The sequence below is a fragment of the Methyloversatilis sp. XJ19-49 genome (assembly GCF_024580145.1).
In the GTDB taxonomy this organism is placed as follows: domain Bacteria; phylum Pseudomonadota; class Gammaproteobacteria; order Burkholderiales; family Rhodocyclaceae; genus Methyloversatilis.
Genome location: NZ_JANINI010000012.1, coordinates 1 through 44811, shown reverse-complemented (window position 1 = coordinate 44811; position 44811 = coordinate 1). Strand labels below are relative to the sequence as shown.

Here is a 44811-nt window from a genome sequence, read left to right as displayed (position 1 = left end):
CTGTGGGAGCGGCGGCCTCGCCGCGATACGCACTTTGCACAACGACGGTCGCGGCACTGATCGCGGCGAGGCCGCCGCTCCCACAGGGCCGGCGCCAATCGCGGCGAGGCCGCCGCTCCCACAGGGACCGCGCACAGGAACCGCGCTCCCCTGCGAGCCGCTCAGGGCTGGCGCGTCACGGCGGCGCGGATGTCGGTGAGCTTGGCGCGGACGCGTTCCGCGTTGGCTTCCCCCATGCGCAGCATGATCTTCTGCCCCTCCGACAGCTTTTCCAGTTCCGGGTCGGCAAACGTGAAGAGCACCTTGGGCTGTTTCAGGCGGATCGGTCTCTGCACGACCGGCGTGGCGAGCAGATGATCGATCACCTCGACCAGCCTGTTGTTGAAGTAGCCGTTCGGGTAGCCCAGCTCGACGTACTGCTGCTGGAACAGCGAATAGTGGCGAACGTACAGATCGACCAGCCGCGCCGTCGGCACCATTTCGGCCAGCTGCACATATACGTCATAGCGCGCACCGTTTGCGGCGTCGAGCGTCAGCGTGTCGCCGCTGCCTGCGGTAACCGGTGCGCCAGGTACCGGCTTGACCGGCATCAGCCGCCGCGTCACCTTTTCGCGCGGCAGGTTGTCGATGGTCACGACAATGCGGCGCACGATGTCGGTCGAACTGAAATACTTGTCGAACGAGGCGCCGAACAGACCGACCAGTCCGTCGCGCATCAGGGCGTCGCTGTCGACCGGGGCGGCATCGGGTGACGCCGGAGCGGCGTCGGGTGGCGTTGCGATCGGATAGTTCGGAACCTCGACCGGCGTTTCGGCCGGCGCAGGTTCTGCAGGCGGCGCGACCGCCATCGACGGAGCGTCGGCAGGCGGTGATTCCTTCTGCATATATGTATACAGCGCAGCCGCGCCGGCCAGTACCACGACGACCAGCGCACTCTTTGCCCATGTATTCATCCGGAGTCCTCCCGTTCTTGTTGGAATGTTGATGATTGACCCTGAATGCTGCGCTTGATTTCCCGCTGAAGCATGTCGGGATGTAACACGTTGACAGCTCAAGGGCCTTCCATCGGACCTACCATCCACCTTTGGACACTGCTTACGGAACACCGCCATGAACGACTGCCCGATCGAACTTGTCATCGCCGCGCGCCACGCCGACCTGGGCAACGGCCTCGTGGTGCGCCGCGTTTTGCCGTATTCGAAGCACCGCATGGTCGGCCCCTTCATCTTCCTCGACCACGCCGGGCCGCTGACCATCGCCGCCGACGCCGTGCGCGCCGCCGACGTGCGACCACATCCGCACATCGGCCTGTCGACGGTGAGCTATCTGCTCGGCGGCCAGATGACGCATCGCGACAGCCTGGGCGTCACGCAGGTGATCCGCCCGGGCGAGGTGAACTGGATGACGGCCGGGCGCGGCATTTCGCATTCGGAGCGCTTCGAGCACCCGGCGTCGTTCGCCGGCGGCGGCCTGGAACTGCTGCAGTCCTGGGTGGCGCTGCCGGAGGCCGACGAAGAGTGCGAACCGGCGTTCGACACCTATCCGGCCGACGCGCTGCCGGTGGCCGAGGAGAACGGCGTCTGGATGCGCCTCATCGCCGGCGAGGCGTACGGCTTGCGCAGCCCGGTCAGGACGCATTCGCCGCTGTTCTATGTGCATGCCACGCTGCAGCCGGGCGCGCGTCTGGCGCTGCCCGACGCGCACGCCGAACGGGCCCTCTATGTCGTGTCGGGCCGCATCGACATCGCCGGCCACACCTTCACCGCCGGCCAGATGGCCGTGATCGCGCGCGACGCCGACAGCACGCTGCAGGCGGTCGAGCCCTCGACCGTCATGCTGCTCGGCGGCGAGCCGGTCGGCCCGCGCCACATCTGGTGGAACTTCGTGTCATCGCGCAAGGAACGCATCGAACAGGCCAAGGCCGACTGGCAGGCCGGGCGCATCGCCTTGCCGCCGCACGACAATCAGGAGTGGATTCCGTTGCCGGGCTGACGCAGCCTCTGGAGCGCCCGCTTTGGCTGTGGGGTGCTGGCTTCGGCTGTGGGGTGCTGGCTTCGGCTGTGGGGTGCTGGCTTCGGCTGTGGAGTGCTGGCTTCGGCTGTGGGAGCGGCGGCCTCGCCGCGATCAGTGCAGCGATGGCCTCCGTGCAAAGTGAGCGATCAGTGCAAAGGTGACCATTGATCGACGACCGGATCGCGGCGAGGCCGCCGCTCCCACAGGGGCTGCGCTCCACTCCAACAGAAGCTGCTATTCCAAAGGGCTGCCCCACTCCAAAAGGGACAGCTCCCACAGGGCGACTCCTCACAGGTGCCGCCCCCACAGCAGATGGAACCGCTTCAGCCCGGTACCAGCTTCCGGTTGGCGGCGCCGGGCAGCATGCGCAGTGCGGGGCCGTTTGCGACGGTGTAGCTGCGGCTTTTCACGGTGCTCACGTAGCGCCATTCGGCGCGGCAGGCCTGCGCGGTGACGGTGACCAGCATGAAGCCGCGGCGGGCGGTGTCGGCATACTGCAGCGGGCCGATGATCTGGGTCAGGCCGGCGGCGACGGCGAGCGGGTTTTCGGCCGGAAAGTACTCTTCGAAGCCGGGCGAGGTGACCGACGACGTGGCGAATTCGACGCCGACGCGGTTGCCCGCGAAATCGGTCAGATCGCTGGCCCAGGCGTTGTGCGTGTCGCCGGCCAGCACGACCAGATTCTTGTCCAGCGCGCGGGCGGTGCCGAGCAGGGTTTCGCGGGCGATCGCGTAACCGTCCCAGGCGTCGAGGTTGTACGGGATCGCCGGCTGCGCGAGCACGAATTGCTCCTGCGGCGTCAGCGTGGCGGGCGCGGTCTGCGCCTTGAACAGCAGCGCGCTGTACTGCGTGAAGCTGACCTGGCCCAGCACCAGCGGCGCCGGAATGTTCATGCGGCCCATCAGCACCTGCTGGCCGAGCATGTCCCATGTGGTGTCCGACTGCGCCAGTTGCAGGCCCAGCCAGTCGTTCTGTTCGGCGCCGAGCAGCGTGCGGTTCGGGTCGGTCAGGTCGGCGGTGAAGCGCGCGGTGTCGAAGCCGCTGGCGCCGAAATAGTTCGCGTAATCCATCTGCTGGTCACGGCCGATGAGGCGCGTATCGAGCATGTGCAGTGACAGCAGGTTGCCGAAGCGGAAGCTGCGGTAGATGCGGTCCGGGCGCGCCGGATCCGGCAGGCGGGTCGGCATCCACTCGTGATACGCGCGGATGGCCGCGGCGCGACGATCGGCGAACGCACCCTCGACGCCTTCGGTGTGGTTTTCCGCGCCTTCGCGCCAGGTGTCGTTGGTGATTTCGTGGTCGTCCCACACGGCGATCACCGGCAGCGCGGCGTGCATGGCCTGCAGATCGACGTCGGTGCGGTACTGCGCGTGACGGGTGCGGTAGTCGTCCAGCGTGATGATTTCGTCGGCCGGCTCGGACACGCGGCCCAGCGCGGCGGCGTCCTGCGAGGCATAACCGCTGCGCGAGTATTCGTAGATGTAGTCGCCCAGATGCACCGCGGCGTGCAGATCGTTCAGCTTCGCGACTTCGGCATACACGTTGAAATAGCCGGCCGGGAAGTTGGAACAGGACAGCACAGCCAGCTTGATCTGTTCGATGGCGCCGGCCGGCAGCGTGCGCGTGCGCCCTGCGGGCGACAGCTGGCCGTCGGCGCGGAAGCGGTAGTGCAGGCGGGCATTCGCCGGCAGGCCGAGCACGTCGGCCTTCACCGTGTAGTCGGTATTGGCGCTGGCCAGCACGCGGCCGCGGCGGATGATGCGCGCGAAGGCGGCGTCGAGCGCCACTTCCCACAGCACGGCGACCGTGCCCGGGCGGGTCGGCGTGACGCGGGTCCAGATGATGACGCGGTCGGTCAGCGGATCACCGCTCGCCACACCGTGCTGGAACAGGCTGCCGGGTGCGGCCAGCGCACTCGCCGAGCGGACGACGGCCGAACCGGCGAGCGCGCCGGCACCGACGCCGCGCATGAAGTCGCGGCGGGAAAACATGTTGCTGGGCATGGGAGGCACTCCGGACGATGGACGATGAACGTCGTGAAGTTTGGTGAGTGCGGGTGACACACCGATGACGGATTGTTGACGACAGCTTCAGCCAGGCGACACGCCGCTGTCACACGCGCGCTCTATCTTCCGGGGCAATGTCGTCACCTTCCGGAACCTGCCCGATGAACAAAGTCCTGCTGGCGCTCTGCGCCGCCTTCTCGATCGCCCTGCCCGCCCACGCCGTCACGCTCGAAAGTGCCACGCTGAATGGCAATCTGCTTGACGCGTCGTTCAGCACGCCGTCACTCATCGCACTCGACATTTCGCTGCTGAACAACGATCCGCTGAGCTTCAGCTTCGTGCTCGACGCCGACGACATCACGGCCGGCGGCGTCGACGTGAACGCCATCCTGCGCGACGTCAGCGGCTTCGGCATCGGATCCTTCACGCTGACGACCGGTGGCGCACTGATCTCGGTGGTGACCGGTTCGCTGCTCGCCACCACGGTGAAGGGTGATCTGCTGTCCAGCGACTACTTCGCCGGCGCACCGGTAGTCGAGTTCTATTTCGGCAACCCCTTCTTCGAGGATGGCCTGGTCGACTGGCGCATCGGTTTTTCCGGCCTCTCCGCGGGTGACCGCTTCACGCTCGACCTCGCCACCACCCCTGCCGTGCCCGAGCCGCGCGAGTGGATGCTCATGCTCGCCGGCATCGGTCTGATCGGCGTCAGCGCCGCGCGCAAGCTGGGCCGCTGAATACCAGGGGGCGCAACGCCCCGTGAGAGAAGGTCTCTGTGGGAGCGGGGGCCTGTGGGAAAGGGGACCTGTGGAAAGGGGACCTGTGGGAGCGGCGGCCTCGCCGCGATCGTGCCGCGACCATCTCCGTGCAACGTGCGCATCGCGGCGAGGGCGGAGCGGGGGTTTCGGCGAGCACTGCTCGCCGCCCGCGGAGCCGGCCGGCCATGCAGGGCCGGCAGTGGATCGCCGCTCCCACAGGTCGCCCCTACCCCGTCGTCACCCGCGGCCGAGCCACTGTTTCAGCAGCGCCTTGGCCGGGGCGCTGACGCGGGGGGCGATGGCGATCTTCGCCTGATCGGCGGGGGGGGCGTCCAGGCGGACGCGAAATTTCATCAGTTCGTCGCGGCGAAAGGCGTTGATCTTGACCTCATCGCCGGGCTGGCGGCGCGTGAGCAGGTTATCCAGTGAGCTGGCGGTGATGCGCAGGTTGTCGAGCGCGACCAGCACGTCGCCGGCGGACAAGCCGGCGCGCTGGGCGGCGCCGTGGTCGAGCACCTGGGTGAGCTTCACGGTGTCGCCCTCGCTGGCGGTCTTCACACCCAGCACCGGCGCGGTGCCGGCGGCTTCGAAGGCGAGCTCGATGCCGACTGCGCGCAGCAGGTCGTCGAGTGGCAGGTCTTCGGTGCCTTCGGTCGCCTCGGCGAAAAACTTCTTCAGCTTGAGCCCGCTCACCGCTTCGGCGGCGCGGCGCACGCCGTCTTCCGGCACGCCGATACCGGTCTGGCCGTGTTCGAGCCACAGGCGGCGCATCACATCGTCGAGCGACACGGCGCCGCGCGTCTTGCTGCGCAGCGTGAGGTCGAGCGCCAGCGCAACCAGCGCGCCCTTGGTGTAGTAACTGACGATGGCATTGGGCGCGTTTTCGTCCTGCCGGTAGTACTTCACCCAGGCGTCGAACGACGAATCGGCCAGGCTCTGCTTGAGCCGGCCGCCGCCGCGCATCACCTGGGTGACGGTCTTGGCCAGCAGCTTGAAGTAGTCGTCCTGCGTGATGACGCCCGAGCGCACCAGCGCCAGATCGTCGTAGTACGACGTGAAGCCTTCGAAGGCCCACAGCAGGCGCGTGTAGTTTTCGCGCGAGAGGTCGTAGGGCTCGAACGCGGCCGGCTTGATGCGCTTGATGTTCCACGAGTGGAAATACTCGTGGCTGCACAGGCCGAGAAAGCCGCGATACGCGTCCGACATCGCACTGGCGCCGGGCGCCGGCAGGTCATTGCGCGAACACAGCAGCGCGGTGCTCGACCGGTGTTCCAGCCCGCCGTAGCCGTCGCCGACCGCCATGACCAGAAACACATAGCGCTCGAACGGCGCCGGCTCGCCGAACAGCCGGATCTGCCACTCGCAGATGCGGCGCAGGTCTTCGCACAGGCGCGCGGCGTCGATGTCGTGGTGGCCGGTGATCGCCACCTCGTGCGGCACGCCGCAGGCCTTGAAGGTGTGCAGCGCGAAGCTGCCCATTTCGACCGGGTGATCGATCAGCTCGTCGTAACCCGCCGCGCGGTACAGCCCGAAGCCGTGCCGCCTCGCACCTGCGCGCCCGCCTGCTTCGGGCAGCGTCGTCGCCACCCGCCATTCCTTGTAGGTACGCCCGGCCGGCGGACGGATGTCCACGTCGCACGGCTGCTGCTCGGCGCCGTGCACCATCAGGAACACGCTGGAGCCGTTGAAGAAGCCGTGTGTCGTATCGAGATGCGCAGCGCGCACCGACAGATCCCACGCATACACCTCGTAGCGCACGCGCAGCACACCCTCGCACGGCGCGGCCTGCCAGGTGTGCTTGTCGATCTTGGTCAGCGGCACCGCACGGATGCCGTCGCGCGCTTCGATGCGCACGATGTGGCGCGCGAACTCGCGAATCATGTAGCTGCCGGGAATCCAGGCCGGCAGCGACAATCGCTGGCCGTCGGGCGCCGGGTGGGCGATATCGATCTCGACCTCGAACAGGTGGGCTTCGGGATGGCTCGGTGTGATGCGGTAGCGGACGGCGCTCATGTCGGTTGGCTGACGTGGAAACAGCTGCGATTTGACCACAGCGCCGGCCTGCCGCGTCACCGCAGTGCAACCGGATCGGGTCCGCATCGTCCTACACGGTGTGTCGGCTGCACCGACAGGCAGCACTGCCCTGCCCGCCTACAGTGATGCCATGGCTGAAGCGCAAGCCTGAAGCCACCCTACCTACGCAAGGAGAACACGCATGAACACCCTCACCGACACCCCGCAACGCCGCACCCTGATGACACCGGCCTTCCGCCTCGCCAGCGCTGCCGCCCTCGCGCTGACGCTCGCCGCCTGCGGTCAGCCGGAACAGGACGCGACCATCGGCCAGAAGCTCGACACCGCCATCGCCGCCACCGAAAAGAAGGCCGACGAACTGGGCGAACGCGCCGAAGCCGCCGCCGACCGGGCGCAGGAGAAGGCCGGGGAGGTCGCGGGCGACGTGAAGGCGTCGGCCAACGAAACCGCCACCGAAATGGGCGAACGCATCGACGACGCCACCATCACCGCCGCCGTGTCGGCCCGCCTCGCCGGCGACCCGGATCTGAGCGCCATCAAGATCGACGTCGATACCCGCGACGGCAAGGTCACGCTGAGCGGCCCGGCTCCGACCGAAGCCGCCCGCGCCCGCGCCGCCGAACTGGCCATTTCGGTCAAGGGCGTGCTCGGCATCGACAACCAGCTGGTCGTGACCGCCGGCTGACAACGCGACAGATCGCCCCTCGCGCGCAGACCGGGCGGCACCGCCCCGGTCGCGGCCGAAACGACGTCCTGACTCATTTTCTTGCCCGAGGAGAGATGACATGCCGAACTTTCAGACCCGCGGCCAGGCTGCCGCCCCGCCCAACGCCACCTCAACCCTCGACGGCACCCGTGCTGCGCTCGCGCGCTGCACGGGTGCCGCGCTGCTGGGCCTGATGCTCAGCGCCTGCGGACCGAAGGAAGAACCGGTGGCGCTCAGCGAGCCCACGGTCGACAAGGAACTGGCGATCGTGCTGAACCAGACCGAACAGGTCGCCGAAGACGTCAAGGCACAAGCCGGGCGCGTCGCATACGAAGCCGACATCGACGCCGCGGCCGAACGCCGCGCCGCCATCCGGCGCGACGCACTACGTGCGCGTGCCGAAGCCGAACGCGAAGCTGCCGAAGCGGCACAGACGGGAGTGGCGACCGAGGTGCGGCCCGATTCGCGGTCCAACTCGCTGCCCGATTCACGACCCGACTCCCGCCCCTCTTCGCAGTCCCAATCACCCTCCGTGTCGACGTCAGACCCGCAAGCGGCCGCCATGGCCGCCGACGACCTGCCGCCGACCGCAGCCGGGCAACCCGCCGACGCCGCACCGCCGGTCGACGACGCCGTCATCACCGCACAGATCGAAGCATTGATCGAGAAAGACGCCGAACTGGCTGCGCTCGACATCGACGTCGCAACCCTGGACGGCAAGGTCATCCTCAGCGGCACCGCCCCCTCCGAAGCCCTGCGCGCCCGCGCCGCCGAACTGGCCGTGACGATAGACGGGGTGATCGGAATCCTGAATCAGGTCATCGTGAAACCGGCCTGACCGAGGGCCGATGCGCTGAACGGGGTGATTTAGTCGAAGACCGGACGTTGAATGAAGGCCCGCCCAGTGCGGGCCTTTTGCGTTCAGGTGTCCATGACCTGCTTCAACCAGGCGATGCAGCAGCGTTCAGGGCTGGTGAGCCGCTTGGCCACTCTTTGTTGAACAAGAGCGAAGCACCAGCGAAAGTGCTGGTGGTCGGAACAAGAGCCACGCTAGATCGCGTCATCTATCCCGATCACAATCGCGAACTGCTCCGGGACAGATCACAACCGGAGGATGTATGGACCGATCTGCAAGACAATCCTGCTTTCATTCCCTATGCGGATTAGACGTGCGTTTCGCGCCGACGCCTGCCTCCGCGGCCAGGGTTGCCTCGAGTGTTAGGCGTCATGAAGGAGTATTTATGGCGTTCGAGCCAGATGGCTACACCTCCGTTGCCCCGTACCTCACTGTGAATGGCGCACAGGGCACCATCGATTTCCTTATTTACGTGTTTGAGGCGCAGTCGCTGCGGATGATTCCTGGGAGCGAAGGGAAAATCGCTCACGGCGAGGTTCGCATCGACGATACGGTGGTGATGCTCACGGATGCAGTCGAGGGCTGGCCAGCGACTCCAAGCCACGTGCACATCTACGTAAAGGACGTGGACGCGATCTTTGAGCGCGCTCTTGCTCTGGGTGCCGCGATAGTGAAGCGACCTACTCAAGACGGTGATGCTGATAAGCGCGGTGGGTTTACGGATGCGGGTGGCACCACTTGGTGGGTCAGCACTCAAGTTGAATGAGGCCTGACAACCGGTTGCAGCGAAACCGGACTTTCAGACCGTATGATTCATGCTCGCAGCCGCACGCCAGAATCACGCCAAGCGCAGCCTGAATTCAATGCATTCCCCACGGTAGAAGCAATGATGAAAACGCCGATGAGCGCAGAGCCCAAACTCGCACTTCGCATCCTCAGGACACCGCCAGCGCGCGTACTGTTGCTCGGTTTCATCCTGTTACTGATGATGAGCCTGAACACTGATGCGATGACCAGCTACGCGGGAGAGCCCATCAAAGCCGTTCTGCACATCATCGCGTTGGCCATTTCCGGCTTCGCGGTCTATGTGGGTTATGCACTACTCATCGAGCAGCGTACCGTATCGGAACTCGCCTTGCGGGGTATGGGCCGGGAACTCGGCATCGGCTTGCTCATCGGCGCCGGCTTGTACGCCGCCTGCGAAGTGATCCTCATGGCTCTGGGCATCTACCGCATCGTTGGCTTGAACCCGTTGAGCTACATGGTGCCAACGATTGCCATGGCGTTGAGCTCCAGCGTCTACGAGGAACTGTTGTTCCGCGGCGTGCTGTACGGCTCGGTGGAACAGTGGTTTGGCAGTTGGGCAGCACTTGTGGTGTCTTCGCTCGTGTTCGGCTTGAGCCACCTGTTGAACCCGCAAGGCACACTTGAGGGCGCGCTGTTCATCGCCGTCGAAGCCGGCATCTTGCTGGCTGCAGCTTACATGCTGACGCGCCGGCTTTGGTTGAGCATTGGCTTCCACATGGCATGGAACTACACGCAGTCGGCCATTTTCTCGGACATTGTCTCCGGCAACGAGGCACAGCAAGGCTTGATCAGGTCCACCATGAACGGTCCCGACTGGCTGACGGGAGGCAACTTCGGTGTGGAATCGTCCGTACTTGCGCTGCTCCTGTGCACAACCACCGGAATCGTAATGTTGGTCATGGCGGTAAAGCGCGGAAAAATGATTGCACCTTTTTGGAAAGGTCCGGGACAACCTCGCAACGCGATCTAACTCGAACGTAGGAAATTGGGGACAGCCCTCGGTTTATTTTTGATGCATCTGATGACCCTGCCGTCTTCCTTCATCGAAAGTGCATTCTCTTCATGCAGCGTGCGCGCAGTTTCGGAGGCGTCGGCTCTGCGCCTGATTCCGCTTGCGCACAACTATTCAGGTCATCCAACGTCGACCAGCTCGAACGTCAGGCGCCCGAAAGATGCCGTCACTATTTCCATCGGATGAAGAGTTGCCCACGTGGCTGCACACTTTGTTGCTCATTCTTGTTGTTTTGCCATTCGCGGGTTTTCTGTTCTGGTTTGGCGTCAGCGCGATTGCGAGTGCGCAACTTGATCCCTTGAGTGGTCCCGAATTCGGACAGTTTTTTTTCGGATCTTCACCGCTTCAGGGAAAAGCTGCGCGAGTCGCCGGCTTTTCCTTGCTAGCCTTCGGCAGTTCGTTCATCGCGATTGCTTTCCGGTTTTCACGGCTGGCAGGCGAAAGTCATTTTTCGCGTCGGCTGCCCTGGATTCTGCTGGTGATATCGGTGATGTTGTCATGGTGCGTAAAGCTGATCACGTGAGGGCAGCCTGACCGATCAGTCCGGCGGACGCGTTGAGGCAATGTCGTGCGTTCCTGATCTCACGCGTAGGGCGTCATGAGACCCACAATTTCAGTCGGACGAGCGATCCTGGTAGGTCTGCTTGCAGTCAATGCCCCCGTCTTCTTCTTGATGATCGGACCGATCTGGCTGTTTGCGCAGCTCGTGGAACACGGGGCGATCTCCGGCGCATACAGTTGGATGAGCCCATTCGTATTCGCGGGCGGGTTTGCAGTGGCCTGGCTCTGGTGGGCGCTATCCGTACCTCGCTGGCGCGTCTGGTCGTATGAACGCGTCACGGATGTCGCGGCCCTGAAGACGCGAGCAATTGAAGTCGGGCTGACCTGGCCGGATGGCCATGTCTTCGCGAGGACCGAAATCAAGTCGAAAGAGCTGGCCAGACGCGAGCGCGATCTTGAAACAGGCCAGCAGTGTCGAACGCGTCATACGGCAGAATGAGGCAACCGCAACGGCGTCCCCAATCCGCTTCTGTTCCCAATTTCCTTCTGTTCCGCGCCTGTCACTCCAGCGACTTCTCCCCCGTCGGCACCGGTGCCGCCTCGTCCGGTGCCTTTGGCGTGTCCGAGTGGTGATGCACCTTGTGCGTCTTTTTCCCCGGCTGCGGCGTCTTGTCGGCGTCGGGGGCGATGTCTTCGCCGTGTTTCTTCTTTTCCTGGCGCACCTTCTTGTCGTGCGCAATGTCGCGTGGGTCTGTCATCGCCTGTTTCCTTCGCTGGTTGATGGGCTTCCTCACCGGCCGCGCGTGTCATCCATGAAGCACCGCAAGGTGCCGGACAACGAACATCGCCTGATCTGTATCCCGCGGCATCGTGAGGTCATTGCCTGATGGGCGCAGTTCATCGCGTCGATGAGGCGCTGCAAACATGCTGCGCGCAGTCAGACCGACTGTCTGTCGGCTGGCGCACAAGGGCGACGGTGGCAATTGACGGGCGGGCGGCGGCGCGGCAGGCGACGCCCTGCGCCATGAAAAATGGGGCGCCCCGGCCCGTGCCGGAGCGCCCCATTTCGGGTGCGCGGCATGTCGACGCTGCTTATCTGACCTTGGCGCGCATCGCGGCCTCTTCCTTTTCGATCCACAGCTTGAGCGTTTCGACGTGCTCGGTCTCTTCGCGCACGAACTCCTTGGCCACCTTGCGGATATCCTGGTCTTCGGTGGTGTTCGCGACGGCGTAGTAGAACTCGAAGCCGCGACGTTCGCCCTGCAGCGCGGCCTTCAGCCCGTCCAGACGTGTCAGTGAGGGGTCGCCGGCCCACAGTGCGGTCATTTCCGGCGAGGAGTTGTCCGGCCAGGACGAGCTGGCGGGCAGTTGCACGGTGACGTCGTAGCGGGCGCACTTGGCCTTGGCTTCCTCGAGATGCATGCGCGAGTATCTGGCCAACTGGGTGAACAGCGAGGCGACGTCGGCGTTGCCGCAGGCGGCCATCGATTCGGCGAGCTGGTCGTAATGCACGGCCGCATCTTCCTCGACCTTCACCGAATAGCTCAGGAACTCGTCCAGCGAGCGGATCTGCACACCGCCCTTGTAGATGGCGGCGGCAATCGAGAGCGCCGGGCCCTTGCCGGGAATCGTCGTATCTCCTTCAAACGACACAATGATGTCTTCGTTGCGGACGAAGCACTGGCAGGCCAGCCGATGCTGCGGCGGCATGTCGTTGACTTCGGCGTCCATGATTTCTTCCTTGCTGATCTTGCCCATCTGGCGCAGCACTTCCTTTTCCTTCTCGGTCAGCGCAACGCCATAGCGCACGCGCCTGTCGACGTGGCTGACTTCGACGATGCAGGACGCGCAGTCGCCGTCCTGACAGTCGAACGGAATGGGAATCCTGTGCGCCTTGGCGAGGCCGAGCAGCGTGCCGCGGTCGCCCGCGACGGCATAGACGGTGATGTCGCGCGGCATGGCCGGCGAGGTGAATGTAACGTTTGCCACGTGAGTACTCCTGTTTGAGGGGTGGAACCTTCGAACCGCAGGAAGCGTGCCGCCGACGGGCCGCGACGTTGACGAGGATCAAGCGGACGGCATTCAGGTGCGATGGACGCGGAAAGGAATGCGGAGCGCGGCGGCAATCGCGGACTGCGCCGCGTTCAATGCCGGGGCGCGTCAGACTTCGCTGCGGACTTGCCAGCCTTTCAGATCAGCGACAGTTGCGCCGCCCCGCCGCGCGGCGCCGGTTCGGCCGACAGCCACTCGGCCGGGTACTGGCGCATCCAGCCGAGCGCGCGCTCGGGTGGCGTGGCGAGCCAGTCGGCGTAGTCGTCAGGATCCAGGATGACGACCATGCGCTTCTCGTCTTCGGGCTTGTGCATGTGCTGCATGATGGTGTGACCGGCGGCGCTGATCGTCAGCATCGAAAACGAGTACTGCACGCTATCGCCGACCGGACGCGATTCCCACAGCCCGGCGATGCCCAACGGCGCGCCGTCGCGGTGGGCGATGCGCCAGCGCACGGCGTGGCCGCTGTCGTAGCAGGGCTCGAAGATGTCGTCGGCCGGGATGATGCAGAACTGCCCCTTTTTCCACGCGTTGCGGAAAGTTGGTTTGCTGGCGGCCGTTTCGCTGCGCGCGTTGTAGGTGCTGCGCACCAGTTCGGGCCTGGCCCAGTGCGGCAGCAGGCCGAAGGTGGCCAGCACACCGTCGTCGCGCGGCTCGTTGGTGCGGATCGGCGCAACATGACCCGGAAAGGCTTCAGGCTTGACGTCGCCCACCGGAAAGATGGCCTTGATGGCACGGTCCCAGGCGGCCTGTCGGGCGGGGGTGAAGTTTGCACACATGGCTTGCGCCCGCTACGCCTTCGGCACGGCCGGCTCGAGTGTCTCGGGCCTGGACCTGATTTCACACTGCTCGCGAATGACCTGCATCGTTCCGCCCTCCCCCGTCCATGACCGTCGTCGCGCGCGACCGCCCGGGCAAGCTTTCGCTTTGCCCTTGGTCTTCAGTACTGGCCCTCAGTGCTGACCCTCAGTGCCGCCTGTCAGGCACGCCGCCCGAACTCCCCTGCTTCGATGCCGAACCACGCCAGGCCCGGCGTCCTTTCGACGACGATGCAGTCGCCGTCAAGCCGGTAGCTCAGTTGCAGATGGTGGCGCGGAGCGGACAGCACGGCCGGATTGAACACGGCGAAGTTCTCGCCCTCGGGCCGGCGCACCGACTGCACCAGCAGGCCCGGATGACCTTCGCGGTGGATGCGCGCGCCGACCGACTGCGGAAAGCTGTAATCGGCCGGATGCAGCAGCGCCGGCCAGTCGCCGGTGAGCGGCCGGAAATCGAGCAGTGCGGCGGCACAGCCCACGACATACACCTTGCGCTCGGCCACCACCGATTCGCGCTCGAAGCCGGCGTCGGCGAGCAGTCCCTGGCGCCAGTGCCAGGCGGATTCATAGACGGTCGTGTCGACCGACTCCGAGCCGTACCACACGCCGTGGCGCCCGTCTGAATAGCGGCTGGCCTGCCAGTTCTGGAACGGCCAGGCGATGGCGTTGAACCACTCGGCGTCTTCGAACGGGCGGTGCAGCACCGGCGTGGGCGATCGATAGGTAGGCGGCTTGGCATCGCCTTCGACCTTCTGAGCCAGCGCCCATTCGGCCGGGTCGTCGGTGAGGTCGTCGAACAGATCCTGCGAGGTGCGCAGCGACACGATGTTGCGGAACACGTCGCGCTGCACTTCGGCCAGCGCGAGGCGGGCGAACAGGTCCCCGAAACTTAACGACAGCGTCACTGACCGCGTGCCCGGTCGAGATAGGCACGCACCATCAGCAGGCCGGCGAAGCCCCATTCCCGGATCACCTCGACCGGACTCAGATTGTCGAAGGCGCGGTTGCGGGTGCTGATCCAACGATAGACGAGGTCGCGGTTCTGCGGAAACAGCAGTCGAAGATTCTTGTGGATGCCCAGCAGATGACCGACCCGCTCGTACTGGTCGCGGCTGGTGCCGATCGGCTCGCCGCGCCGGTAGCGCGCCAGCGCGGCGCGGTTGCTGGCGGCAATGCCGAGCAGCGCGGCCTGGTCTTCGGTGGATAGTTTCCAGTGATCAAGCAAGGTCATGACCATGCGGGCCAGCGCGCCGCGGTCTTCGGAAGCGCTGACACCCTTGTCTGCAACGGCGCCCATGGGCGGCTCCTGTCGGAGGGGGATCGTGACTTCAGGATAGCACCATCATGTTTTCATTCAAACAATAAATGTTTCTATAAATCAAACGTGGCGCGCCTGCTGCAGGATGACGCCGATCCGGAAGCGGCCGGACGGATCGCGCCCCACCTCCACCCGCCCACCCAGACCGGTCGCCAGCCCGGACACGATGGACAGGCCCAGCCCGCAATGACCGCTGCCGCCGCGCGCCGGATCCAGGCGCACGAAAGGCTGGCAGGCGCGGCGCAACGCATCGGCGCCCAGGCCCTCGCCCCCGTCGCTCACCCACAGCCGGACACTGTCGCCGGCCACCTCCACGGTCACCACGATCGGCGGCCGACCGTATTCGATGGCGTTGTCGATCAGGTTGCCGACGATGCGCTCGACGTCGGCCGCGTCGCCGCGCACGGCGGGCACCCCGTCCGGCTCGCACAGCGAGATGCCGTGACCGGCGCCGGCCTGTTCGATCGCCCTTCGCAGCACGGCGGGCAGATCGCCACACAGGTCGGGCGGCCCGTCGCCCCGGCCGCCAACGCGTGCGAAGTCGATGAACTGCCGGGTGATGCGGTCGAGCGACGCGACATCGTGGATGATGCCGTCGGCCAGTTCGGCTTCTTCACTCAGCGACGCCCTCATGCGCAGCCGCGCCAGCGGCGCACGGATGTCGTGCGACACGCCGGCCAGCATCTGTTCGCGCTCGCGGTCGCGCGCCGCCAGCTGGTCGACCATGCTGTTATAGGCCTGCACCAGCCGCACCACGTCTTCATCGGCGTGGCGCGGCACGGCCACCCGCAGCGGCCGCCCCCCCTGTTCGCCGATGCCGCGCACGACCGCGCGCAGCGGCCTTTGCAGCAGCATGAAGGCAAGCACGGCCGCCAGCGGTGTCACGCCGAACAGCAGCAGCAACCAGCCCAGCGCCGGCGCGGGCAGCGCCGGTTCCCAGTCGTTCAGCGGCAGCGCGAGCGCCAGCGGCATATCGCGCCAGACGAAGGACACCGCCAGTTCGCGCGGCGGCAACGCCCGCAGCGTCAGATTGACGGGCGCGCCGAGCGAGGCGCTCATTGCCGCTTCCAGCCGCTGCAGCAGCGGCGTATTCAGCCGTGCCGGCGACGGGATGTCGGATCCGCTGAGCAGGCGCGTGCCCTGCCCGGCCAGCACGGTCCGCAGATGCGCCACGTCGCCGTGGGAATCGGCCAGCGCCTGCGCCAGCCTTATCTGCCCGACCAGCAGTTCCGCCGCCGCGTGCTCGACCGTACCGCCGCGATGCGCCCGCCACAGCAGCAGCGCCGACGCGGTAGCGAGCACGAACAGCAGCGCGAACACCAGCGCCAGCCGGCTGCCGAACGAGGCCGGAAGCATCCGACGGAACATCGCGCCGGCCACCTCAGCCGGGCGCCGGCGCGTCGTCCGGCACGAAGACATAGCCGCGGCCGCGCAACGTCTGGATGTAGCGCGGCGAATCCGGCACCGGCTCGATCAGGCGGCGCAGCCGGTGGATGGCGACATCGACCGAGCGTTCGTCCATTTCGGTGTCACGGCCGTGCATGGCTTCGAGCAAGCGGTCGCGCGACAGTGCTGTGCCCGGGCGACCGGTCAGTGCGTTGAGCAGCGCGAATTCGGCGTCCGACAGGGGCTGCAGGTCGTCGCCGCTGCGCAGCATGCGGCGTGCCGGCACGAAGATCCAGCGGCCCAGCGCCACCGGTGCGCCGTCGCCCGGCAGCGCGGGCGGCGGGCGACGCTTGAGTACCGCCTGTATGCGCGCCAGCAGTTCGCGCGGATCGAAGGGCTTGCCGAGGTAGTCGTCGGCGCCGAACTCGAAACCGATCACGCGATCGACCACCTCGTTACGCGCGGTCAGCATGATGACCGGCACATCGTCGCGCTCGCCGCGCAGCGCGCGGCACACGTCCAGTCCGCTCAGGCCCGGCATCATCAGGTCGAGCACGATGAGGTCGGGCCGGACGCGACGCAGCCGCCGCAACAGTTCGTCGCCGGACGGCAGCGCGACCGCTTCCATGCCGTTGCGGGCCAGATAGGTGGCGGTCATCGCGCGCAGTTCGGAGTCATCGTCGACCAGATAGATGACGGGTGGGCGTGCATTCATCCTGAAAACCTCAGTTGATCGGCGCCATGGGCAGGGTTGGCGGGGTGCAGGGCAAGGCGCGGGGATGCGGCAGGATGGCGCCCCGCCAGAACGGGCAAGGCGGCCGGGCGCCCCGCCGCACGTGGCGGCGAAGCACGCTCACCCTGACGGTGAAGGCCGGGTGAAGCAGGAAAGTCGCAAGGGCACTGTCCTTCATCAACATTCCACGCGGTCAGCGGAGGTTTTCAGGATCATGGCAGGGAAACAGCAATGGCAGTCATCTCCCCAGCCTGCAGTCTCCCACGTCGCAGGACCGGTTTTCTTACCGCACATTACCGGCGCCCGCCGCTGCAACAACCGGTAATCAAACGCGTCCTGCCGCTTACGCTTTGCGGCGCCCGCCGCGGCCAGACTCCGCTCGTCCCCTCAACGATGGAGTCACACCATGATCCGATCTTTCCTCCCCCTGCTGGCCGGCACCCTGATTGCGCTGCCGCCGGCCATCGCCGGAACACGCGGCGGCGATCTGCCCGGACCGGTACGCGCGGCGCTGGTCGAACTGCAGCAGTCGCTGCAGCTCACGCCGCCGCAACAGCTGCAGTTCGCCCGCGCCATGGCTGCGACGCAGGACGTGCTGCCGCAACTGCGCGCGAATCACAAGGCCATGCTAGATGCCACGACGAACGAACTGGAGAAGGCGGTACCCGACCTCGCCGCCCTGGCCGTGCTGCGCGACGATACCGTGCTCGCCGATCTGGCGCTGCGGCAGGCCGCGCGCGCCGAATGGCTGGCGCTGTACGCCCTGTTGACGCCGGAACAGGTGGCCCTGTTGCGCGAGGAACTGAAACGACGCGTCGAGCAGATGGACACCCTGCGCGCCGTGCTGCCCGGCATCGCCGTCGGCCTGATCTGAACACCCCCGACAGACACGAAAGGACATGAACATGAAGACCGTATCCCTCACCTCCGCCCTTGCCCTCGCCACCGCGCTCCTTGTCGCAGAACCGGCACTGGCACGCGAGTCCGTCTTCACCGGGCCGAACGGCAAACAGGCCAGCCATCGGGTCGAACGCGCCAGAGAATCGATGAATTCGGAGTGGACCGGTCCGAACGGCCGGACCGCCGGCCGCAACGTGACACGCAACGGACAGGGCAATGCCAGCGCCACTGCCAGCGGTCCGGGCGGCCGCAGCTACACGCGCGAGCGCAGCCAGAGCGATGGCGACGTGAACAGCACGGTCACCAACGGCAGCGGCGAAGTGGTCGGCGCACGCAGCGTCGACCGCTCGGAAAGCGGTACCGCCGCCACCGCCACCGGTCCGGACGGACAACAGATGACGCGCACCACCACCCCCTGACAACGCCGCGCCGGCCACACCGGCTTGACCTGAATCAAGCAACGCGTGCGCCGGCGCCGGATTGTCATCAATCCGCCATCCGTGTGGCCAACAGTGGACGGTTTGAACCCTCACCGGTATGTTGCATGCGCAAGGAATCCGCCGTCGAAGCCCTCGGCCAGCAATCGCTGCTGATGCCGGCCCGCATCAAGGCGGCGCTGGCCGCCAATGACCGGCTCAAGCTCAGCCTGACCATGCTGCAGGCGGCGGCCGCACACGCCACCGACCGCGAGGCACCGGTCGCCGACTGGGCACCGGACATGCGCCAGGCCGGCCTGCATGACGCCACCTGGCTGCGCGAACTGGTCAGTACCGCGTACTTCGACGACCACACGCTGGTGCTGCCGAAGATTGCCCTGCTGGCCGAACTGCTGCAGACCGATCTGACGCTGATGGCGCGCCCGGTGTGCGACGGCGGCACGCCGGTCGACGCGGAGCTGAGGCAGCGGCGCGACGACTGGCTGACCCGGCTCGGTGCGCTGGCCGAGCGCGAAGGTCTGGACGGCGACGGCCTGCGCGCGCTCACCCACGGTGATCGCCGCGGCGGCGACAGCCTGCACCTGCTGGTGATGGACCTGCACCGCCGGCTCAACGCACTGTCGGCGCAGATCGCAACCGAAAACATCGATGGCGCACACGCCTGGCAGATCAAGCCGGACGACAAGGCGCTGATCCAGGCCTTCATGCGCGGCATCGCGCGCACCGCGCCGTTGAAGTTCTCGCACCCCGGCCTCGACACCGCGGTGACGCGCGACCACAGCCGGCTACTGATCCAGAACGATATCGGCACCAATGATGTGCATGTGCTGGTGATCGAGGTCGAGCCCGGTCGCATCGCGCTCACCTATTCCGACCTGCACGCCGGGCGCTTCGACTTCTTCTGCCGCATGCTGGCCGACCTCGGTTTTGCATGGACGGTGTCAGCGCCGCGCGTCAGCAGTGAGCTGAACGCCGGCAAGCCCTACCAGCTCGGCCGCGCCGAACTGCGCGCACGCGGCACGCGCGCAATGTGCGACGCGCTGGAGCGGCTGGCTTCGCGCATCGTGTTCGTGATCGACTGGAACCGCGCCCGGCGCCGGCTGCAGATCTTCGTCGACAAGGCCGGCGCGCGCGACCTGCTGTGGCAGGCGGCACGCGAGGAGTGGGGCCACATGGCCTGGCTGCTGGCCGGCGGCGAGGAACTGGTCTACGGCGCGATGCGCGCAGCCGGGGCGGATGTATTCCGCGTCGGCGACCGTCTGGATGCCGTGCTCGGCCGCGACGCCGCGCGCGACTACCTGGCCGCGCTGCTGCGCACCTCCAGCCAGGCGCTGCTGGCGCACCAGCCGGTCAATCAGGTGGCCGACGAGGCGCGCCTGCTGCTCGCGCGCCTGCTTGCCCGGCGCACGATAGAACTGGATCTGATCGCCGAGCACGCCGCCTGGTGTCACGCGCTGGCACAGGCACTGGGCGATGCGCTCGACGGCGCTGGCGATGCCGCCGCGCTGAGCTTGCGCGCCAAGGACTGGGAGCGGCGCGCCGACCGCCTGCTCACCGAGGCGCGTCAGCGCGCCGAGCGCCAGGCGCGCTGGGCCGCGGTGGTGGCACTACTGTCGCAGGCCGACGACGTGGCCGACGCGCTGGAAGAGTGCCTGTTCATCCATTCCATGCTGGAGGCGCCGCCGGTCGATGGCGTACCCGTCGAGGTGCGCGACGCGCTGCGCCTGCTCTGCGACACCACCACGGCCGCGATCCAGGACTGGGTGCGCGCGATCGAAATCGCGCGCCATGTCGGCGGCGCCGGTGACGCACGCGAGGGCGAAAGCTTCCTGCAGACGCTGTGGCGCATGCTGCGCGCCGAACGCCTGTGCGACGAACAGGCGCGCCAGGCGCGGCGCGCCATCGTGCGCACACTGCACGCCTCGCCGGCCACCTTTTCGCTGGCCAACGATCTCGCGGCAACGCTGGAGAAGGCATCCGACGCCCTGCTCGCCGCGGGTTACTCGCTGCGCAGTCTGGTGTTTTCGCGCAACGGAGACGCCACATGAAAACACATTCAGATCATGGCTTCCTGATCGGCTGCGGCGAAGCGGAGCAGCACGACGCCAGCGCAGCCACCATGGGGTCCAAGGCGTGGAATCTGCTGCGCATGGCCGGCGCCGGCCTGCGCGTGCCGCCGGCCTTCGTGCTCGGCACGCACTGGACCGACCACCCCGACACCGGCATCGAACACGCGTTCGCCAGCGGCCTGCCAGCGCTCGAGCAGGCAGTCGGCCGCCGTCTCGGCCACGCCGCCAACCCGCTCATCGTGTCGGTCCGCTCGGGTGCTGCGGTGTCCATGCCGGGCATGATGGAAACGCTGCTCAACATCGGCCTTTCAGACCGCACGCTGTCCGGCTTTCTGCGCCAGACCGGCAACCCGCGTCTGGTGTGGGACGCCTACCGCCGGCTGGTGGCGAGCTATGGCGAAGTAGTGGCCGGCCTGCCGGCTGCACTGTTCGAAGGCGAGCTGGAGCGGCTGGCACAGGGGCGCGACGAGCGCAGCCTCGATTTCGGCGAACTGCGCGAACTCACGCGCCGCTTCCTCGACCTGTATGCCGCCGGCGCCGGCAAGCCTTTCCCACAGGATCCGGGCGATCAGCTGGCGGAGGCGGTACGCGCGGTGTTCGCATCGTGGAATGCCGACAAGGCCGCGACCTATCGCCGGCTCAACGGCATCGCTGCCGACATGGGCACCGCGGTGACCGTGCAGGCCATGGTGTTCGGCAACTGTGGCCACGGCTCGGGTGCGGGCGTCGGCTTCACGCGCAACCCGGCCACCGGCGAACCGGGTCTGTGGGTGGATTTCCTGTCCAACGCCCAGGGCGAGGACGTGGTGTCGGGTCGGCGCAGCGCACACGGACACGAGGCGCTGGCACAACGACTGCCGGCCGCCTGGGCCGATCTGCAGCATGCCGCCGGTACACTGGAATCGCTGTTCGGCGACATGCAGGATTTCGAATTCACGGTGCAGGATGGCGTGCTCCATCTGCTGCAGTCGCGTACCGGCAAGCGCACGCCGCGCGCCGCCGCGCGCATCGCTCTGGACTTGCTGGACGAAGGCGTGATCGACGCCGATACCGCGCGCCAGCGCACCGCCGGACTCGACGAGGGCGACCTGCACACGATGCGGCTGGTATTCAAGGGGCACAGCGAACCGGCCGAGCCGCTGGCCTGGGGCATGACGGCGAGCGCCGGCATCGCCAGCGGCGAAATCGCGTTCGACGGCGAGCGCGTCGCCGCACGCTTGAAGGACGGTGCGCGCGTCATCCTTGTACGCAACGACGCGGAAACCGCCGACATCGGCGCGCTCGAACACGCAGCCGGTCTGCTCACGCGCAACGGGGCACGCACCTCGCACGCCGCAGTGGTGGCGCGCCAGCTCGGCAAGGTGTGTCTGGTCGGCTGCGACGCGCTGCGCATCGACCTCGACAAACGCCGGCTGCACATCGGTGAGCAGCGTTTCGACGAAGGCGACGCCATCACGCTGGACGGCAACTCCGGCGGCATCCACGCCGGCACGGTGCGCAGCGAGCGCGTGCCGGACCGCCCGCTGATGGCGCGGCTGAAGGCGCTGCGCGGAAAGCCGGCGAAGGCGCACGGCAAGGGCAAGCGCTGATCGGCATGACCGCAATTTTTTCGGAGGACAGGGCGGGCGCAACGTTCCACCGGATCGATGCCGCCCCGCGCGCCGACACATCCGTGTAACCCCGTCGTTACCGGGCTGACGCATGAGCACGCCACGCTTTCGCGATGCGCGCCAACGTCACCTTCTTATTGCTGCCCGGACTCGATGGCGGAGCATGCTTTCTGCGCCCGCTGATCGCGGCGCTGCCCGCGTGGATCACGCCGCGCGTCATCGGCTATCCGCGCGCCGGCGCTCAGGACTACGACACCCTGCTGCGCCACGCGCTGGCGCAGACCGCCGATCTCGACGCCTACTGGCTGCTCGGCAGTTCGTTCGGCGGACCGCTGGCGCTGCGGCTGGCGTCGGCCGATGCGGCGCGGGTGCGCGGCCTGGTACTGTCCACCACCTTCGTGCGCATGCCGCAGCCGCAGCGTGCGAAATGGGCGCCGTTCGCCAGCGCCCCGGTGATCGGTGCGCTACGCACGGCACGCCGGCTGCCGGTCTGGTTCGGGCGCCGGCCGTCCGATCCGTTCCGCATCGCCAAGGCGGAAACCTGGCGCCACGTGTCATCGAGCGAACTGGCGGCACGCATCCGCACCGTCATGCACGAAGACGCCCGAGCCCACCTCGGCGCGCTGCGCGTGCCGCTGCTGTGTCTGGCTGCCGCTGCCGACACCGTGGTGCCTGCGCACAACCTGGACGACATCCTCGCACTTCGACCGGATGCCGAGATTGCGACGCTGCCCGGCAGCCACATGGCCCTGTTCCATCAGGCCGGGCAGGCGGCGCAGCATATCGTCCGGTTCATCGAAAAGACCGACGGCGAAGTCTTTGATCGCACCCTGCGCGCTCAGCGCCCGACCTGTCCGGGCGCATGACGCACACCTGATTCCGCCGCGCCTGACCGCACCCGGCTCGTCCTTCGCGGTGATTGTCGAGATGCCGCAAGGTGGCCGCCGGCCGGGCCCGTGGGTACAGTGAGCGCTTTCCCGGGTGAGCTTTCCTTTTCATGGCAGTACAGATCGACTTCGACCTTGACGCCGACGGATTTCGCCGGCGTTTCGAATGCATACCCTTTTCCAGTCTGCTTCAGGATGATCTGTACGGACGCGCCATGGCGCGCGTCCAGGGACTGCGGCCGCGCTGGGGTCTGATTCGCGATGGCGACGACGAGTTGGGCGTGGTGCAGGTACTGGAACGGCATGCACTGTCGGGTCTGCTCGGCGCCGTCGTGCTCGACCGCGGGCCACTTTGGCTGCCGCACACCGATGGCGCTACGCGCGCCGGAGACTTCTTCAGCGCGTTCTCGCGCATCTGGCCGCGCCGCATCGGACGGCGCCGCCGCATCATTCCCGAACTGCCTGCCAGCGCGCACAGCATGGCGCTGCTGCGCGCCGCAGGCTGCCGGGCGTTGACCGACACGCCGGCGGCCGGCTACGCCACCTTCATCGTGGCTGCGGATGAGCCGGCGGCCTGTCGACAGCGGCTGCTGCCGCGCTGGCGCCACGCGCTGGACAAGACCGAAGACGCGATCGCTGACGGTCGGCTCGTTGTGCACTGGCCGCCCGCGCGGTCACGCGCGGCTGACCTGCTGCGCCGGCATCTGGCCCAGCGCGAGGCAGCGGGCTATCGCGGTCCGACGGTGGCCGAGCTGCAGCGGTTGCTGGTCGATTACGCTAAGGCCGGCCAGCTGCTGATCGGCGAGGCACGCGAAGCCGGCAGCGAGGTGCCGTGTTCGATGATTGCGCTGTTGTGCCACGGCATGACCGCCACCTATCAGATCGCCTGGAACAGCGACGCCGGTCGTCGTCTGAACGCGAACACTGCGCTGCTGTGGTCAGCCCTCGATCGGCTGCGCGAGCGCGGCATCGCGCATCTGGATCTGGGCGGACACGATGCGCTGCATTCGCCGCTGCTCAGGCGCTACAAGGCCGGTCTGGGCGGGCGCGAAATGCTGCTGGCCGGCATGCACGACTGAATCGACACTTGATCCCGAAAACCTCGGAGGACCGACGATGGCCTGCCGCCGAGCTGCCAGGGCGCGCGTGCGGGCAGCCTCATCGTCCTGCGACGCCACGCATGCAACGCGTGACACTCTGCGCCGCAAACGGCCTCGACAGCGCCCCAAGGGCGGCCACTCACCACCGAATCCATGCGCTTTCGGGGCCGACGATATAATTCGTGCTGATACCCGGGAGCGCACATCATGAAGAAAACTGATCAATTATTCGAAGCCAACCGCAGGTGGGCGGCGAAGATGCAGGCCGATGATCCGAAGTTCTTCGAACATCTGGCCACGCTGCAAAGCCCGGAATACCTGTGGATCGGCTGTTCCGACAGCCGCGTGCCGGCGAACCAGATCGTCGGGCTGATCCCGGGCGAAGTGTTCGTGCATCGCAACGTCGCCAACCTGGTCGTGCAGACCGATCTGAACTGCCTGTCGGTCATGCAGTACGCGGTCGACGTGCTGAAGGTGAAGGACATCCTGGTGGTCGGCCACTACGGCTGCGGCGGCGTGCGCGCCGCGCTGCACGACATGCGCTTCGGGCTGATCGACAACTGGCTGCGAAATGTGCAGGACGTGCGCAATCACCACCGCGCATTGCTCGACGCCGTGGCCGAGGGCGAACTGCAGGAAAACCGCCTGTGCGAACTGAACGTGATCGAGCAGGCGGTGAACGTCTGTGAAACCACGGTCATCCGCGACGCCTGGGCGCGCGGCCAGGAAGTGCGCGTGCACGGCTGGATCTACGGCCTGAAGGACGGCCTGGTGCGCGACCTGCGCATGGAAGCGGGCAACGAGGAAGAACTGCGCGACAACTACGATCTGGCGCTGAAGTCGCTGGATTGACCGGGCCGGCTGACCGGCGCGCACTGCGCGCCGGTCATGTTCATTCGCTCCGGCGCCCGGCAACCGGCGCCACGTCCACCACTTCCACCGCCTGCCCCGGCTCGCCGACGGTGCGCAGTTCCGGCCGGTACATGTCTTCCATGAAGGTGCCCGGCACGGTGTAGCGGCCCGGGCTGACGACTCTCACCATATACACAAGGTTGATCGGTGCGCTGTCGAGCTTGAGGGCGGCGACGAAGCGGTCGTCGCGGAACTCGCGGTGCTTCACGCGGTTGTCGGTCATCGTGTCGGCGATGCGCAGCGACTGGCCGTTCGGCAGCTGCAGCGAGAACTCCGACGCCTGCGGGCCCTGAGACAGGTTCTGATTCTCGATCTCGAGCCCGGCGGGCAGGCGGTCGACCAGCAGGGCGTCGTCGGCGCGGCGCGTCGGCTTCACTTCGACCCGCACCAGCATGAGATCGCCCACCTTCAGCGCGCGGCCGTCCCACGGCCGGCCGTCGGCGTCGAACCAGCTGCGCTGCACGCTGCCGAGACGGTTTTCGGGCGGCGGCGTGACCTTCGGGTAGCCGCTGGACTCGACTTCGACGTACAGCGGGGCGTCACCGGTATTGACCAGCGTGACGCCGCGCCGCGCGGCCGGGGCGTCGACCGGCAGCATCATCGGCTGGGCGCCGCCGTAGCGCTCGCCGCCTTCGACCTGCAGCGCCCAGGGTTTGCCGGCGCCCAGCCCGGCGGCGCGGCCGGCCATGACGAGCGCGATCTGTTCCTGCGTGGACAGCCAGCGCCGCTGCGCGCTGTCGGCCGACAGTTCGAACAGCAGGTTGGCGGCGCGGTCGAGCTTCACGTCGTGGCGCGACAGCAGCGCGTACAGCATGGCGCGATCGCGCAGCGGGCTGCCGTAGTCGCCCAGCCATTCGTACTCGTTGTCATTGCCGATCAGGCCGTACGGCTTGCCGAGCGCTTCGTCGAGCGCGACGCGCGAACGCGCCTCGTCGCCCATGAGCTTCAGCGCCAGACCCAGGTGGGCCAGCGCGAGCGGCGACTTCGCGAGCTGACGGTGTTCGTCGTGCAACAGGCGCAGCGTCGCGAGCGGCGCGCGCTGCTCGCGCGCCAGCACATACCCCAGATGGGCGGCGTTGGCGAAGCGCGTGTGCGCGCCGCGCACCAGATCAGCCTCGCCGGGCTGGGCAGGCTGGGCAAGCGTGCGCACGGGCAGCCGCCGCATCTGCGACGGGGCGAGCTGGAATTCCTTCAGCATCCAGTCCTGCATGCGCCGGGCGAAATTCTCGGGCACGGTGAAGCCGCCCTCGCGCGCGTCGATAAGGAAGCCGGCGACATAGGCGGTGATCCAGTACTCGTATTCGCCGCCGCTACCCCACATCGTCATGCCGCCCTGCGTGCCCTGCATGCCGGCCAGCCGGCCGATCGCCGCTTCGACCAGCACGGCGCGCTCGGCGCGGGTGTGCGGCTTCAGGCCCAGTTCGGCGGCATAGGCCTCGTCGATGATGACGTGCGGCCAGGCGGCACTGACCGTCTGTTCGGCGCAGCCGTACGGATAGCGCAGCAGGCCGCGCACCTGTTCGCGGATGTTCAGCGGCGGGCTCGATGCGGCGGTCACGTTGAGCGACGCGGACGCCGGCCAGAAGCTGTCGAGCACCGATGCATCGACGACGTGGCGCGCACCGGCGTCGATCTTCACGCGCCGCACCTGACGCTGCAGGGCGACCGGTGGCGTGACCTGAAGCGCGGCTTCGCGCTCGATGTGGATGGGTTTGACACCGCCGGTGGCATCGAGCGTCAGCGTCAGTCGCGCAAGCCCTTCGGCTTCGACCGCCTCGGCGGCGAAACGCAGGGTTTCGCGCTGCCTGGGCGCCAGCGTCAGCGTGCGGGCGCCGTCGGCGATGCGCGCGGGCGACTCGGCGGCCAGCGCAAGGCGGATCTGCTGCGACGCGTCGGTCAGATTGGTGACTTCGAGCGCCACGGTGGCGCGGTCACCCGGCGCGATGAAGCGCGGCGTGGACAGTTCGGCCACGATGGGCGCGGCAACGACCAGCTCGCGCTCGCCGCGGCCGAAGCGATCCGGCGTGGAGGCAACGGCCATAAGGCGCAGGCTGCCGTTGAAGTCCGGCAACATGAGCGCGATGTTCGCCTCGCCCTTGTCGTCGAGCTTTACCGGGCCGGAGAACAGATCGACCAGCTTCACCTTCTTCGGCATGCTCTGCGAATCGCGCATGCCGGCATCGCCGCCCCACTTGAGCTTGCCGCGCGTGCCATCCATCTTTTCGATCAGCCGGCCGTAGATGTCGAGCAGATCCGGGGTGTAGCGTTGCTTGCCGAAGAAATAGCCGTGCGGGTCGGGCGTGGCGAACTGCGTGATGTTCAGAATGCCCTGGTCGACCGCCGACAGCGTCACCCAGGCATGCTGGCCGGTCACGCCGTCGACCTTCACCTTCACCGTCGTTTTCGTTTCCGGCTCGACCTTGGCCGGTGCTTCCAGCGCCACCTTCAGCCGGCGGTCTTCGCGCGCCAGCGGAATGTGGGCGAGCCCGAGCGCACGCGCCGGTGTCACGCGGCTGCCTTCGCTGCCCGGCCGGAACGCCAGCACGGAGACGTAGAGGTCATGGCGGTTCCAGCTCGCATCCAGCGGCAGATTGATGGCAGTGCCGGCGGCGCTCACCTTGACGCGTCTGGCCCACAACACGCGGTCGCCCTCGATCAGCACCAGTGCCTCGCCGTCGTGCGGCGGCGTGAGGTGCGCCTTCACCGTGTCGCCGGCGCGGAAGGGCTCGCCTTCGAGACGGATCTGCACGCGGTCGGGCCGGTTTCCGAGCGCCTCGTCGCCCTGCGCACCCCAGCCGGCGTAGAAGCGGTAGCGCATCGTCAGGCCGTGCTGCGGGTCGTCGATTTCGAGCCGGTAACTGCCCCAGGTGACCGGGAAGGCGAGCTTGGTCTGCGTCTTCAGCGCAATGGTGCGGCTGTCGACCAGTTCGTCGGCGTCGCTGAAGCCGGAGTGCCAGCCGCGCTGGTCATCGAAGCGCCAGTAGTACTGCCGCTCTTCCTTGAACAGCCGCACGTTGGCCTTGTCGAGCGCGGACAGCGTGCCGTCGGGCAGGAAGCGGCTGACCTCGAATTCGGCCAGCGACGATTCGCGCGCCACGTCGGCGTCGAACAGCGGACGCACGCCGATCAGCGCGGGTGCCGGCCACCAGGCGCGCTCCAGCGAGCGCACCACCGGCCGGCCGCCGGATTCGAGCAGGCTCAGGCTGGTGCGCAGGCGCAGCGGAGAGCGAGCAGTGCCCGGGTCGTACGGCACCGCCAGCTGTGCGGCGCCGCTGTCGTCAAGCGCGGTTTCTTCCAGCTCGCGCCGGCCCTTGAGCGCGTCGTCGGCGAAGTCGCCGAAGATGAAGCCGGGCTTCTGCGGCAGCGCAAAGCGCAGGCGCTCGGTGGCGAGTGCGCCGAGCAGGCGGTTGCCGGCGGCCGGCGCGCCGAACAGGTAGTCGCCCTGCACCGCGATGTCGAGCGGCTCGCCGTCGGTCAGCACCCCCTCCGCACTGGTCAGCGCGAGCTTCATGCGCTCGGGCAGGAACTCCTCGACCTTGAAACGCATGATCGCGTCCGGCCGTTTTGCCCCGGGATCGGCGCGCAGTTCCAGTGTCCAGGCGCCGGTCTGGGCGTCACCGGGAATCGCCAGCGTGTGGCGGAAGTAACCGGGTTGTTCGGCCGAGGGCTGCCACACGCGCTGACTGACGGTGCGCCCGTCGGGGCGCTTGAGCAGCACACTGAGCGGCTGCGCAGCGACCGGTTGGCCGTCGGCATCGCGCGCCAGCACCGACACATCGAAGCTTTCGCCCGGCCGGTACAGGTCGCGCCCGCTCCACACGAACAGCTTGTTGTTCGTCGGCAGCAGGCCGGCGGTGTCGAATTCGGACAGGTCGAGCGCGGCCTCGCCCAGCGACACGACCGACAGCTCGCGCCCGCGACGCGCGATCACCAGCCGGGCATCGGCCGGTATGGCGTCGAAGGTGGCGCGGCCGTCGCCTTCGGCCTTGACCGATGCGACGCGCTTGCCGTCGCCGTCCAGCACTTCGAACTCGACGCCGTCGAGCGCCGCGCCCGAGCGCAGCGACGTGGCGAAGGCATCGACGCGGCTGCCGTTGCGGTGCAGGTGCAGGCCGATGTCGCTGACGTAGAAATAGGTGGTCTGGTAGTCGCCGGAAAAGCTGCCCGGCACATTCATCACCGCGACATACACGCCCGGCTCGCGCAGCTCCTTGATGTGCTCGACCGGCAGGAAGCTCACGTGCCGGCGGTCGCGCTTGTCGTCGGTCTGGAAGCGGCCCAGATAAACGCTGGACGACAGGTCCTTCAGCTGGTCGATGTACCAGCCGGAGGTGCGGCCGCGCAGGTCGACGGTGCCACCGCCGTAGTACTCGCCCTCGTACTCACCTTCGCCTTCGCCCTGCGCGCCCTCCTCGTCGGCGCTGCGGCGGATACCGTACACCTTGTCGAGAAAGGCCGGCAGCTGCGCGGGCTCGACGCGCAGGAACTGTACGTCGACTTCGGGCGTGTTGATGGTGACCACCGGCAGGCCGCCGTTCTGCCCGGCCGGCAGTACGGTGCCGCGGCTGGCGAAGAAGAACGCCGGCGGCATGTCTTCGACCAGCGTCTCGCACTGGTGGGTGCCGGCGAGCTGATCGCCGGCGCGCGACGCGACGCCGACGGCCACATCGATGCGGTAGCGCCGCTTCGGCAGCACACCGGAAAAATAGGCGATGCGCGGGTTGTCGCCCAGGTACCAGTTGCCGACCACCTTGCCGCCGGCCTCCCGCGTTTCGCTGTCACCCAGATCGGTGACCGTCATCAATTCGCCCAGCGGCAGCTTGCGCGCCAGCGGCCGGCTGAAAGTGACCGCCAGCGCCGGTCCCGCTTCGCGGCTGCGCGCGTCGCAGCGCAGCACCGCGAACGGCGTGTCCGGGTCGTCGCCGATGGCGGCGATCGGCGCGTCAGGGCTGCGCGTCGTCTGCCACCAAAGCGCCGCCGCGACCGCAGCCGCCAGCACGAACAATCCCGCCCAAAGCTTGCCGCCGCCTGCCTTCATGACCGTGCCCGTTCCGTCTGTCATCGCCCGCCGCGATTATCCGCGATCCGCGCGATCATCATGCGATGTTGCAAGCGCGCCGACCCCGGATCGCGTGCCGGGTGTGACTGTACCTGGGGCAGCACCTGTGAAAGCGGCGAAGTCTTTGTGGGAGCGGCGGCCTCGCCGCGATGCGCACGCTGCACAACGATGGCCGCGGCACGATCGCGGCGAGGGCGGAGCGGGGGTTCGGCGAGCACGGCTCGCCGCCCGCATGGCCGGCAGTGGATCGCCACGCCCACAGAGGCTGCCGCTCCGACGGAGCCGCTCCCACACGGGCGCTGCGCACCTGACGCATCCGATTGGACGCCCGCGTGACCTGCAGCTATGATTTTTTGCCCGCAAATCAACCGCTTTCAGCCATGCCCCTGATCGAATTGCAGTGCTCACGCCCGGAAACGAGTGCAGAAACGCTGCGCACCAGCCTGTCGGTGCTGTTGGCCCGTCTGTACGAACGCGACCGCGGTCTCGATCCAGCGCATCTGCGGGTGCTGGTGCTGCGCGACGACGCGACCGGCTCGGCCGGTACCGCGCCACCTCTGTCGCGCGAGGACGGCGCGGGCGGATTCACGATCACGCTGTCGGCACCGTTCGTCGAACAGTCGCTGGCGGGCGAGCCTGAGCAACTGCTGCAACTGGTGCATGCGCTGCATCGCGAACTGTGGCGCGGCGAGCTGGCGCTTGCGCCCGCAGTTGAGGCGGCCGGCGACACACTCGTCGCGCAATTCGCGCCGATCGCCCGCCTGATGCTGGACGAATACCGCGCCAACCGCGCCAGCGCCTGGTCGCTGCCGGCCGGCTCCGATCTGCTGTTGCCGCATCTGCTGCGCCTGCTCGACGAACTGCCCGACGCGAGTCGGCGCGCCCTCGCCGACTACCGTACCGACGCCGATCTGGACACGCTGACCGGCCTGGCGATGGCGCGGCTGACGCATCTGATGCAGACGGTGGCGTTCAGCCTCGGCTATCTCGCCGGGCTGCAGCGCAGCGCGGCGGATATCGCACCCGAGTTGAAAGCCGGGCTCGACACGTCGCTGATCGGCCGCGAGTGGCCGCGCATCGCTGCCCTGCTTGCGGGTGCTGCAGCGGTCGAGGGCGACGCGCGCGCGCTGCAGATGGGCATGCTGGCGACGCGCATCATTGCCGTGCTCGGCAGCATGGGCCTGCATGCGCGCACAGGCGACGACGGCACGGTGTGGATGGATGTGGCGGCGACGCTGCATTAGGCGAACGTCAGGAGGCCGGTCCTGCGGCACAGGATCACCGCAGGACCACGCAGCACGGCAAGAAAAACGTCACCTGACGATCAAGCCATTGCAACGGGGATCCTCTAGCTTTGCGGCTCGGCAAGGTCACGCATCACGGATGCGGACCGGTTTGCCGAATGACACAGTCCCGCGAAAGCGCGGGTCGCACCGCACAAGGCCCCAGGATGAAACCCCGAGTTCTGCAGCACGCTGCCAACGACAACCGCTTCCATGCGTTTCCATTCGCCCGCCCGACGCCGCGGCTGACCCTGATCCAGGGCGTGGCGTCGACGCCACGCGCGCAGATCGCGCTACGCGCGACCTCCGCTGATTTTGAATTCCCGATCGCCCGCAGCGAGGCTGATCTGGCCGCCGCCGCCGCGCTGGTCGAGCACTGTTACGGCCGGCGTGGTTATCCGGCGCAGCGACCCGAATCGACGACCGGCGAAACGACCTTGCTGGCGCGCTGGGCCGGCCGCCTGGTCGGCACGGTGACGGTGCGCTGCGGTGTGACACAGCGGCTGCACGCCGAAACCGGCTTCGCGGAACACGTCGGGGCCTTGCGCGAGCAGGGCTGCCGGCTGATCGAATACACACGCTTCGCCATCGATCGCGACGCACTGGTGAACACCGGACAGGACATCGATCTCGCATTCGAACTGATACGGCGCGCACTGCAACTGGGTCGCGTGTCGCTGGAGGCGACCGATGCCGTGATCGAGGTGAATCCGCGTCATGTGCGCTATTACCAGCGCGCATTCGGCTTTCGTGCGTTCGGCGCCGAACGCCGGTGCGAACGCGTCGGTGCGCCGGCACGGCTGCTGCATCTGAACCTGGTGGCGGTCGATTCCGCCAGCCGTCCCGGACTGGCACTGCACTGAGGCACGCAGGCGATCTCGCGCCGAAAACGGACGGTCAGCGCAGCGGCAGGATTTCCGCCGCAACCGCCTCGCCCTGAACGCCCCGGAAGCCCAGTGCGTGCAGCGCGGCCAGGGTTTCGGCGTGTTCCACTGCCACTGCGACCGGCAGGATGGACAGCGCGGACGCGATGCCGGTCAGCGAGGACACGTAGGCGCCCGAATCCGGATTGAGCAGGGCTTCGCGCGTCAGCGTGACCGAGAACTTCACGTGTTGCGGCCGCAGACGGCGCAACAGGCTCAGTGCGTTGGCGTGCAGGCCGAAGTGCTTGATGCCGATCGCCAGCCCGCGCGACTGCGCCAGTTGGGCAAACGCTTCGGCGGCGTCGGGGTCGCCGAGCAGGGCGACTTCGGAAAACTCGAGGATGAAACTGCCGCGACGCGCGTCGTGCCTGTAGCCGCCGACCCAGCGCAGGATGTCGGGATCGATGAGCGCCGCGGCACTGACATTCACCACCGTCGCCAGACCATCGCGTCGCGCCTGAGCATGTTCGAGCGCGCGCATCAGGCAAGCGCTGTCAAGCGCGGCCGATACGCGCGCTTCGCCGGCGTAGGTCATGTATTCGGCGGCGCGGATCAGGCGGTCGCCGGCGTCGAGTGCAGCGCGCAACTCGACATGCAGCGCGCCGGCGGCGCCACCGGCATCGAGCACGCGGGTGGCCTGCGACGCGAACGCGATGCGCCCCTGCCCAATCAGGTCACGCACGGTGCCGCGCACCGCAGCACCTGCCGATTCGATGTCCTGTGCATGCGCCAGCGGAAACTCCTGCGTGTCGCCCGGCAGCCACAGGTGCAGCGCGCGATCGGCTGCGGCCAGCCAGCGCGCCGCGTCGCCGTCGCTGCCACAGTCGGCAGCGCCGCCCCGCCAGCCGCCCGGATCATCGTTACCGGCGGCACGTGCCAGGCCATTCAGGCGCGCGCGCAGTGCGCCGAGCAGCTGTTGCGCCGGTGCTTCGGCGGCATCGACGAGCAGTGCGAAGCTGGCGCCTTCGACCCGACCGCACAGGCCGCCCTTCGCCGCGTCGCGAATGTACTGGGCTGATTCGGTCAGCAGATCATCAACCGTCTGCCGGCCGAAGCGGTTGTTCAGGTCTTCCAGCCCGTCGATGCGCAACAGCGCAAGCCAGCCGCTGCGCTGACCGGCTTCGATGCGCGCTTCGAGGGCTGCGCGGAAGCCGCGGCGGTTTGCCAGCCCGGTCAGTTCATCGACCAGCGCCTGGTCGCGGAAGCGTTCGGCGCGGGTCGATTCGGCATCGAGCGCCTGCGCCAGCGCACCCAGCATGCGGTTGAAGGCGCCGACCAGCGGCTGCAGTTCGGTCGGCATGCGGGCTTCATCGATCGGCATGAATTTGCGCGAAGCGGCCGCAACGGCCGAGCGCTGAACGCGGCGCAGCGGCCTCAACCCCCAGCGCAATGCAGCGAGGCCGAGCGCGCCGGCCACAGCCAGCCCGCCGCCCATCCAGACCAGCAGGGTCTGCGCGACCGTCCACAACTGAAGGTAGGCCCAGTGCGGATGCGGCTCGACCAGAACGCTGCCGGCGATGCGCCAGCCGGACATGATGTCGGCCGTCTGGGCGCCGGACGCCAGCGGCAGCAGGTCGACGAACCACTGCGGCGCGCCACCGGCGAGCCGGGCCGGCGCTTCGCGGCTGGCAACGATGCGCTGCTGTGCATCACGCACGGCGATGCGCCGCAGATAGCTCTGGTCGAACACCGGCTCGACCAGACTTTCGGCATTCTGCAGCGACGGCTCGCCCCCGGCGGTCAGCGCGACGGTCAGCGACAGCGCGATCGACTGCGCCTGGCTCGCCATCTGCGCTTCGACGCGGTCGCGCGACACCCACAGCGCCGTCAGCAGTGCCGCGACGAAAGCCGCCACACCGACGCCGAGCAACGCGGCCAGCAGACGCACGCGCAAGCTGTTCATCATTTCACCTCCGCACGCACACGGTCGAGCAATTCGCGCCACTTGCGCAGCTGCTGCGGCGAGCCCAGTTCGCGGTCGCCACCGCCCTGCACCTTCCAGACGCGGTCATCGTTGAAGCTGTACACGGGCGTCAGGTCGGGCCGCTCGGCCGCCGGCATGAAGCGCTTTTCGAGGTTGTCCATCACCCAGGGCTCGGCGCCGGGTTCCGGGTAATAGGCGAGCACCATGTGGTTTTCCAGACGGCCCTCGCGCAGCAGACGCACATAGGTGATGCGCAGCTTGTCGGCCGGCATGCCCAGTTCGCGCAGCGCGAAGTATTTGGTGAGCGCGTAGTCTTCGCAATCGCCGGCGGCGACCGCAGCGAATTCGACCGGCGTGGCCCAGTAGTCTTCCGATTTCCAGAGCACCGGATCGGTCACGTAACGCGCGCGGTTGGCGATCTGGTTGATGCGCTCGACGCGCAGCGCTTCTTCGGCGATGTGACCGGCGGTGTTCAGCGACTCGGCCAGTTCAGCCATGCGCGGGCCAGCCTTGCTGCCGAATCGTGCGTCCATGCGCTGCTGCAGTTCAGCGCGCACGGCGAGCAGGTAACCTTCGTAGGTGAAGGCCGTGGCCTGTGCCGCTGCAACTGCCGTGATGGCCACGAGCGCGCGCGCCACCCAGCGCCGTACGCAAGGCAGGCGGCGCGACAGCAGTCTGGGCGGGTGTGAGGTGGCCGGCATCCGGGAACATCCAGGGACAGTTCTCCTTTAACGGTCGCAAGGCGGCCCGGCTTGACACGGCGTGTGTCACCAGAATTGCCACTGACCGGAATGGATGACCCACAGGCCGAGCAGCAGGTTGGTCACGCCATGCGAAACGATGGGCAACCACAGGCGTCCGGTGGCGCGATACAGTCCGCCATAGACCAGGCCTGCGACGATGCCGGCCGCCCATTGGCCGTGTTCGAAGCCGAACGCGATCGAACTGAACAGTACGCTGCGCAGCGTTATCGATTGTGCTGCGATGGTCAGGAAGTTCGGGTAGTCGAGCCAGCGCATGATGAAGGAGCGCCAGAACAGCTCTTCCATGATGGGCACGACGACCGCAGCACCGAAAATGCGGATGATGACCAGCGTCACGATCAGCGCGCCAGCCTCGTCGAGCGGTTTGTAGCCTTCGCCCGGTTTGAATGCGAATGGGGGGAAATCGAGCCAGATCCACAACGCCCAGACGGCGACGCCCAGCGCGACGGCAACCAGCCACGCAGACATGCCGGACAGCCGTGACGGTGCAGCCGGCACGGCTGGGCGCAGCTCGATGTAGTCGCGGCTGAACACTGCCAATGAAGCAATCACGCAGGCGATCTGCAGTGCATACATCCAGCGCGCGTCGACACCGAGCGCGCCGGCGAGCGGTGCGGCGATGATGAGAAACAGTATGTAGAGCGCGAACGGCAGGATGCGCGCCAGCGCGGCACGGCGCGGTGTGATCGTGGAACTCATGTCGGAAGGATGACGCGACGGGCCGGTTTCGGGACAGCGCATGATAAGGCCGCCGTGCGACAGTCACGTGGCAGCAAGGCACGGTGGGCCGATATCGGAACGTCGGTCAGCCGGCCGGATACCAGCGCGGCAACCAGCCGGCTTCGTCGGCGGCCGCAACGAACGGCGGCGCGATGTCGCAACCGGGCATCCAGGCCGGATGCCCGTCGATGCACACGATGGGTACGCGATCGCGCAACCAGGGTGGCAGGCCGCACTCCTGCGCGATCTGCTTGACGCCGGCACGCGGCCGCCCCGGGCCACGCGGCAGACGGTCGCCGGGCGCTCGGGCGCGCACAGTGACACACGCTTGCGCAACGACCGACCCTGAAAGCCCCTGCCCGCTGACCGGTTCGAACCGGATCTGGCCGGCACCCCAGACCTGCATCGGTTCCCCCGACCACCTCTGCTCTGCAGGTGGATCGAAATCCGGCATCAGCCACAGCGCGCCGCGATGACTGATGCCTGCCACACCGGCGTGCGCCATCGGACAGGCCGAGGTTGCCTGTGCGGCGGCGAGTTGGCGTCGCCACTCGTCCAGCCAGGATTCATTGGGCAATGTGCGCGCACCATGCTGCCGGAGCAGCCAGCGCAGCAGATTGCGCTGGCGCGCGGCATCGAGCGCGATCAGCCCATCGAGCCGGTAGCAGCGGCCCCACTGCGCGGCTTCGGCGATGGCTTCGGCATCGCGCGCGGCAAGTTCGTCGAGCAGGGTCTGCGCTTCGGCCAGACGTCGCGCGACGCCGGCCATCGCCTCGGGCGCCCGCGGCCAGCGCGCGGCCAGCACCGGCAGCACGTCGCGGCGCAGGTAATTGCGGGCGTAACGGGTGTCGGCATTGGATTCGTCGTCGATCCAGTTCAGGCCGTGCGCCTGTGCATGGGCTTCGAGCGCGCTGCGCGGCACGCCCAGCAGCGGCCGCAGCGTGGCGACGTGTTCGGCGTCGGCGGCGCGCCAGGCGGGCATGCCGGCCAGTCCGAGCAGACCGGCGCCGCGTACCATGTTGTGCAACAGCGTTTCCGCCTGATCGTCGGCGTGGTGGGCGGTCAGCAGCGTGTCGAGGCCGCGATCACGCGCATGCGCATGCAGCGCCGCATAGCGCGCGTCGCGTGCGGCACATTCGAGACCGTCCGGCGATACACGCGACACCTCTACGCGCAGCACGCTGAGCGGAAGATCTAGCACCCGGCACTGCGCGGCGCAGAAATCCGCCCAGCGATCGGCGTTCGGACTGAGGCCGTGGTGGACATGGGCACATTCGAGCTGCCAGCCGTGCTGCGCACGCAACAACGCCAGGCCGTGCAGCAGTGCGGTTGAATCGAGTCCGCCGCTGTAGCCGAGCAACAGTCGGCTGCCGTCGGTGCAATGCGCCGCGAGCGCGGCGGCAATCGGGCCGGACAGGTCAGGCGACAGCCTGCTCCTTGAATTTGCCATAAGACATCAGTCGCTCGATGCGGCGCTCCACCAGCTGGGTCGGGGTGAGATCGGCAAGCTGGCGCTGCGCTTCGGCCAGTGCGCGCTTGAGCGACGCGGCAACCGTGGCGTGGTCGCGGTGACCGCCACCTGCCGGTTCATTCACGACCTTGTCGATCAGCCCCAGGGTTTTCAGGCGCGACGCCGTGATGCCCATGATTTCGGCGGCGTCGGCCGCCTTGTCGGCGCTTTTCCACAGGATGGACGCACAGCCTTCCGGTGAAATGACCGAATAGGTCGAGTACTGCAGCATCATCAAGGTGTCGGCCACGGCAATCGCCAGTGCGCCGCCGGAACCACCCTCGCCGATGATGGTGGCAATGATGGGTACGCGCAGTTCGGCCATGGCGTAGAGGTTGTGGCCGATGGCTTCGGACTGGCCGCGTTCTTCGGCGTCGATCCCCGGGTAGGCGCCCGGCGTGTCGATGAAGGTAAACACCGGCATGCCGAATTTCTCGGCCAGCTTCATCAGGCGCAGCGCCTTGCGGTAACCCTCGGGACGCGGCATGCCGAAATTGCGATGGATCTTTTCCTTCGTATCGCGCCCCTTCTGATGACCGATCACCATGCAGGCGTGGCCGTTGAAGCGGGCGATGCCGCCGACGATGGCATGGTCATCGGCGAACGAGCGATCACCATGCAGTTCCTGGAACTCGGTGAACATCAGGCGGAAGTAATCGAGCGAATACGGACGCTGCGGATGGCGCGCCACCTGGGCGATCTGCCACGGCGTGAGCTTGGCGTAGATGTCCTTGGTGAGCGACTGGCTCTTTGCTTCGAGCCGGGCGATCTCTTCCGAGATATCGACCGCAGAATCGTCCTGCACGAAACGCAACTCCTCGATTTTCGCCTCAAGTTCGGCGATCGGCTGTTCAAAATCGAGAAAGGTGGTTTTCATCGGCGGAGTGGACTGAAACGGAAAGGAACGCGATTTTACCGCGTACGCCGGCTGTTCGGTCGGCAATGCGCCTACCGGAATCCGGGTGCTCGAGAGAGGGCGCCTCAGCGGTCAGAGCGCGCGCCGCGAGGCCGCAGCGCGGAAACGCGTGCTACTTGATGCGGCGGAGATGCGACCGGCCGGCCGGCTTGTCCGGTGTGGTGAGCACGGGCTGCTCGCTGCGCTCGGATGCAGCCGCCGGCGCGACATCCGCGCGAACAGTCTGACCCGGCGTGACCTCGAATGCCATGCCGTGACCGTTTTCGCGCGCATAGATCGCAGCGACACAATCAATCGGGATGGTCAATTCCTGCGCGACTCCGCCGAAACGTGCCGAGCAGGTGATCAGTTCGTTGCCCATGACCAGTTGATGAACCGCTTCTCGCCCGATGTTCAGGATGATCTGGCCATCCTTGACGTACTGGCGTGGAACGCCCGCGCGTTCGTCTACGACGACCGCGATGTAAGGCGTGAGCCCCTGGTCCGCACACCAGTCGAACAGTGCACGGAGCAGATAGGGCTTGGTCGAAACGGAACTCATCACATCCATGCAGTTTGAACGAATACTCCGGACAGCCTAGCGACGCATCACTTTTTCGGACGGCGTGAGCGCATCGATGAACCCCTGGCGGGAAAAGATACGTTCAGCGTACTTCATCAGAGGCGCGGCAGACTTTGGAAGTTCGATACCGTAGTGGTCAAGTCGCCATAGTAATGGAGCAATGGCAACGTCCAGCATGGAAAATTCCTCGCCCAGCATGTACTTCTGCTTGGCGAAGATCGCCGTGAGCTCGGTCAGACGATCGCGCAGGTGCACGCGCGACTTGTCAGCCGTACGTGCATTCTTTTCCAGCGGCTCGATGTGCGAGAACAGTTCGTTCTCGACCGTGTGCAGAAGCTGACGCGCGCGGGCCCGCATGATCGGGTCCGGCGGCATCAGTTGCGGGTGCGGAAAGCGCTCGTCAATGTACTCATTGATGATGTTGGAGTCGTACAGGATGAGGTCGCGATCAACCAGCACCGGCACGCGGTTGTATGGATTGATGACCGCAATGTCTTCCGGCTTGTTGTACAGGTCGACATCGATGACCTGGAAGTCCATGCCTTTTTCGTAGAGGACAATACGGCAGCGATGGGAAAAGGGATCGGTGGTCCCCGAGTACAGATTCATCATCGTGTTGACACCCCAGGAGTACTCGGCATCCCGCACCACGCGACGGACGCGTGATGGGGTCGCTTCGCGATGACCGAGAGCTTGCATGACTTTCGGGCGTATTTGATTAATGGACGTCTTTCCAGTACTCGCGCTTGAGCAGGTATGCCAGCGTGAGCAGGACGGAAAGACCGAGGATGACGAGCAGGCCGGTCTGGCGACGCTTTTCGGCACCAGGTTCCGCCATGAAAACAAGATAGGCAACCAGATCGCCGATCGCCGAATCGTACTCGGTCTTGCTGAGTTTGCCCGGCTTCGTCAGTTCGATCTGCAGCGAATCGACTTCGCCACCGTGACCATCGGACACCTTCACGTGCTTCGCAGTCTGCTCGCCCTGCAGTTCGTACAGGACGTGCGGCATGCCGACGTTGGCGAAGGCCGTGTTGTTCCAGCCGGTCGGGCGGGCGTCGTCGCGATAGAAGCCCCGCAGGTAGGTGTAGAGCCAGTCTGCGCCGCTGCCATCACCCGAGGCGCGCGAGCGTGCGACCACGCTCAGGTCGGGCGGTGCTGCACCGAACCACTTGATGCCGTCGGCGCGCGTCATGCCGACGCGCATCGTTTCACCGACCTTGTCGGCGGCGAACAGCAGGTTGTCCTTGATCTGCTCGTCTGTCAGACCGACGTCGTTCATGCGGTTGTAGCGCATGTACGAGGCCGAGTGGCAGTTCAGGCAATAATTGACGAACATCTGCGCGCCGCGCTGGATCGCGAGGGCATCACGGAATTTCTCGGTCGGTGCGCGATCGAGCTGTACGTGACCGCCTGCGGCCATCGCAACCAAGGGGGCGAACAGGGCGCCCAGAAACAGGTTTTTGAGTTGTTTCATGATCTGTCTGGCTTTCAGTGTCCGGTCACGCGATCAGGTACGGGCTTCGTCTTGTCGATCGCGGTGTACCAGGGCATCGCGATGAAGAACAGGAAGTAGATGATCGTGCAGATCTGCGACACCAGCGTGCCCATCGGCGTCGGTGCCTGCACGCCCAGATAACCCAGGATCAGGAAGGCAATGATGAAGATGGTCAGCGCCGCCTTGTAGATCGGGCCGCGATAGCGGATCGACTTCACAGGCGAGCGATCGAGCCAAGGCAGCAGGAAGAAGATCATCACGGACAGGCCCATGAAGATCACGCCCCACAGCTTCGCGTCGATCCAGAAGAAATTCACCGTGTTGGCGCGCAGGATCGAATAGAACGGCGTGAAGTACCACACCGGCGCGATGTGCGACGGCGTCTTCAGCGGGTCGGCCGGAATGAAGTTGTTGTATTCCAGGAAGTAGCCGCCGAACTCGGGCGCGAAGAACACGACCGCAGAGAAGCAGATCAGGAAGACCACGACACCGACGATGTCCTTCACCGTGTAGTACGGGTGGAACGGAATGCCGTCGAGCGGAATGCCTGTCTTGGGGTCCTTGTGCTTCTTGATGTCCACACCATCCGGGTTGTTCGAACCGACTTCGTGCAGCGCGATGATGTGCGCGGCAACGAGACCGATCAGCACCAGCGGCACGGCGATCACATGGAACGAGAAGAAGCGGTTCAGCGTCGCATCACCGATCACGTAGTCGCCACGCAGCCAGATCGACAGGTCGTTGCCGATGACCGGGATGGCCGAGAACAGGTTGATGATGACCTGGGCGCCCCAGTACGACATCTGTCCCCAGGGCAGCAGGTAGCCCATAAAGGCTTCCGCCATCAGCAGCAGGAAGATGGCGCAACCGAAGATCCACACCAGTTCGCGCGGCTTGCGGTACGAGCCGTACATCAGCCCGCGGAACATGTGCAGATAGACCACGACGAAGAACGCCGAAGCCCCCGTCGAGTGCATGTAGCGGATCATCCAGCCCCATGGCACGTCGCGCATGATGTATTCGACACTGGCGAAGGCCACCGGAACACCCGATGCATTCAACGATGCGTCAGGCTTGAAGTGCATCACCAGGAAGATGCCGGTGACGACCTGGATCACCAGCACGAGCAGTGCGAGCGAACCGAAGAAGTACCAGAAGTTGAAGTTTTTCGGCGCGTAGTACTCCGCCAGATGTTCCTTGTACATCGACGTCAGCGGGAAACGCTGGTCGATCCAGCCCAGCAGGCCGGTAGTCGTTACAACCTTTTCGCCTGCCATCGCTCAACCCTCCTTGGTGTCCTGGCCGACCAGGATTCGGCTGTCGGACAGAAACATGTACGGCGGCACCGCGAGGTTGTCCGGCGCCGGCATTGCCTTGAATACACGACCCGCGAGGTCGAAGCTGGAGCCGTGGCAGGGGCACACGAATCCGGCAACGTCGCCGAGCTGCGCGTTGGAACCCGATGCGAACGGGCCCGAAGGCGAACAGCCGAGGTGGGTACAGATCGCTACGAGCACCGCGAACTCGGCGCGATCTTCGCGGGCGCGCTGCACGTTGCGGGCGTATTCGGGAGTGAATTCGGACGGGTTGCGTTCCGATTTGGGATCCGCCAGCTTTTCCTCGATCTTCGTGAGGGCTTCGAGCTGTTCCGGCGTGCGACGCAGGATCCAGACCGGTTTGCCCTGCCACTCGACGGTCGTCATTTCGCCCGGAGCGAGTTTGGACACATCCACCTCGACCGGAGCGCCTGCGGCTTTCGCGCGTTCCGAAGGAGCCAGACTGGTCAGAAAGGGAACTGCGACTGCAAGTCCTGCAACGCCACCCGCACAGGCGGTTGCCACGAGCAGATTGCGGCGCCCGCAATCCATTTTTTTCTCATTGCCACTCATGCTTCACCCCGTCGAAACAATTGATTCTGCGCAACCTGCGATTATACCCCCAAGCGACTACTGCTTTAAACCCCCGACAACCTTTCCGTGCCCCGGAACCGTGCGATGCAACCCTGTCGTGCGGCGCACTGGCTCATAGCGTGCCCTGTTCGCGCATGCGCGCAATGCGCGTCGGGTCGATGCCAAGTCCGGCGAGCACCTCGTCGGTGTGTGCTCCGAGCTCCGGACCGATCCAGTCGGTACCCCCGGGCGTCTCCGACAGCCGAGGTACGACCGCTGGCGCTTTGAATGGTCGTCCGTCCGGCAGTTCCAGCGTTTCGAACATTGCGCGCGCGAGATACTGCGGATCGGCGACGATGTCCTCGATCGAATACACCCGGCTGACCGGTACGTCGGCTTCGCCCAGTAAGCGCAGCACTTCGTCGCCATCGCGCTCGGCCACCCAGGCGTCGATCAGTGCATAGACCTCATCGCGTCGCGCATCGCGGCCGGCGTTGTCGGCGAGCGAAGGGTCGGCAGCGAGATCGGCGCGACCAACAGCCCCCATCAGGCGCTTGAAGATCGCGTCGCCGTTGCCGCCGATGATGATGTGGCGGCCGTCACGTGCCGTGTGGGTGTTCGATGGCGTGATGCCGGGCATGATGTTGCCGGTACGGCCGCGGATGAAGCCGAACACGTCGAACTCCGGCAACATGCTTTCCATCATCGCGAAAACGGCTTCATACAGGGCGACATCAACGGTCTGGCCCTGCCCTGCTCCGCGCCCGCCGGTGGCATCGCGGTGGCGCAATGCCATCAGCGCGCCGATGACGCCCCACAGCGCGGCGATCGAATCTCCGATTGAGATACCGACCTTGACCGGCGGTCGATCCGGAAAGCCGGTGATGAATCGCAGGCCTCCCATCGATTCGCCGATGGCGCCGAAACCTGGCTGTTCGGCCATCGGGCCGGTCTGGCCGAAACCCGACAGACGGACGATCACCAGCGAAGGATTGAGTTCGCGCAGCGCGGCTTCCGGCAGGCCGAGCTTGTCCAGCACGCCGGGACGGAAGTTTTCGACCAGTACGTCGGCGTCCGCCAGCAGGCGACGCAGCACGTCGAGACCGTCCGGGTGCTTCAGGTTGAGCGTGACCGACTTCTTGTTGCGCGCCTGCACGAACCACCACAGCGACGTGCCTTCGTAAAGCAGGCGCCACTTGCGCAGCGGATCGCCGCCATCGGGCGACTCGATCTTGACAACTTCCGCCCCGAATTCGGCCAGAATGCGTGACGCGAACGGGCCGGCGATCAAGGTGCCCAGTTCGACCACTTTCAGGCCGGACAGCGGTCTGACAGCCGGATCGCTCATGCGGGCCGGCGCTCCGACAGCGCCTGGGCGATGGTGCCGATGTCGGTGTGTTCGAGTTCGCCGCCGACCGGCAGGCCACGCGCGATGCGGCTCACCGCAAGACCGCGAGCACGAAGCATTTCGCCGAGATAGTGCGCGGTGGCTTCGCCTTCATTGGTGAAATTGGTGGCCAGAATGACTTCGGTCACCTGCGGATCGGCCGCGCGTTCAAGCAGGCGCTCGAGACGCAGTTCGCGCGGGCCGACACCTTCCAGCGGCGCGATGCGCCCCATCAGGCAGTAATACAGGCCGGCATAGCTCTGCGTCTGCTCCATCATCAGCATGTCGGCCGGGCTTTCGACGACGCACAGCAGCGACGCGTCGCGGCGCGGCGAGGCACAGCGCTCGCACACCTCGAGTTCGGTGAAGGTATTGCAGCGCACACAGTTGTGCAGCCGGGTGAGCGCCTGGCCGAGTGCGCGGGCCAGCTTTTCGGCGCCCTGCCGATCGCGCTGCAACAGGTGAAACGCCATGCGCTGCGCACTTTTCGGGCCGACCGATGGCAGGCATCGCAGTGCGTTCACCAGCTCCTCGAGTACACCCGGCGTCATCCGCGCAGTACGGGAATCAGAACGGCAGCTTGAAGCCGGGCGGCAGGTTCAGGCCGGACGTGAAGCCGGCCATCTTCTCTGCCGTGGTCGCCTCGACCCGACGCACGGCGTCGTTCACCGCTGCGGCCAGCAGGTCTTCAAGCATTTCGCGGTCATCCATGACGGACGGATCGATGCTGACGCGACGCACGTCGTGCTTGCACGTCATGACAACCTTCACCATGCCGGCACCGGACTGGCCCTCGACCTCGACGGTCGCCAGCTGGTCCTGCATCTTCTTCATGTTTTCCTGCATCTGCTGGGCCTGTTTCATCAGGCCACCGATGCCACCTTTCATCATGGTGCGATCCTCAAAGTGGTTTTATCGAGTCTTCGATCAGCCGGGCATCGAACTGTTCAATGACCTGCTGAACGAAGGGGTCGTTCCGCATCGCCTCGCGCGCCTGCTGCTCGCGCGCCTGCTGTTCGGCGGACAGTCGCTGCGCCACGGTCTGCGACACCGGGGCGCCATGTTCGAACTGCAGTTGCACGGGCACGCCGAGCGCAGCCTGCACAGCGGCGCGCAACTTGTCCTGCGCACTGCTGACCAGATGCGCCATCTCGCGCGGCAGGCGCAGGCGGATGCGTCCGCCGTCGCTGCCCAGCCATTCGCACTGGTGCGCGAGCTGGCGCGTCAGTGCAACGATGTCGAGCCGGTCGACCAGTGCGTGCCAGTCATCGTTGGAATGCAGCACCGCACCGACGGCCTGGACTTCTGCCGGCGTGGGCGAAGGCACCACATCGGACGGAAACGTGGAAGGTGCCTCAATGCGCGGCGACGCCGATACCCGCGCGAGCGGTTCGCGCTCGACCGGCACGGGCGCGACGGCTGGCGCTGGCGCAACGACCGGCGGCAGCGGCGCGCTGGCGCGGG

Annotated in this window: 43 protein-coding genes; 18 read left to right on the top strand and 25 right to left on the bottom strand. The window is 66.7% G+C overall.

What is annotated here, in order from left to right; genetic code table 11:
- Positions 1–161 precede the first annotated feature (161 nt).
- Positions 162–953, bottom strand: a complete 792-nt coding sequence (locus tag NMQ16_RS14565) for a DUF3014 domain-containing protein (protein ID WP_257081560.1) — start codon at positions 951–953, stop codon at positions 162–164.
- A 157-nt stretch (positions 954–1110) separates the two neighbouring features.
- On the opposite strand from NMQ16_RS14565, the gene NMQ16_RS14560 reads away from it, so the two are divergent.
- Complete coding sequence (locus NMQ16_RS14560) at positions 1111–1992, top strand: pirin family protein (RefSeq protein ID WP_257081559.1); 882 nt, start codon at positions 1111–1113, stop codon at positions 1990–1992.
- A gap of 344 nt (positions 1993–2336) precedes the next feature.
- Here NMQ16_RS14560 and NMQ16_RS14555 read toward each other — a convergent pair whose 3' ends face one another.
- On the bottom strand, positions 2337–4016 hold the full coding sequence (locus NMQ16_RS14555; RefSeq protein WP_257081558.1) for an alkaline phosphatase: 1680 nt from the start codon (positions 4014–4016) through the stop codon (positions 2337–2339).
- 164 nt (positions 4017–4180) lie between these two features.
- Here NMQ16_RS14555 and NMQ16_RS14550 point away from each other — a divergent pair, with 164 nt between their 5' ends.
- On the top strand, positions 4181–4753 hold the full coding sequence (locus tag NMQ16_RS14550) for a hypothetical protein (RefSeq protein ID WP_257081557.1): 573 nt from the start codon (positions 4181–4183) through the stop codon (positions 4751–4753).
- Between the two features lie 258 nt (positions 4754–5011).
- Here the strand turns inward: NMQ16_RS14550 and NMQ16_RS14545 are convergent, their stop codons facing one another.
- Positions 5012–6787 carry a M61 family metallopeptidase gene (locus NMQ16_RS14545; RefSeq protein WP_257081556.1) on the bottom strand — a complete coding sequence of 592 codons (1776 nt, stop codon included), beginning with the start codon at positions 6785–6787 and terminating at the stop codon, positions 5012–5014.
- A 202-nt stretch (positions 6788–6989) separates the two neighbouring features.
- Here NMQ16_RS14545 and NMQ16_RS14540 point away from each other — a divergent pair, with 202 nt between their 5' ends.
- The 7 genes from NMQ16_RS14540 (at position 6990) to NMQ16_RS14510 (ending at position 11189) form a co-directional block, all read left to right on the top strand.
- The gene (locus NMQ16_RS14540) at positions 6990–7493 is read left to right on the top strand and encodes a BON domain-containing protein (protein ID WP_257081555.1); all 504 of its coding nucleotides are present in this window, start codon (positions 6990–6992) and stop codon (positions 7491–7493) included.
- A 100-nt stretch (positions 7494–7593) separates the two neighbouring features.
- Positions 7594–8352 carry a BON domain-containing protein gene (locus NMQ16_RS14535; RefSeq protein ID WP_257081554.1) on the top strand — a complete coding sequence of 253 codons (759 nt, stop codon included), beginning with the start codon at positions 7594–7596 and terminating at the stop codon, positions 8350–8352.
- A gap of 47 nt (positions 8353–8399) precedes the next feature.
- Positions 8400–8681 (top strand): hypothetical protein, encoded by a 282-nt coding sequence (locus NMQ16_RS14530; RefSeq protein ID WP_257081552.1) that lies wholly within the window; start codon positions 8400–8402, stop codon positions 8679–8681.
- A gap of 74 nt (positions 8682–8755) precedes the next feature.
- A complete protein-coding gene (locus NMQ16_RS14525) occupies positions 8756–9136 on the top strand; it encodes a VOC family protein (RefSeq protein WP_257081551.1) in 381 nt (126 codons plus the stop codon).
- Positions 9137–9178: 42 nt separating this feature from the next.
- A complete protein-coding gene (locus tag NMQ16_RS14520) occupies positions 9179–10147 on the top strand; it encodes a CPBP family intramembrane glutamic endopeptidase (protein WP_257081550.1) in 969 nt (322 codons plus the stop codon).
- A 202-nt stretch (positions 10148–10349) separates the two neighbouring features.
- The gene (locus tag NMQ16_RS14515) at positions 10350–10712 is read left to right on the top strand and encodes a hypothetical protein (RefSeq protein WP_257081549.1); all 363 of its coding nucleotides are present in this window, start codon (positions 10350–10352) and stop codon (positions 10710–10712) included.
- A gap of 75 nt (positions 10713–10787) precedes the next feature.
- On the top strand, positions 10788–11189 hold the full coding sequence (locus NMQ16_RS14510; RefSeq protein WP_257081547.1) for a hypothetical protein: 402 nt from the start codon (positions 10788–10790) through the stop codon (positions 11187–11189).
- Positions 11190–11250: 61 nt separating this feature from the next.
- On the opposite strand, the gene NMQ16_RS14505 is transcribed toward NMQ16_RS14510, so the two are convergent.
- From NMQ16_RS14505 to NMQ16_RS14475, 7 genes are all read right to left on the bottom strand, one after another.
- On the bottom strand, positions 11251–11448 hold the full coding sequence (locus NMQ16_RS14505) for a hypothetical protein (protein WP_257081546.1): 198 nt from the start codon (positions 11446–11448) through the stop codon (positions 11251–11253).
- A 334-nt stretch (positions 11449–11782) separates the two neighbouring features.
- Positions 11783–12679, bottom strand: a complete 897-nt coding sequence (locus NMQ16_RS14500) for a 2Fe-2S iron-sulfur cluster-binding protein (RefSeq protein ID WP_257081545.1) — start codon at positions 12677–12679, stop codon at positions 11783–11785.
- A 200-nt stretch (positions 12680–12879) separates the two neighbouring features.
- The gene (locus tag NMQ16_RS14495) at positions 12880–13521 is read right to left on the bottom strand and encodes an SOS response-associated peptidase (RefSeq protein ID WP_257081544.1); all 642 of its coding nucleotides are present in this window, start codon (positions 13519–13521) and stop codon (positions 12880–12882) included.
- Positions 13522–13721: 200 nt separating this feature from the next.
- A complete protein-coding gene (locus tag NMQ16_RS14490; RefSeq protein WP_257081543.1) occupies positions 13722–14465 on the bottom strand; it encodes an RES family NAD+ phosphorylase in 744 nt (247 codons plus the stop codon).
- On the bottom strand, positions 14462–14857 hold the full coding sequence (locus NMQ16_RS14485; RefSeq protein WP_257081542.1) for an MbcA/ParS/Xre antitoxin family protein: 396 nt from the start codon (positions 14855–14857) through the stop codon (positions 14462–14464). Before NMQ16_RS14485 ends, NMQ16_RS14490 begins: the two co-directional genes overlap by 4 nt.
- Before the next feature lie 81 nt (positions 14858–14938).
- Complete coding sequence (locus NMQ16_RS14480; RefSeq protein WP_257081541.1) at positions 14939–16246, bottom strand: HAMP domain-containing sensor histidine kinase; 1308 nt, start codon at positions 16244–16246, stop codon at positions 14939–14941.
- Between the two features lie 13 nt (positions 16247–16259).
- Positions 16260–16979, bottom strand: a complete 720-nt coding sequence (locus NMQ16_RS14475; RefSeq protein ID WP_257081540.1) for a response regulator — start codon at positions 16977–16979, stop codon at positions 16260–16262.
- A 424-nt stretch (positions 16980–17403) separates the two neighbouring features.
- Here NMQ16_RS14475 and NMQ16_RS14470 point away from each other — a divergent pair, with 424 nt between their 5' ends.
- From NMQ16_RS14470 to can, 7 genes are all read left to right on the top strand, one after another.
- A complete protein-coding gene (locus NMQ16_RS14470; RefSeq protein ID WP_257081539.1) occupies positions 17404–17871 on the top strand; it encodes a Spy/CpxP family protein refolding chaperone in 468 nt (155 codons plus the stop codon).
- Positions 17872–17902: 31 nt separating this feature from the next.
- A complete protein-coding gene (locus tag NMQ16_RS14465; protein WP_257081538.1) occupies positions 17903–18316 on the top strand; it encodes a hypothetical protein in 414 nt (137 codons plus the stop codon).
- A gap of 125 nt (positions 18317–18441) precedes the next feature.
- On the top strand, positions 18442–20382 hold the full coding sequence (locus NMQ16_RS14460) for a hypothetical protein (RefSeq protein WP_257081537.1): 1941 nt from the start codon (positions 18442–18444) through the stop codon (positions 20380–20382).
- Positions 20379–21992 (top strand): PEP/pyruvate-binding domain-containing protein, encoded by a 1614-nt coding sequence (locus NMQ16_RS14455; RefSeq protein ID WP_257081536.1) that lies wholly within the window; start codon positions 20379–20381, stop codon positions 21990–21992. The genes NMQ16_RS14460 and NMQ16_RS14455 overlap by 4 nt, the downstream gene beginning before the upstream one ends.
- 134 nt (positions 21993–22126) lie before the next feature.
- Complete coding sequence (locus NMQ16_RS14450; protein ID WP_257081535.1) at positions 22127–22879, top strand: alpha/beta fold hydrolase; 753 nt, start codon at positions 22127–22129, stop codon at positions 22877–22879.
- A gap of 131 nt (positions 22880–23010) precedes the next feature.
- Positions 23011–23979, top strand: coding sequence for a GNAT family N-acetyltransferase (locus tag NMQ16_RS14445; RefSeq protein WP_257081534.1), 969 nt, complete (start codon positions 23011–23013; stop codon positions 23977–23979).
- 228 nt (positions 23980–24207) lie between these two features.
- Positions 24208–24852: a carbonate dehydratase gene (gene can / locus NMQ16_RS14440; protein WP_257081533.1), complete on the top strand. Its 645-nt coding sequence runs from the start codon at positions 24208–24210 to the stop codon at positions 24850–24852.
- 40 nt (positions 24853–24892) lie between these two features.
- Here can and NMQ16_RS14435 read toward each other — a convergent pair whose 3' ends face one another.
- Positions 24893–29974 (bottom strand): alpha-2-macroglobulin, encoded by a 5082-nt coding sequence (locus tag NMQ16_RS14435; RefSeq protein ID WP_257081532.1) that lies wholly within the window; start codon positions 29972–29974, stop codon positions 24893–24895.
- A 377-nt stretch (positions 29975–30351) separates the two neighbouring features.
- Here NMQ16_RS14435 and NMQ16_RS14430 point away from each other — a divergent pair, with 377 nt between their 5' ends.
- Entirely contained in the window at positions 30352–31215 is an 864-nt protein-coding gene (locus NMQ16_RS14430; RefSeq protein ID WP_257081531.1) for a hypothetical protein, read from the top strand.
- Positions 31216–31421: 206 nt separating this feature from the next.
- Positions 31422–32117, top strand: coding sequence for a hypothetical protein (locus NMQ16_RS14425; RefSeq protein ID WP_257081530.1), 696 nt, complete (start codon positions 31422–31424; stop codon positions 32115–32117).
- A gap of 34 nt (positions 32118–32151) precedes the next feature.
- Here the strand turns inward: NMQ16_RS14425 and NMQ16_RS14420 are convergent, their stop codons facing one another.
- The 14 genes from NMQ16_RS14420 to NMQ16_RS14355 all read right to left on the bottom strand — a co-directional run.
- On the bottom strand, positions 32152–34080 hold the full coding sequence (locus tag NMQ16_RS14420) for an EAL domain-containing protein (RefSeq protein ID WP_257081529.1): 1929 nt from the start codon (positions 34078–34080) through the stop codon (positions 32152–32154).
- Positions 34080–34802, bottom strand: coding sequence for a transglutaminase-like cysteine peptidase (locus NMQ16_RS14415; RefSeq protein ID WP_257081528.1), 723 nt, complete (start codon positions 34800–34802; stop codon positions 34080–34082). Before NMQ16_RS14415 ends, NMQ16_RS14420 begins: the two co-directional genes overlap by 1 nt.
- Before the next feature lie 66 nt (positions 34803–34868).
- Positions 34869–35564 (bottom strand): CAAX prenyl protease-related protein, encoded by a 696-nt coding sequence (locus NMQ16_RS14410; RefSeq protein WP_257081527.1) that lies wholly within the window; start codon positions 35562–35564, stop codon positions 34869–34871.
- A gap of 106 nt (positions 35565–35670) precedes the next feature.
- Positions 35671–37035 (bottom strand): tRNA lysidine(34) synthetase TilS, encoded by a 1365-nt coding sequence (gene tilS / locus NMQ16_RS14405; protein ID WP_257081526.1) that lies wholly within the window; start codon positions 37033–37035, stop codon positions 35671–35673.
- The gene (locus NMQ16_RS14400; RefSeq protein WP_257081525.1) at positions 37004–37972 is read right to left on the bottom strand and encodes an acetyl-CoA carboxylase carboxyltransferase subunit alpha; all 969 of its coding nucleotides are present in this window, start codon (positions 37970–37972) and stop codon (positions 37004–37006) included. The genes tilS and NMQ16_RS14400 overlap by 32 nt, the downstream gene beginning before the upstream one ends.
- 151 nt (positions 37973–38123) lie before the next feature.
- Positions 38124–38561 carry a ClpXP protease specificity-enhancing factor gene (locus NMQ16_RS14395; protein WP_069037835.1) on the bottom strand — a complete coding sequence of 146 codons (438 nt, stop codon included), beginning with the start codon at positions 38559–38561 and terminating at the stop codon, positions 38124–38126.
- A 27-nt stretch (positions 38562–38588) separates the two neighbouring features.
- The gene (locus NMQ16_RS14390) at positions 38589–39185 is read right to left on the bottom strand and encodes a glutathione S-transferase N-terminal domain-containing protein (protein WP_069040414.1); all 597 of its coding nucleotides are present in this window, start codon (positions 39183–39185) and stop codon (positions 38589–38591) included.
- A 106-nt stretch (positions 39186–39291) separates the two neighbouring features.
- Entirely contained in the window at positions 39292–40050 is a 759-nt protein-coding gene (locus NMQ16_RS14385) for a cytochrome c1 (protein ID WP_257081523.1), read from the bottom strand.
- A 14-nt stretch (positions 40051–40064) separates the two neighbouring features.
- On the bottom strand, positions 40065–41348 hold the full coding sequence (locus NMQ16_RS14380) for a cytochrome bc complex cytochrome b subunit (RefSeq protein ID WP_069037837.1): 1284 nt from the start codon (positions 41346–41348) through the stop codon (positions 40065–40067).
- Positions 41349–41351: 3 nt separating this feature from the next.
- Positions 41352–41960 carry a ubiquinol-cytochrome c reductase iron-sulfur subunit gene (gene petA / locus NMQ16_RS14375; RefSeq protein WP_257081522.1) on the bottom strand — a complete coding sequence of 203 codons (609 nt, stop codon included), beginning with the start codon at positions 41958–41960 and terminating at the stop codon, positions 41352–41354.
- A gap of 133 nt (positions 41961–42093) precedes the next feature.
- The gene (locus NMQ16_RS14370; RefSeq protein WP_257081520.1) at positions 42094–43308 is read right to left on the bottom strand and encodes a CaiB/BaiF CoA-transferase family protein; all 1215 of its coding nucleotides are present in this window, start codon (positions 43306–43308) and stop codon (positions 42094–42096) included.
- Complete coding sequence (gene recR, locus NMQ16_RS14365; protein WP_257081519.1) at positions 43305–43898, bottom strand: recombination mediator RecR; 594 nt, start codon at positions 43896–43898, stop codon at positions 43305–43307. The genes NMQ16_RS14370 and recR overlap by 4 nt, the downstream gene beginning before the upstream one ends.
- Positions 43899–43914: 16 nt before the next feature.
- Positions 43915–44238 carry a YbaB/EbfC family nucleoid-associated protein gene (locus NMQ16_RS14360; protein WP_069037841.1) on the bottom strand — a complete coding sequence of 108 codons (324 nt, stop codon included), beginning with the start codon at positions 44236–44238 and terminating at the stop codon, positions 43915–43917.
- Between the two features lie 10 nt (positions 44239–44248).
- A partial coding sequence (locus tag NMQ16_RS14355; RefSeq protein ID WP_306441844.1) for a DNA polymerase III subunit gamma/tau C-terminal domain-containing protein occupies positions 44249–44811 on the bottom strand: 563 nt, incomplete at its 5' end.

What these genes read in the sequence shown, in the direction of transcription:
- NMQ16_RS14555 (WP_257081558.1), bottom strand. Translation starts at nt 4,016, where the DNA reads ATGCCCAGCAACATGTTTTCCCGCCGCGACTTCATGCGCGGCGTCGGT.
- NMQ16_RS14445 (WP_257081534.1), top strand. Translation starts at nt 23,011, where the DNA reads ATGGCAGTACAGATCGACTTCGACCTTGACGCCGACGGATTTCGCCGG.
- NMQ16_RS14410 (WP_257081527.1), bottom strand. Translation starts at nt 35,564, where the DNA reads ATGAGTTCCACGATCACACCGCGCCGTGCCGCGCTGGCGCGCATCCTG.
- NMQ16_RS14385 (WP_257081523.1), bottom strand. Translation starts at nt 40,050, where the DNA reads ATGAAACAACTCAAAAACCTGTTTCTGGGCGCCCTGTTCGCCCCCTTG.
- NMQ16_RS14370 (WP_257081520.1), bottom strand. Translation starts at nt 43,308, where the DNA reads ATGAGCGATCCGGCTGTCAGACCGCTGTCCGGCCTGAAAGTGGTCGAA.
- NMQ16_RS14455 (WP_257081536.1), top strand. Translation starts at nt 20,379, where the DNA reads ATGAAAACACATTCAGATCATGGCTTCCTGATCGGCTGCGGCGAAGCG.
- NMQ16_RS14495 (WP_257081544.1), bottom strand. Translation starts at nt 13,521, where the DNA reads ATGTGTGCAAACTTCACCCCCGCCCGACAGGCCGCCTGGGACCGTGCC.
- NMQ16_RS14545 (WP_257081556.1), bottom strand. Translation starts at nt 6,787, where the DNA reads ATGAGCGCCGTCCGCTACCGCATCACACCGAGCCATCCCGAAGCCCAC.
- NMQ16_RS14480 (WP_257081541.1), bottom strand. Translation starts at nt 16,246, where the DNA reads ATGTTCCGTCGGATGCTTCCGGCCTCGTTCGGCAGCCGGCTGGCGCTG.
- NMQ16_RS14520 (WP_257081550.1), top strand. Translation starts at nt 9,179, where the DNA reads ATGATTCATGCTCGCAGCCGCACGCCAGAATCACGCCAAGCGCAGCCT.
- NMQ16_RS14400 (WP_257081525.1), bottom strand. Translation starts at nt 37,972, where the DNA reads ATGAAAACCACCTTTCTCGATTTTGAACAGCCGATCGCCGAACTTGAG.
- NMQ16_RS14515 (WP_257081549.1), top strand. Translation starts at nt 10,350, where the DNA reads ATGCCGTCACTATTTCCATCGGATGAAGAGTTGCCCACGTGGCTGCAC.
- NMQ16_RS14470 (WP_257081539.1), top strand. Translation starts at nt 17,404, where the DNA reads ATGATCCGATCTTTCCTCCCCCTGCTGGCCGGCACCCTGATTGCGCTG.
- NMQ16_RS14525 (WP_257081551.1), top strand. Translation starts at nt 8,756, where the DNA reads ATGGCGTTCGAGCCAGATGGCTACACCTCCGTTGCCCCGTACCTCACT.
- tilS (WP_257081526.1), bottom strand. Translation starts at nt 37,035, where the DNA reads ATGGCAAATTCAAGGAGCAGGCTGTCGCCTGACCTGTCCGGCCCGATT.
- NMQ16_RS14460 (WP_257081537.1), top strand. Translation starts at nt 18,442, where the DNA reads ATGCGCAAGGAATCCGCCGTCGAAGCCCTCGGCCAGCAATCGCTGCTG.
- NMQ16_RS14560 (WP_257081559.1), top strand. Translation starts at nt 1,111, where the DNA reads ATGAACGACTGCCCGATCGAACTTGTCATCGCCGCGCGCCACGCCGAC.
- NMQ16_RS14395 (WP_069037835.1), bottom strand. Translation starts at nt 38,561, where the DNA reads ATGGATGTGATGAGTTCCGTTTCGACCAAGCCCTATCTGCTCCGTGCA.
- NMQ16_RS14420 (WP_257081529.1), bottom strand. Translation starts at nt 34,080, where the DNA reads ATGAACAGCTTGCGCGTGCGTCTGCTGGCCGCGTTGCTCGGCGTCGGT.
- NMQ16_RS14465 (WP_257081538.1), top strand. Translation starts at nt 17,903, where the DNA reads ATGAAGACCGTATCCCTCACCTCCGCCCTTGCCCTCGCCACCGCGCTC.
- petA (WP_257081522.1), bottom strand. Translation starts at nt 41,960, where the DNA reads ATGAGTGGCAATGAGAAAAAAATGGATTGCGGGCGCCGCAATCTGCTC.
- NMQ16_RS14550 (WP_257081557.1), top strand. Translation starts at nt 4,181, where the DNA reads ATGAACAAAGTCCTGCTGGCGCTCTGCGCCGCCTTCTCGATCGCCCTG.
- NMQ16_RS14485 (WP_257081542.1), bottom strand. Translation starts at nt 14,857, where the DNA reads ATGGGCGCCGTTGCAGACAAGGGTGTCAGCGCTTCCGAAGACCGCGGC.
- NMQ16_RS14415 (WP_257081528.1), bottom strand. Translation starts at nt 34,802, where the DNA reads ATGCCGGCCACCTCACACCCGCCCAGACTGCTGTCGCGCCGCCTGCCT.
- NMQ16_RS14425 (WP_257081530.1), top strand. Translation starts at nt 31,422, where the DNA reads ATGAAACCCCGAGTTCTGCAGCACGCTGCCAACGACAACCGCTTCCAT.
- NMQ16_RS14505 (WP_257081546.1), bottom strand. Translation starts at nt 11,448, where the DNA reads ATGACAGACCCACGCGACATTGCGCACGACAAGAAGGTGCGCCAGGAA.
- NMQ16_RS14360 (WP_069037841.1), bottom strand. Translation starts at nt 44,238, where the DNA reads ATGATGAAAGGTGGCATCGGTGGCCTGATGAAACAGGCCCAGCAGATG.
- NMQ16_RS14535 (WP_257081554.1), top strand. Translation starts at nt 7,594, where the DNA reads ATGCCGAACTTTCAGACCCGCGGCCAGGCTGCCGCCCCGCCCAACGCC.
- NMQ16_RS14435 (WP_257081532.1), bottom strand. Translation starts at nt 29,974, where the DNA reads ATGACAGACGGAACGGGCACGGTCATGAAGGCAGGCGGCGGCAAGCTT.
- recR (WP_257081519.1), bottom strand. Translation starts at nt 43,898, where the DNA reads ATGACGCCGGGTGTACTCGAGGAGCTGGTGAACGCACTGCGATGCCTG.
- NMQ16_RS14510 (WP_257081547.1), top strand. Translation starts at nt 10,788, where the DNA reads ATGAGACCCACAATTTCAGTCGGACGAGCGATCCTGGTAGGTCTGCTT.
- NMQ16_RS14390 (WP_069040414.1), bottom strand. Translation starts at nt 39,185, where the DNA reads ATGATGAATCTGTACTCGGGGACCACCGATCCCTTTTCCCATCGCTGC.
- NMQ16_RS14380 (WP_069037837.1), bottom strand. Translation starts at nt 41,348, where the DNA reads ATGGCAGGCGAAAAGGTTGTAACGACTACCGGCCTGCTGGGCTGGATC.
- NMQ16_RS14430 (WP_257081531.1), top strand. Translation starts at nt 30,352, where the DNA reads ATGCCCCTGATCGAATTGCAGTGCTCACGCCCGGAAACGAGTGCAGAA.
- NMQ16_RS14475 (WP_257081540.1), bottom strand. Translation starts at nt 16,979, where the DNA reads ATGAATGCACGCCCACCCGTCATCTATCTGGTCGACGATGACTCCGAA.
- NMQ16_RS14450 (WP_257081535.1), top strand. Translation starts at nt 22,127, where the DNA reads ATGCGCGCCAACGTCACCTTCTTATTGCTGCCCGGACTCGATGGCGGA.
- NMQ16_RS14540 (WP_257081555.1), top strand. Translation starts at nt 6,990, where the DNA reads ATGAACACCCTCACCGACACCCCGCAACGCCGCACCCTGATGACACCG.
- NMQ16_RS14565 (WP_257081560.1), bottom strand. Translation starts at nt 953, where the DNA reads ATGAATACATGGGCAAAGAGTGCGCTGGTCGTCGTGGTACTGGCCGGC.
- can (WP_257081533.1), top strand. Translation starts at nt 24,208, where the DNA reads ATGAAGAAAACTGATCAATTATTCGAAGCCAACCGCAGGTGGGCGGCG.